At 62.8% G+C, this 56,522-nt stretch carries 48 protein-coding genes, 2 tRNA genes and 5 pseudogenes (2 of these 55 only partly in view); 30 read left to right on the top strand and 25 right to left on the bottom strand.

Annotation, left to right across the window (positions count from 1 at the left end):
- Positions 1-961 carry the 3' portion of an NAD(P)/FAD-dependent oxidoreductase gene (locus ACOEQ1_RS08740; protein ID WP_419758867.1) on the top strand. The gene continues 653 nt to the left of window position 1, outside the view, so the window shows 961 of its 1,614 coding nt (coding positions 654-1,614); its start codon lies off the left edge, out of view; it ends in the stop codon at positions 959-961.
- A 143-nt stretch (positions 962-1,104) separates the two neighbouring features.
- Here the strand turns inward: ACOEQ1_RS08740 and ACOEQ1_RS08735 are convergent, their stop codons facing one another.
- Positions 1,105-1,587 (bottom strand): hypothetical protein, encoded by a 483-nt coding sequence (locus ACOEQ1_RS08735; RefSeq protein ID WP_419758866.1) that lies wholly within the window; start codon positions 1,585-1,587, stop codon positions 1,105-1,107.
- Positions 1,588-1,807: 220 nt separating this feature from the next.
- On the bottom strand, positions 1,808-2,587 hold the full coding sequence (locus tag ACOEQ1_RS08730) for a class II aldolase/adducin family protein (RefSeq protein WP_419758865.1): 780 nt from the start codon (positions 2,585-2,587) through the stop codon (positions 1,808-1,810).
- 306 nt (positions 2,588-2,893) lie between these two features.
- Here ACOEQ1_RS08730 and ACOEQ1_RS08725 point away from each other — a divergent pair, with 306 nt between their 5' ends.
- On the top strand, positions 2,894-4,054 hold the full coding sequence (locus ACOEQ1_RS08725; RefSeq protein ID WP_419758864.1) for a YihY/virulence factor BrkB family protein: 1,161 nt from the start codon (positions 2,894-2,896) through the stop codon (positions 4,052-4,054).
- 6 nt (positions 4,055-4,060) lie between these two features.
- Here ACOEQ1_RS08725 and ACOEQ1_RS08720 read toward each other — a convergent pair whose 3' ends face one another.
- The 4 genes from ACOEQ1_RS08720 to ACOEQ1_RS08705 all read right to left on the bottom strand — a co-directional run bounded on the left by ACOEQ1_RS08720 (position 4,061) and on the right by ACOEQ1_RS08705 (position 8,700).
- On the bottom strand, positions 4,061-5,752 hold the full coding sequence (locus ACOEQ1_RS08720; protein WP_419758863.1) for a calcineurin-like phosphoesterase C-terminal domain-containing protein: 1,692 nt from the start codon (positions 5,750-5,752) through the stop codon (positions 4,061-4,063).
- Positions 5,753-5,833: 81 nt separating this feature from the next.
- On the bottom strand, positions 5,834-6,814 hold the full coding sequence (gene pip / locus ACOEQ1_RS08715; protein WP_419758862.1) for a prolyl aminopeptidase: 981 nt from the start codon (positions 6,812-6,814) through the stop codon (positions 5,834-5,836).
- Between the two features lie 19 nt (positions 6,815-6,833).
- A complete protein-coding gene (locus tag ACOEQ1_RS08710; RefSeq protein ID WP_419758861.1) occupies positions 6,834-8,024 on the bottom strand; it encodes a DegT/DnrJ/EryC1/StrS family aminotransferase in 1,191 nt (396 codons plus the stop codon).
- Positions 8,025-8,214: 190 nt separating this feature from the next.
- Positions 8,215-8,700, bottom strand: a complete 486-nt coding sequence (locus tag ACOEQ1_RS08705; RefSeq protein WP_419758860.1) for a DUF2938 domain-containing protein — start codon at positions 8,698-8,700, stop codon at positions 8,215-8,217.
- 545 nt (positions 8,701-9,245) lie between these two features.
- On the opposite strand from ACOEQ1_RS08705, the gene ACOEQ1_RS08700 reads away from it, so the two are divergent.
- Positions 9,246-10,334, top strand: coding sequence for an acyltransferase family protein (locus tag ACOEQ1_RS08700; protein WP_419758859.1), 1,089 nt, complete (start codon positions 9,246-9,248; stop codon positions 10,332-10,334).
- Between the two features lie 157 nt (positions 10,335-10,491).
- Here ACOEQ1_RS08700 and ACOEQ1_RS08695 read toward each other — a convergent pair whose 3' ends face one another.
- A complete protein-coding gene (locus tag ACOEQ1_RS08695; protein WP_419758858.1) occupies positions 10,492-10,689 on the bottom strand; it encodes a hypothetical protein in 198 nt (65 codons plus the stop codon).
- A 1,061-nt stretch (positions 10,690-11,750) separates the two neighbouring features.
- Between ACOEQ1_RS08695 and ACOEQ1_RS08690 the strand changes: the two are divergent.
- The 6 genes and pseudogenes from ACOEQ1_RS08690 to ACOEQ1_RS08665 all read left to right on the top strand — a co-directional run.
- Positions 11,751-14,687: pseudogene (locus ACOEQ1_RS08690) on the top strand (SdrD B-like domain-containing protein); the annotation flags it as partial.
- A 160-nt stretch (positions 14,688-14,847) separates the two neighbouring features.
- The gene (locus ACOEQ1_RS08685) at positions 14,848-15,258 is read left to right on the top strand and encodes an SdrD B-like domain-containing protein (RefSeq protein WP_419760665.1); all 411 of its coding nucleotides are present in this window, start codon (positions 14,848-14,850) and stop codon (positions 15,256-15,258) included.
- Positions 15,228-15,719: pseudogene (locus ACOEQ1_RS08680) on the top strand (SdrD B-like domain-containing protein); the annotation flags it as partial. The gene ACOEQ1_RS08685 and the pseudogene ACOEQ1_RS08680, both read left to right, overlap by 31 nt.
- A gap of 250 nt (positions 15,720-15,969) precedes the next feature.
- A complete protein-coding gene (locus ACOEQ1_RS08675) occupies positions 15,970-18,669 on the top strand; it encodes a beta strand repeat-containing protein (RefSeq protein ID WP_419758857.1) in 2,700 nt (899 codons plus the stop codon).
- A gap of 66 nt (positions 18,670-18,735) precedes the next feature.
- A complete protein-coding gene (locus tag ACOEQ1_RS08670; protein WP_419758856.1) occupies positions 18,736-19,131 on the top strand; it encodes a hypothetical protein in 396 nt (131 codons plus the stop codon).
- A 40-nt stretch (positions 19,132-19,171) separates the two neighbouring features.
- Positions 19,172-21,175 carry a tetratricopeptide repeat protein gene (locus tag ACOEQ1_RS08665; RefSeq protein WP_419758855.1) on the top strand — a complete coding sequence of 668 codons (2,004 nt, stop codon included), beginning with the start codon at positions 19,172-19,174 and terminating at the stop codon, positions 21,173-21,175.
- On the opposite strand, the gene ACOEQ1_RS08660 is transcribed toward ACOEQ1_RS08665, so the two are convergent.
- From ACOEQ1_RS08660 to ACOEQ1_RS08645, 4 genes are read right to left on the bottom strand one after another with little or no spacing between them, the layout of a single operon-like run.
- A complete protein-coding gene (locus tag ACOEQ1_RS08660) occupies positions 21,172-22,113 on the bottom strand; it encodes a cyclase family protein (protein ID WP_419758854.1) in 942 nt (313 codons plus the stop codon). The genes ACOEQ1_RS08665 and ACOEQ1_RS08660 overlap by 4 nt on opposite strands.
- Positions 22,106-23,158, bottom strand: a complete 1,053-nt coding sequence (locus ACOEQ1_RS08655) for an ABC transporter permease (RefSeq protein WP_419758853.1) — start codon at positions 23,156-23,158, stop codon at positions 22,106-22,108. Before ACOEQ1_RS08655 ends, ACOEQ1_RS08660 begins: the two co-directional genes overlap by 8 nt.
- Positions 23,155-24,699 carry a sugar ABC transporter ATP-binding protein gene (locus ACOEQ1_RS08650; protein WP_419758852.1) on the bottom strand — a complete coding sequence of 515 codons (1,545 nt, stop codon included), beginning with the start codon at positions 24,697-24,699 and terminating at the stop codon, positions 23,155-23,157. The genes ACOEQ1_RS08655 and ACOEQ1_RS08650 overlap by 4 nt, the downstream gene beginning before the upstream one ends.
- Positions 24,696-25,805, bottom strand: coding sequence for a substrate-binding domain-containing protein (locus ACOEQ1_RS08645; RefSeq protein ID WP_419758851.1), 1,110 nt, complete (start codon positions 25,803-25,805; stop codon positions 24,696-24,698). Before ACOEQ1_RS08645 ends, ACOEQ1_RS08650 begins: the two co-directional genes overlap by 4 nt.
- Positions 25,806-25,946: 141 nt before the next feature.
- Here ACOEQ1_RS08645 and ACOEQ1_RS08640 point away from each other — a divergent pair, with 141 nt between their 5' ends.
- The 4 genes and pseudogenes from ACOEQ1_RS08640 to ACOEQ1_RS08625 all read left to right on the top strand — a co-directional run.
- Positions 25,947-27,005: a LacI family DNA-binding transcriptional regulator gene (locus tag ACOEQ1_RS08640; protein WP_419758850.1), complete on the top strand. Its 1,059-nt coding sequence runs from the start codon at positions 25,947-25,949 to the stop codon at positions 27,003-27,005.
- Positions 27,002-27,988, top strand: a complete 987-nt coding sequence (locus ACOEQ1_RS08635) for a CobW family GTP-binding protein (protein WP_419758849.1) — start codon at positions 27,002-27,004, stop codon at positions 27,986-27,988. The genes ACOEQ1_RS08640 and ACOEQ1_RS08635 overlap by 4 nt, the downstream gene beginning before the upstream one ends.
- A 104-nt stretch (positions 27,989-28,092) precedes the next feature.
- Positions 28,093-28,362 (top strand): annotated as a pseudogene (locus tag ACOEQ1_RS08630) (integrase); the annotation flags it as partial.
- A gap of 29 nt (positions 28,363-28,391) precedes the next feature.
- Positions 28,392-29,030: pseudogene (locus ACOEQ1_RS08625) on the top strand (VapE domain-containing protein); the annotation flags it as partial.
- A 534-nt stretch (positions 29,031-29,564) separates the two neighbouring features.
- Here the strand turns inward: ACOEQ1_RS08625 and ACOEQ1_RS08620 are convergent.
- From ACOEQ1_RS08620 to ACOEQ1_RS08605, 4 genes are all read right to left on the bottom strand, one after another.
- Positions 29,565-31,172 carry a TolC family protein gene (locus tag ACOEQ1_RS08620; RefSeq protein ID WP_419758848.1) on the bottom strand — a complete coding sequence of 536 codons (1,608 nt, stop codon included), beginning with the start codon at positions 31,170-31,172 and terminating at the stop codon, positions 29,565-29,567.
- On the bottom strand, positions 31,169-32,830 hold the full coding sequence (locus ACOEQ1_RS08615; RefSeq protein ID WP_419758847.1) for an FUSC family protein: 1,662 nt from the start codon (positions 32,828-32,830) through the stop codon (positions 31,169-31,171). The genes ACOEQ1_RS08620 and ACOEQ1_RS08615 overlap by 4 nt, the downstream gene beginning before the upstream one ends.
- A gap of 92 nt (positions 32,831-32,922) precedes the next feature.
- Entirely contained in the window at positions 32,923-33,972 is a 1,050-nt protein-coding gene (gene mdtN, locus ACOEQ1_RS08610; protein WP_419758846.1) for a multidrug transporter subunit MdtN, read from the bottom strand.
- Between the two features lie 4 nt (positions 33,973-33,976).
- Positions 33,977-34,207, bottom strand: coding sequence for a YtcA family lipoprotein (locus tag ACOEQ1_RS08605; protein WP_419758845.1), 231 nt, complete (start codon positions 34,205-34,207; stop codon positions 33,977-33,979).
- Between the two features lie 362 nt (positions 34,208-34,569).
- Between ACOEQ1_RS08605 and ACOEQ1_RS08600 the strand changes: the two genes are divergently transcribed.
- Positions 34,570-35,184, top strand: coding sequence for a hypothetical protein (locus tag ACOEQ1_RS08600; RefSeq protein WP_419758844.1), 615 nt, complete (start codon positions 34,570-34,572; stop codon positions 35,182-35,184).
- Between the two features lie 91 nt (positions 35,185-35,275).
- Positions 35,276-35,458, top strand: coding sequence for a hypothetical protein (locus ACOEQ1_RS08595; RefSeq protein ID WP_419758843.1), 183 nt, complete (start codon positions 35,276-35,278; stop codon positions 35,456-35,458).
- Positions 35,459-36,000: 542 nt separating this feature from the next.
- Here ACOEQ1_RS08595 and ACOEQ1_RS08590 read toward each other — a convergent pair.
- Both ACOEQ1_RS08590 and ACOEQ1_RS08585 read right to left on the bottom strand, forming a co-directional pair.
- Positions 36,001-36,195: a helix-turn-helix domain-containing protein gene (locus ACOEQ1_RS08590; protein ID WP_419758842.1), complete on the bottom strand. Its 195-nt coding sequence runs from the start codon at positions 36,193-36,195 to the stop codon at positions 36,001-36,003.
- A complete protein-coding gene (locus tag ACOEQ1_RS08585; protein ID WP_419758841.1) occupies positions 36,113-36,907 on the bottom strand; it encodes a hypothetical protein in 795 nt (264 codons plus the stop codon). Before ACOEQ1_RS08585 ends, ACOEQ1_RS08590 begins: the two co-directional genes overlap by 83 nt.
- Before the next feature lie 286 nt (positions 36,908-37,193).
- On the opposite strand from ACOEQ1_RS08585, the gene ACOEQ1_RS08580 reads away from it, so the two are divergent.
- The 3 genes from ACOEQ1_RS08580 to ACOEQ1_RS08570 all read left to right on the top strand — a co-directional run bounded on the left by ACOEQ1_RS08580 (position 37,194) and on the right by ACOEQ1_RS08570 (position 39,971).
- Positions 37,194-37,835 carry an HD domain-containing protein gene (locus ACOEQ1_RS08580; protein WP_419758840.1) on the top strand — a complete coding sequence of 214 codons (642 nt, stop codon included), beginning with the start codon at positions 37,194-37,196 and terminating at the stop codon, positions 37,833-37,835.
- 123 nt (positions 37,836-37,958) lie between these two features.
- Complete coding sequence (locus ACOEQ1_RS08575) at positions 37,959-38,720, top strand: alpha/beta fold hydrolase (RefSeq protein WP_419758839.1); 762 nt, start codon at positions 37,959-37,961, stop codon at positions 38,718-38,720.
- A gap of 384 nt (positions 38,721-39,104) precedes the next feature.
- The gene (locus ACOEQ1_RS08570) at positions 39,105-39,971 is read left to right on the top strand and encodes a universal stress protein (protein WP_419758838.1); all 867 of its coding nucleotides are present in this window, start codon (positions 39,105-39,107) and stop codon (positions 39,969-39,971) included.
- 48 nt (positions 39,972-40,019) lie between these two features.
- Here ACOEQ1_RS08570 and ACOEQ1_RS08565 read toward each other — a convergent pair whose 3' ends face one another.
- The gene (locus ACOEQ1_RS08565; protein ID WP_419758837.1) at positions 40,020-40,847 is read right to left on the bottom strand and encodes an alpha/beta fold hydrolase; all 828 of its coding nucleotides are present in this window, start codon (positions 40,845-40,847) and stop codon (positions 40,020-40,022) included.
- Between the two features lie 57 nt (positions 40,848-40,904).
- Positions 40,905-41,729 carry an SDR family NAD(P)-dependent oxidoreductase gene (locus ACOEQ1_RS08560; protein WP_419758836.1) on the bottom strand — a complete coding sequence of 275 codons (825 nt, stop codon included), beginning with the start codon at positions 41,727-41,729 and terminating at the stop codon, positions 40,905-40,907.
- A gap of 105 nt (positions 41,730-41,834) precedes the next feature.
- Between ACOEQ1_RS08560 and ACOEQ1_RS08555 the strand changes: the two genes are divergently transcribed.
- On the top strand, positions 41,835-42,779 hold the full coding sequence (locus ACOEQ1_RS08555; RefSeq protein ID WP_419758835.1) for a GlxA family transcriptional regulator: 945 nt from the start codon (positions 41,835-41,837) through the stop codon (positions 42,777-42,779).
- A gap of 54 nt (positions 42,780-42,833) precedes the next feature.
- On the opposite strand, the gene ACOEQ1_RS08550 is transcribed toward ACOEQ1_RS08555, so the two are convergent.
- Positions 42,834-43,517, bottom strand: a complete 684-nt coding sequence (locus ACOEQ1_RS08550) for an alpha/beta fold hydrolase (RefSeq protein WP_419758834.1) — start codon at positions 43,515-43,517, stop codon at positions 42,834-42,836.
- Between the two features lie 133 nt (positions 43,518-43,650).
- Between ACOEQ1_RS08550 and ACOEQ1_RS08545 the strand changes: the two genes are divergently transcribed.
- From ACOEQ1_RS08545 to ACOEQ1_RS08535, 3 genes are all read left to right on the top strand, one after another.
- Positions 43,651-44,538 (top strand): MBL fold metallo-hydrolase, encoded by an 888-nt coding sequence (locus ACOEQ1_RS08545; RefSeq protein WP_419758833.1) that lies wholly within the window; start codon positions 43,651-43,653, stop codon positions 44,536-44,538.
- A 425-nt stretch (positions 44,539-44,963) separates the two neighbouring features.
- Positions 44,964-45,197 carry a hypothetical protein gene (locus ACOEQ1_RS08540; RefSeq protein WP_419758832.1) on the top strand — a complete coding sequence of 78 codons (234 nt, stop codon included), beginning with the start codon at positions 44,964-44,966 and terminating at the stop codon, positions 45,195-45,197.
- 72 nt (positions 45,198-45,269) lie between these two features.
- On the top strand, positions 45,270-45,593 hold the full coding sequence (locus tag ACOEQ1_RS08535; protein ID WP_419758831.1) for a hypothetical protein: 324 nt from the start codon (positions 45,270-45,272) through the stop codon (positions 45,591-45,593).
- Between the two features lie 1,053 nt (positions 45,594-46,646).
- Here ACOEQ1_RS08535 and ACOEQ1_RS08530 read toward each other — a convergent pair.
- From ACOEQ1_RS08530 to ACOEQ1_RS08515, 4 genes and pseudogenes are all read right to left on the bottom strand, one after another.
- Positions 46,647-47,809: pseudogene (locus ACOEQ1_RS08530) on the bottom strand (IS3 family transposase).
- Positions 47,810-47,916: 107 nt separating this feature from the next.
- Entirely contained in the window at positions 47,917-48,813 is an 897-nt protein-coding gene (locus tag ACOEQ1_RS08525; protein ID WP_419760664.1) for an acyltransferase family protein, read from the bottom strand.
- Positions 48,780-49,037 carry an acyltransferase family protein gene (locus ACOEQ1_RS08520; protein WP_419760663.1) on the bottom strand — a complete coding sequence of 86 codons (258 nt, stop codon included), beginning with the start codon at positions 49,035-49,037 and terminating at the stop codon, positions 48,780-48,782. The genes ACOEQ1_RS08525 and ACOEQ1_RS08520 overlap by 34 nt, the downstream gene beginning before the upstream one ends.
- A 752-nt stretch (positions 49,038-49,789) precedes the next feature.
- Positions 49,790-49,865, bottom strand: a tRNA-Ala gene (locus ACOEQ1_RS08515).
- 352 nt (positions 49,866-50,217) lie between these two features.
- Here ACOEQ1_RS08515 and ACOEQ1_RS08510 point away from each other — a divergent pair.
- Positions 50,218-50,448, top strand: coding sequence for a hypothetical protein (locus ACOEQ1_RS08510; protein WP_419758830.1), 231 nt, complete (start codon positions 50,218-50,220; stop codon positions 50,446-50,448).
- Here ACOEQ1_RS08510 and ruvX read toward each other — a convergent pair.
- A complete protein-coding gene (ruvX, locus tag ACOEQ1_RS08505) occupies positions 50,421-50,879 on the bottom strand; it encodes a Holliday junction resolvase RuvX (RefSeq protein ID WP_419758829.1) in 459 nt (152 codons plus the stop codon). The genes ACOEQ1_RS08510 and ruvX overlap by 28 nt on opposite strands.
- 51 nt (positions 50,880-50,930) lie before the next feature.
- On the opposite strand from ruvX, the gene gatC reads away from it, so the two are divergent.
- The 7 genes from gatC to glpD form a co-directional block, all read left to right on the top strand.
- Positions 50,931-51,233 (top strand): Asp-tRNA(Asn)/Glu-tRNA(Gln) amidotransferase subunit GatC, encoded by a 303-nt coding sequence (gatC, locus tag ACOEQ1_RS08500; protein WP_419758828.1) that lies wholly within the window; start codon positions 50,931-50,933, stop codon positions 51,231-51,233.
- Position 51,234: 1 nt separating this feature from the next.
- On the top strand, positions 51,235-52,716 hold the full coding sequence (gene gatA, locus ACOEQ1_RS08495) for an Asp-tRNA(Asn)/Glu-tRNA(Gln) amidotransferase subunit GatA (protein ID WP_419758827.1): 1,482 nt from the start codon (positions 51,235-51,237) through the stop codon (positions 52,714-52,716).
- On the top strand, positions 52,713-54,164 hold the full coding sequence (gene gatB, locus ACOEQ1_RS08490) for an Asp-tRNA(Asn)/Glu-tRNA(Gln) amidotransferase subunit GatB (RefSeq protein ID WP_419758826.1): 1,452 nt from the start codon (positions 52,713-52,715) through the stop codon (positions 54,162-54,164). The genes gatA and gatB overlap by 4 nt, the downstream gene beginning before the upstream one ends.
- Before the next feature lie 103 nt (positions 54,165-54,267).
- Positions 54,268-54,360, top strand: a tRNA-Ser gene (locus ACOEQ1_RS08485).
- 186 nt (positions 54,361-54,546) lie between these two features.
- Positions 54,547-55,194 carry a 2OG-Fe(II) oxygenase family protein gene (locus tag ACOEQ1_RS08480; protein WP_419758825.1) on the top strand — a complete coding sequence of 216 codons (648 nt, stop codon included), beginning with the start codon at positions 54,547-54,549 and terminating at the stop codon, positions 55,192-55,194.
- Between the two features lie 4 nt (positions 55,195-55,198).
- Positions 55,199-55,987, top strand: a complete 789-nt coding sequence (locus ACOEQ1_RS08475; RefSeq protein ID WP_419758824.1) for a DeoR/GlpR family DNA-binding transcription regulator — start codon at positions 55,199-55,201, stop codon at positions 55,985-55,987.
- A gap of 119 nt (positions 55,988-56,106) precedes the next feature.
- A protein-coding gene (gene glpD / locus ACOEQ1_RS08470; protein ID WP_419758823.1) for a glycerol-3-phosphate dehydrogenase crosses the window boundary here: on the top strand, positions 56,107-56,522 show its start. 1,129 nt of this gene lie beyond the right edge of the window; only the first 416 of its 1,545 coding nucleotides appear in the window; the start codon lies at positions 56,107-56,109; its stop codon lies off the right edge, out of view.

The raw sequence follows: 56,522 nt of genomic DNA, 5'->3' as shown, positions 1-56,522 counted from the left end.
GATTGAGGCGCTGGGCGGAGAGTATCGCTTCGGCAGCCGCGTCGCCGACCTCGACATCGAGGAGACCGGAACCGGCGCGCGGCGCGTCACGGGGGTGATGTTGGCCGACGGCGAACGCATTGCCGCCGACCGGGTTGTGCTGGCCGTCGGGCACAGCGCGCGCGACAGCTTCGCGATGCTGGCGGAGCGGAATGTCGCGATGGCGCCAAAGCCGTTCTCGATCGGTTTCCGTATCGAGCATCCGCAGTCGCTGATCGACCGCTGCCGTTTCGGCGATGCGGCGGGCCACCCGCTGCTGGGCGCGGCCGACTACAAGCTGGTGCATCATGCCGGAAACGGCCGCTCGGTCTATAGCTTCTGCATGTGCCCGGGCGGGACGGTGGTGGCGGCGGCCTCCGAGCCCGGCCATGTCGTGACCAATGGCATGAGCCAGTATTCACGGGCCGAGCGCAATGCGAATGCCGGCATCGTCGTGGGCATCACCCCGGACGATTACCCCGGCGGTCCGCTGGCAGGAATCGATTTTCAGCGCCATTGGGAGCGGCAGGCGTTTCTGGCCGGCGGGAGCACCTATGCCGCGCCCGCCCAGCGCCTGGGGGACTTCATGGCGGGGCGTCCTTCGACTGCGCTCGGCACGGTTGTGCCTTCCTACAAGCCCGGCGTGACGCCGACCGACCTCTCCACCTGCCTGCCGGATTACGCGGTAGCGGCCATTCGCGAGGCGATCCCCGCCTTCGACCGCCAGATCCGCGGCTTCGCCCTGGAGGATGCCGTGCTGACCGGGGTGGAAACCCGCACCTCCTCGCCGTTGCGAATCGGCCGCGGGGCCGGCTTGCAAAGCCTGAACACGATGGGGTTGTTTCCGGCCGGTGAGGGCGCGGGGTATGCCGGCGGCATCCTCTCCGCCGGCGTTGACGGCATCCGCGTCGCCGAGGCGCTCGCGCTGAGCATTACCGGCTGATTACCCCGGCTGCGTGATCAATCGCCAAAGCCAGACCAGCAACCGCCACCAGACCCAGAGCGGGGACCGCTTGTCTTGATCATTCCTTGCTGCCGCGGCGGCTACTCCCAATCAAGTTTGTGTCGTCATCCTCGGCGGCCGCGTCACCGGCGCGAACGTTTTGGTGCCGTAGCGGATTTTACAGCGGTCTCCGAGCGGGCTGCCGCGATCATCAGCAGCGTTGCGAAAGCGGAAGCGGCCTCAGCAGTCGGTGCGCGCGCTTCGAAATATCCGTTGGTGTTGAAGTGCGAACGCGCATCGGAGACGCTGCCCGACCGGATGGCGCCGGCGACATCCTGATAAGCATCCTCGTACCAGCGAACGTCGATATCGAATGAGCGAGGCCGCCTGTTCTCGAAATAGCCGAACCGCACGAAGTGGGTGACAGCGTCGGGTACGACCCCGTCGGCAATGGCGGTCGCCACATCCGGGTAGGTGGCGAGGTACCAGTCCGGATCGAAGGCAGGCCCTTCGAACGCCGCCCGCAAGATGGCGTAGAAGGATTCCAGCGGCAATGTTATCCGGCTGTCGGAACGCTCAACGCTTCCGGCATCCGCCAAGATGCGAAGCGGTGGTACATATTGCATACAGCCTCTTCCAACTCGAGAAACGTGAAGTGTCGTCAGACTTCTAGAACCGCTCGAACAAATGTTCCACAGAAGTTGGGGCGGCGCACGTCTTTTCTGGAAGTCTCAGTTGACCTCAAACGCGGGCCGCCGCGACTTGCCAATGCTTTGCGAAGCATTGGCCACTGGTCGTTTTACTAGCCGGGTCGCTTGGGAAGAGGGTTTCCCGGCCTGCGCGCGTCTAGAGGCGATAGTCCGGCTGCTCCCGATCCATCTTGCGGCGAAGGGCTTGCCAGACGAGCCACCCATGGTCCGGGCCGTGAGTGAACTGCGCCATGGTCCGCCGCTGCACGGCCTCCGAAGGGATGGAGAGCGGAGCCCCGGTCGACTGCGCAGACACCTGAATGCGGCAGGCCTGCTCCAGGTAATACATCCAGTAGAAGGCCTCGGCGACAGTAGCGCCGACCGTCAGCAACCCATGCGTCCGCAAGATCATGCAATGGCGGGATGGGCCAAGATCGCGCACCAGCCGGTCCCGCTCGCTGAGGTTGTCGTCATCGGCGACGCCCTCATAGTCGTGGAGCGCCACCTGATCGAGGAACTCCATGCTGATCTGATTGAGCGGCAGCAGGCCACCCTGCTGAGCCGCGACGGTCATCCCGGCGAGAGTGTGGGTATGCATGACGCAGTGTGCATCCGGCCTGCCCATATGAAGTGCGGAATGAATGACGAAGCCGGCGGGGTTGACTGGCCAACGCGTCTCCTGCGCGGGTTCGCCGTTGGCATCGACCTCGACCAGCGAACTCGCCGTAATTTCCTCGAACAGCAGGCCGTAGGGATTGACGAGAAAGCGGTTGCCAGGACCCGGGAGCCGTGCAGAGAGATGGGTATAGACAGTGTCGGTCATGCCGAAATGAGCGATGAGCCGGTAGGCGGCGGCGAGATCCTCACGGACCGACTGCGCCGTCTCCTCATGATGAGGTCCGGGCGGCGTCGGGAGTTCGAAAATCGGACTATCCATGAAGCGGGTCTCCTTCGCGTGGCGGTGCAGCTTGGGGGCGTTGCGCCGCAAAAACGTGACGCTACCCCTAGCATTCCGCAGATACAGGCCGAAATCGCCAATAACGCGCAATCTAGAGCACAATTTAGGATCCGGAAACATGGCGACCAAAGCAAAGCTCTTTATCGCCGGTGCCGCCACGGCTGGAGGGCATGATCGCGCGGCCGTGGGCAGTGCCTCAGACGCCGGAAGCCAAGCCGACCCGCGGGTTGGCTCCGGCAACAGCCGTACATCAGCGCCTTAACGCAGACGGCGAGAGCATCCTTCATGACCGGTATCGCGCAGCGGGCCACACGTGCATCGGCGGCAGCCGGGGCGACGATCCTGATTGGAATGGCGCTTTCAGGGTTGAACAGGTCCCAGGGGACGAGCCCGGACCAGCAACCGAACGTCGGCCCGGTCAAGCGCGGCCCACTGGCAGGCAACGGTCCCGGCGTGGGCACTGGAACCGGACCACAGGGCGCCCGGGACGACCACGACGTCGTAGCGCCCGATGCACCTGGCCGCGGCGCCGACAAGCCGAGCGACATTCCGCCGAAGGGCTGGTGGCAGATACTGAAGCGCACGGGCAATGCCGTCATGCAGGACGGTTTGCTGGCGCAGGCGGCTGCCATGACGTTCTACTCGCTGCTGGCCCTGTTTCCGGCGTTGGCCATGCTGGTCTCGTTGTATGGGCTCATCGCCGACCCACGCACGCTCTCCGACACCATCTCTGGCATCAAGGGCGTCGTGCCCGGTGGCGGCATGGACATCATCACCGGGCAGCTGAAATCCCTCGCCTCCAGCCCGCACAAGGCGCTCGGCCTCGGGCTGGCGATCGGGCTCGCAACCTCGCTCTGGAGTGCGACCTCCGGCATCAAGGCGTTGTTCAGCGCCCTCAACGTCGCCTATAACGAAAACGAGACGCGCAGCTTCATCAGGCTGACCGTCATCGCGATGATCTTCACGATCGGAAGCATCCTGTTCCTCATGGTCGCGATCGGCGGTGTCGTGGCGTTGCCGGCCATCCTCAGCTTCGTCGGCATTGGCTCCGGAGCGAAACTGGTGCTGGACCTGGTGCGCTGGCCGGTGCTGCTCGTGGGCCTCGGCGTCTTCCTCAGCCTCGTCTACCGCTATGGTCCCTGCCGGGCCAAGGCGCGCTGGCGTTGGGTGACATGGGGCAGCGCGGCAGCCACCATCGGCTGGCTGATCGTCTCCGTCGCCTTCTCCTACTACACGGCCCATTTCGGCAGCTACAACAAGACGTACGGAACCTTGGGGGCGGCGGTCGGCTTCATGACCTGGCTCTGGCTGTCGGCGACGGTCGTGCTCGTCGGCGCCGAACTCGATGCCGAGATGGAACACCAAACGGCCAAGGATACGACGGAAGGCCCCGAGAAGCCGATGGGTTCCCGTGGCGCCGACGCGGCGGACCGGGTCGCAGCGTAGGTCGCCTTAGGCTGTGACTTCCAGAACCAGCATGCTCTCATGTTGCCGGCCATATTCGTCGGTGCCCTGCACGCGGATACCGTAGGTGCCGGGAGCAAGGTCGGCCGGCAGCGCGGCCTGCCAGACGTGGCTCGATTTGCCCGGAAACACCCAGGGCTTCGTCACCGCGCGGTTGCGAGCGTAAACGTCCTGCACGAACGGGTCGAGCCGTTCGACGCGCTGCATCGGCACCCAGGTCGTCCCCGCGCCAATGAGGAAGCCGACCGAGGATTTGGGTCCGCCATCGTAGAAGTTCACAAGGAGGCGCGTGGATCCCGCCGCCGCGGCGCTGATGGGGCCGCCGAGAAGCTGTCCAGGCATATACTCCTTCAGCACCTCCGGATCGGTATCGTGGACGCCGGTATCGAGCACGATCCGCATCTGCGACTGCTTGGGATCATGCGCCGGGTAGAGCCGCGTCGTGTAGGCAGCGCCGTCGATCGACAGAACATGGAACCCGTTCGGCGCACCGTCCGAGGCGAGCGCCACCGGGATGCCGCGGACATCGAAGGGTCCGCTCCACCAACTGCCCGATACCGCCGATAGCACGTGGTGATGATGCGGCAACACCGATGCCGGAGCGTTTGCGGCCGTCAGATAATGGTGCTCGTTGGTGTGGGTGTGGCCGCTGAAGCTGACGGTGGCGGAGCGCCCGGCGATCACGCCGAGGAACTCCTGCCAGTCAACCGATGCGTTGTTCGGCGTGTTCCCGGCGAGGGTGCGCAGCGGGATATGCATGCACAACACGACAAGCTGGTCCGGCGGCACCTTCGCCAGCACGTTGCGGATGAAACCCAGCTGATCCGGGCCGAAATGCCCCTGGTACTTGTGGTTGCCGAGGTACTCGACGTTATCGAGCAGGAAGAAGGTGACGCGGCCGTACTGGAAGGCGGAGTAGCGGGCGCCATAGACGCCCTTGTAGGTCTCGCGCGAGAACCTGTTGTCGGGCGCCTCGTAGTTCATGTCGTGATTGCCACAGCAATTATACCAGGGCAGGCCCAGCGTGCCGACGATCCTGTTGCTGCGCTCGTAGGCGGATAGGTCATCGAACATGATGTCGCCGGTGGTGATGCCGAAGCTCGCACTGATGCCGACGGCCTGCGCCACAACATCGTCCCGCACGTAGCTCAGTTCGTTGAGGCTTTCGGGCTGCGGATCGGTGAACAGCACGACGTTGAAGCGCGCCGGCTCCGTCTGGCGGCGGAGCGGAAAGTCGATGCTGGCGGGCAAGGGGCCTGTCGGTGCGATACCGGGGTAACGCAACCCGAGGCTCGCCGGCGTGCCCTTCGGCTCATGGATGTAGCTGAACTTCGGCAGGTGGGTATCGGGAGCGAGCGGCGTCATCCAGCCGGTCGGCTTGATGACGAAAATGGAATCGCCCTCACGGACCGGAAGCGTCCAGTGGCCGGCGGCATCGGTGACCACGACGTCGCGCCCGTTGGAGACCATGACGTCCGGCACGCCCGCGCTACCAGACTGGCGGCGTCCGCTGCCGTCGCTGTCCTCGAACACGGTGCCATGCGCCGTCTCCGTTGCCGGCGCGGTGGGGGTCGTGCCGGCCAGGGTACTTTCGGCTTCAGCGCCGGGGCTCGCAATCGCCGCCGCCGCGATCCCTGCCAGCGCCATGCGCCGGCTAAGCTTTATTTCCAAGTCCACCATCCAGGTCTTCTCCTCGCCATCGGCAAAGCTAGCCAACTGCGAAGGGACGAAATGTGACGATCCGGTGTCGTCACGCGGCGGTCAGGGCGTCGCGAACCGGTCGAGCGCGGCCAGCAAGGCCGCCCGCGTGCCAGGCTCCAAAGCCGAATGGCCCGCATCCGGGATGACGGTCAGCCGCGCCTCCGTCCAGATGGCGGCGAGTTCGAAGGCGCTCTGCGGCGGGCACACCATATCGTAGCGGCCTTGCACGATCTCGGCCGGGATGTGTCGGATGCGGGGCATATGGGCGAGTAGCCCCTCGGGCGGCAGAAACAGGTGATGCGCGAAATAATGCGCCTCGATGCGCGCGAGCCCCAGAGCCGCCCGGTCGCGTGCGAAGGTGGAGACCGTCTCCGGGTGCGGCAGCAGCGTGCTGCAGGATCCCTCATACACCGACCAGGCGCGGGCGGCGGGGCCATGCACGCGCGGGTCCGGATCGTTCAGACGGCGGCGGTAGGCGCTGAGCACGTCGCCGCGCTCGGCCTCCGGCAGGTAGCCCAGGAACTGGTCATGGGCATCCGGGAAGACGGCCCGTACGCCTTGGAGGAACCAATCGACCTCGCTGTCGCGCCCGAGGAATATGCCGCGCAGCACGCAGGCCGTCACTCTTTCCGGGTGCGCCTGAGCGTAGCTGAGGGCGAGCGTCGAGCCCCAGGAACCACCGAACAGCAGCCAGCGCTCGATACCGAGTTGGCTGCGCAAAGCCTCGATATCGGCGACGAGATGGGCGGTGGTGTTGTCGTCCAGGCCGCCGAGCGGACGGGACCGTCCGGCGCCGCGCTGGTCGAACAGCACGACCCGCCAGAGGCGTGGGTCGAAGAACCGGCGATGGACGGAGCCCGCACCCGCGCCGGGACCGCCGTGAAGGAACAGCGCCGGCAGGCCGCGGGGGTTGCCCGCCTGTTCCCAATACATTGAATGACCCGCGCTCCTGGCGAGATAGCCGGAGCCATAAGGGGCTATTTCGGGGAAGAGTTCCCGCCGTGAGCCGCTGCTGTCTCGTGAAAAGGCGGGAGGGGCCATGTCCGTGTTCGTCCGCGCCCTAGACGAACGCAGGCTGCGCGATCGCGCCCGCCACCACGTCACAGGCATGATCAAGCTGCTCTTCGGTCAGATCCGGGTGGATGGGCAGCGCCATGATCCGCGTCGCGACATCTTCGGAGATGGGGAGGCTGCCGCCCCGATGGTGCTCCGCATAGGCCGGCTGATGATGAAGCGGCTTCGGATAGTAGATGCCGGTCGCGATACCGTGCGACTTGCAGGCGGCCTGCACGCGGTCCCGCGTCACGCCGTCCGGCAGCAGCACGGCGTAGACCGCCCAGGCGGCTGTGCTGTCACGCACGCGGACAGGCGTTTGCAGCAGATTTGCGAGCCGCCGGTCGTAATGACGCGCCACGCGTTCGCGAGCCTCGATCTCGGCGTCGAATACGGTGAGCTTGGCGAGCAAAATGGCGGCCTGCAGAGTGTCGAGCCGGCCATTGATGCCGATGCGCTGCACGTCATACCGGAGGCGGCCCTCGCCATGGGTGCGAAGGCTGCGGTAGAGCGCGGCGCGCTCGGCGGATTCCGTGAACAGCGCGCCGCCGTCGCCGTAACCGCCGAGCGGCTTCGAGGGAAAGAAGCTGATCGCGGTGCTGTCGGCCTGAGTGCCGAGCGGGCGGCCGTGCAGCGCGGCGCCGAAGGCCTGGGCGCAGTCGTCGATGGTGAACAGGCCGTGCCGCCGGGCGACCTCGGCAAGCGCAGGCCAATCCGCCGGCTGTCCGAAGAGATCGACGCCGATGATGGCGCGTGGGCGCAACTGCCCTTCGGCCCGGACTGCTGCGATGCGGGTTTCGAGATCGGCGACATCCATCTGGAAGGTGCGCGGGTCGATATCGACGAACACGGGCGTGGCGCGGAGGAGCAGCGGCACCTCAGCGGTCGCCGTATAGGTGAAGGCGGGGAGGAAGACAGCGTCACCGGGGCCGATCTCCTCGGCCATCATGGCGATGAGCAGAGCATCGGTGCCGGAGCTGACCGAGACGCAGTGGCCGGCGCCGGCGCGGCGGGCGAGCTCGGTTTCAAGTTCGGCGACCTCCGGCCCCAGCACGAACTGGCAGTGGGCGAGGACGGCGTCGATGCGCCGCCGCATCTCGGGGCCGATGCGGGCCTGCTGGGCGCTGAGGTCGAGGAATGGCACCGCCGGGCTGACGGACGGGGCAAGGGCTGGGCTTTGCTTACGGTTCAGGCTCATTGGAGCCTTGTATGGTTTTGCGACGGATTTAGGAAGTTTGGCGCGCTGTTATCCAGCCGGGACACATGAATCATAATGCTGAAGGGAGCCGGGTTTTCGAATCTTCGAGCAAAAAGAGCGCGTGTTTCACTTGATTCTATGTGCCCAGCAGCAAGAGGTGCCTTTTTTAAGAGAACGAAGAGCCCCTACGTCAGGTGCTGCGGAGGAGGACGGCAGTGGCGTAGAGCCCAATGCCGAAGAAGGTATGCGCAACCAGGCCGAGCGCCCGCACTTTTGTGGGGTTTGGGGTCTTGGATGCCGCCCACCCGATACCCAATCCGGGTTGTAGCAGGAACCACCCGGCGGCGATGGTGACGATGGCGAAAATCCAGGCCGGCAGAAACGTGGGCCGGGCAAGCCAGGCCGCTCCCATGATGAGCACCAGGATCATCCCGTAGAGAATGCCGACCAGGTAATGGCAGATCCAGCCGAGCGCCAGTTCCCTCTCGTAGGGCTCTGCGGCACCGATGCTCGGGTGAAATACCGTGCCCCGGCGCAGATGGAAGAACCAGCGGCCGACAGGCGCCCAGTTTGGCATGCTCTCCCCGGGCATGCGAGCGAGCGCGAAGGCCCAGATGTCCATCAGAATGGTGCCGCCAACACCGATGACGGCGCCGCGCCACAGCAGATCAAACATCTATATTCGTCCAAACCCAGGGTGTTAGGTAACGCACCTTCCGCTTCAGGCGCAAATGTGCGGGCGGCAAGGGTTCCCGCGTTTGCATGAACTGGCCGAGCCGGTGGTTGCTGATGACACCAGGGTGCAGGGCGCCAGACCAGCGGTGGCGCCATGATCCAGCCCCGTCTCTCCCGGCAAGGGCGCAAGCGGATTTGCTTCAGCTATCCAAGCGGATGAAATCATCCCTGCCCCTTGAACGGTTCGACCGCAAGAGTGACCGGCAGCAGGACCGAAAGGATTACATGACGTGAGCGCTGGTGGCTCAACATGTCGGGTTCTTAAGGACCAACTTGCCAATGTCGCTTGAAACTGGCCAGTGGGTCTAAGCGCTTTGTGACCAATTACGTGCGAAATGGATCGGGACGTCTAAAGATATCACGCAGTGGAACTGGCATGCCTTCTTTAGCTAGGTTTCACGCTGTTACAATTCCAATCTAGTAAGCCGCGACGGTAACAAAGCGTTGATCCAGCAAGCGTACGCTTCAGGTCATTGCTTACAAGCAATGGAGGTGGTCATTCAACGGCGAAACATTTCCCAATTCGAGGGCCTTGACGGGCTCCGGGGTATTGCCGCTCTGGGGGTTGTGTTTGCTCATGCAAACGGCCTTTTCAAATCCTATACCGATGACACATCATCGTATTTGGTCGTTGATTTCTTTTACATCCTGAGCGGTTTCGTTATCGCCTACGCATACAGCAGCCGATTAGACCAGGGCCTGTCGTGGTCCGGGTTTATGCGCCTGCGACTTAACCGTCTTTATCCGATGTTGTTCGTCGGTGTGCTCGTTGCCGGGCTGGTCTTTCTGGGGCGTCAGGTTCTGCTCCAGACCGGGATGATCACAGAGGCTGTTGTTCTGACGGTGCTGTCGCTTTCGCTGCTTCCTGTCGGGCTGTTGTATGGGCTTGCCTCCTACCCGATCGACAATCCGATCTGGTCGCTCTTCTTCGAATTCGTGGCCAACGGCGTCTATGCCTCTCCAATCCGCCGGATCGGACGCATGTCGGCATTCGTGCTTCTGGGGCTGGCGATAGTCGCTCTGACAGTCGTCGCCATGCAGTTTGGCACCCTAAGTTGCCTTGGCTATGTAGGCCCGGATTCGTTCCTGGCGGGCTTCGTCCGGGTATCCGTGCCGTTCTCGCTCGGTGTTGCCATCTGGCGGCTGAAGCTGTTCGAGAGATTCCCGTCCATACCGTTCCCCATGCTGGCGCTTGGCTTAGCAATCGTGTTCTTTTTCCATGGCTCGACACGCTGGGTCTACGATATGGCGGCCGTGCTGATCGTGTTCCCCGTCATTGTCTGTTTCGGTTCCAGGGCACATGTCGGCGCGTTTTCGCTCCGGCTCTGTCACATCTCGAGGCGAGGCTCCTACCCACTCTACATCTTGCACATGTCGGTTCTTCGAACGGTCGACATGGCTTATAAGATGTCCCACATTCGCATTGGGCCGTTCGTGCCAATGTGTTTGGCAATTTTGCTTTCGCTGGCGGTCTCCTGGGGTTTTCTCCGGCTGTATGACGAACCGTTCCGCGAGTGGATGGCAAGAAGGCGAAAAAACAGCCGGCTTCAAGCGGCGCGTGTCGGCGCCACCTGACGGGAGCCGACGGACGAAAGTGTGCCCTTCGTCCGTCCACGGCCGGCGGCAGCCTCGAGGGCCCTCTGTGTTCGTCATGTGCGAGCAGTGATCGCCCCACGGCACGATCAGACCGTTGCTTGAATATCGAACCCGCCGGGGCTGATGGGTGCGGTCGTCACCTCACACTTCTCAGGCTCCAGTGGTCAGCTTCATCTCCAAGGTAGCCGAGCGCCTCTTTCCACAGCCGATCGGCCTCATGCAGGGCGCTTAGACGGCGCCCCGGGTTGTTTAGACGATCGTCAGCGCGGTCCTCAGCCGCGACCGCAGCCGCGCCGATGGCTAAGCGCGCAGTGGTCAGCGCGAGGTCGATCATATGTTTTTGCTCCTACTACGCGACTACCGCGGCACGGCTTTATTTAGAGTTAACGATCAACAGCAACGATCGCCGCCGGCAGGCGCCGTATGTCAGGGCAACGGGGCAGTCTGACCGTCAGAGTGTTCATTGCCTCGACCAAAAGTTGTATCCGAGTTTCCGAAACCTGCTTGGGCAGGAACCAGATCAGAATATGATCTTGCCGATCAATCATAAGTAGGCATTTAGTACGAGTGCTTTCGGTCTAGGTAATTGCGGCCTAAGGCACCTCAAAAAGGGCTTCAACACTTGGAATCGGGCTCAACTTCAGGAGATACGCCGCGTTGTTCTCCTTCAAACGGCGTCCTGTAGTTCGGATTGCCGTGCCTCCCTCAGAAAGGTCGTGGCGCTTGCAACCTCCCATCTAGAGTGCGGAAGCTGGCCACCGAGCGCCGTCGCCTTCGCAACCTCGTGAGGGCAGGACCGTGTGAGCGCAAATCCCCGGGTGGGTCAGCAACTTGAGTAGAGCTCAAGCGAGGCAACTAGTTCAACGCCATTGTCCACAGGCTTATCCTCAGGGGTATCAACAAAATTGTGGATAACTGCGCGGGCGCCGTCTTAATGGGTAGTCTGGCGATGTGCACTGGAAAAGCTGAGGCTGAGTGCGGTCCGATGCCAGCACAACAGCGCTGAGTTCATAAACTTGGTCTTACGAAGACGTGTCAAAAGTGACGCGCGTATAAGTTGTAGCCAAAAGTATAGTACCTAAATGTCCACAGCATGTTGATAAGTCTGAGGATAAGTCAACATCAGCCGCTGACGCGTTTAATGACGGACCGGCACTCCATGCGCCCGCTCAGGCCGTCCTTCGCCCGTGTTTCCCGAGTTCCGCGATGCGAAGGTTCTGACGCCCAATCTCAATAACAGATGCGCACTCATCCTGACCGGAGACAACGTAGAGCCCCAAATAGGGCTTAATCTTGGTAATCCTTTTGAGTAGAAGACGCTCACCATCTGGTCTAGAGAAAGCCGGATGGCTGGCGTCGTCCGATCAATTGGATAGCAGCTCCTCGACCTCCCGGATGCTGGAGAGGGTTGCGGGGAGGGAGAGAGTGCAGATGACTGGGTCTTCGATCAGCGGCAACATTTTCCTGGACCAGAACGGCGACGGCAGTCTTGAAGCCGCAGATGCCGGCGTATCAGGTGTTGTAGTAGACCTGCTGAAGCTGAATACGGCTACGAATACTTATAGTTTGGTTGCAAACACCGTCTCGGACGCGAGCGGGAACTATGCGTTCTCGGCTCTCCCGGCCGGGACCTATCGCGTCAGCGTCGTGGCGCCTTCCGGCGATACCTTCTCACCGGTCGGCAGCTCCACAAGTTACACGAATACGACGGTCGGGACGTCCGGCCAAAGCGCAAGTCCCATCGTTCTTGGTGCCGCGACAACCGTCACCAATCAGGATGCAGGCCTTTATGTGCCAGCAACCTTCAGCGGCACGGTCTTCGCCGACAGCAACGATGACGGTCTGGAGGACAACGCCGATACCGGAATATCAGGCACCACGGTTCAGCTTCTGAACGCGAGCGGCGCCGTCGTGTCGACAACAACCACGGGGTCGAACGGTACTTATACCTTCAGCAACTTGGCTCCGGGAACCTATTCGGCACACGTCGTCGCGCCGACAGGCTCCACGTATTCGGTGACGGGCAGCAACGCGACACCGCAGCCGACCGGCGGCACGGTCAGCCCGAGCGCTCCCAATCTCATCACCAATGGCCAGTTCAACTCGATTGGCACATCAAGCTTTTTCTCGGGTTGGACCGAAAGCTCGAACACCTCTGCCACTCCCTACGGTTCAGGGCCCGGTGCAGGTCCCGAGCTCTACGTCTACTCGGCGAACGCGGCCGCCTACGGCACGCCCAAGAACTATCAGACAGACAACTACGCGGGTACACCTTCAGTAGACAACGTCAGCCCCTATTACTCCACGGCATCGACCACGGCCGCCGGAACGGCTGCGTATTTCGTTGATGACGGGGCGATAGAGACCCTGTCTCAGACGATATCGGTGACGGCCGGCACCACGTACGAGGTCGGATTCGACCTCGATGAAACGCTGCCTGGCGAAAACAACCCGGGCTTCTTCTCGCTAACCGCATCCATCAACGGCGTGCCGATCGTGACCGCGGGCTCCACGTCCGGGACGATCCTGACGCCTGGCACGTGGACCCACTTCGCCGACCTCTACACGGCTTCGACGACCGGCTCCGTCACGCTCACCTTCACGTATAAATCCGGTGATCCAGGGTCGACCCTCACCTCCAAGGATGTGCTGGTCGATGACGTGTACGTCGCGGCCGGGCAATACACGACCAACCTTACGCCAACATCGGAAGTGAACCCCACGACCGGCACGACGGCCCCGGTGACGCTCGCCTCAGGACAGTCAGTGGGCGACGAAAGCGCCGGCATCGTCTATCAGCCAGCGACCATCACGGGCACCGTTTTCGCCGACAGTAATGCCGACGGTGTTCGCGAATCGGCTGAAGCCGGCGTTTCCGGCGTCACGGTCAATCTGCAGAACGCAGTCGGCCTCGTCATTGCCACGACAACGACGAACGCCACTGGCACTTATACGTTCACCGACCAGGCTGCCGGCACCTATACGGTGCAGGTGGTCGATCCGACCGGCGATACGTTCTCGCCAACCGGGTCCAGCACCACACTCACCGACAGTACCGTTTCGAGTGCGGGCACAAAGACCGTGACAGTCGCCAACGGAGCGACGGCAACGGTCAACGCCGGTCTTCACGGCAGCGCCAGTGTGTCCGGTGTTGTGTTCAATGATCTCAATGCGGACGGCACTGACGACGGAAATGACGCCGGCATTGCTGGCCAAACCGTCAAACTGATGAACGGCACGACCGTCATTGCCACCACGACGACCAACTCTTTAGGCGCGTACAGCTTCACCGGCGTTTCGCCGGGAAGCTATACCGTCCAGGTAACAGCGCTGTCGGGCGAGACCTTCTCGCCGGCCGGCACGCTGCCCAACAGCATGGTCTCGGCGAGCGGCGCGGCCACGGTCACCGTCGCCTCGGGCGGCACGGCGACGGTCAACGCCGGCGAGTATCAGGCCGGCACCGTCACCGGCACCGTGTTCACGGACCTCACCGGCACGGGCACCTCGGCCGGCGAACCGGGCCTCGCCGGCCAGACCGTGCAGCTGCTGAACGGCACCACGGTCATCGCGACGACGACGACCGGCAACACCGGCGCCTACAGCTTCACGAACGTGACGCCGGGCAGCTACACGGTGGAGGTGGTCAAGGCTGCGGGCGAGACCTTCTCGCCGGCAGGCACGCTGCCCAACAGCATGGTCTCGGCGAGCGGCGCGGCCACGGTCACCGTCGCCTCGGGCGGCACGGCGACGGTCAACGCCGGCGAGTATCAGGCCGGCACCGTCACCGGCACCGTGTTCACGGACCTCACCGGCACGGGCACCTCGGCTGGCGAGCCGGGCCTCGCCGGCCAGACCGTGCAGCTGCTGAACGGCACCACGGTCATCGCGACGACGACGACCGGCAGCACCGGCGCCTACAGCTTCGCGAACGTGACGCCCGGCAGCTACACGGTGGAGGTGGTCAAGGCTGCGGGCGAGACCTTCTCGCCGGCGGGCACGCTGCCCAACAGCATGGTCTCGGCGAGCGGCGCGGCCACGGTCACCGTCGCCTCGGGCGGCACCGCGACGGTCAACGCCGGCGAGTATCAGGCCGGCACCGTCACCGGCACCGTGTTCACGGACCTCACCGGCACGGGCACCTCGGCTGGCGAGCCGGGCCTCGCTGGCCAGACCGTGCAGCTGCTGAACGGCACCACCGTCATCGCGACGACGACGACCGGCAGCACCGGCGCCTACAGCTTCGCGAACGTGACGCCCGGCAGCTATACGGTGGAGGTGGTCAAGGCCGCGGGCGAGACCTTCTCGCCGGCGGGCACGCTGCCCAACAGCATGGTCTCGGCGAGCGGCGCGGCCACGGTCACCGTCGCCTCGGGCGGCACGGCGACGGTCAACGCCGGCGAGTATCAGGCCGGCACCGTCACCGGCACCGTGTTCACGGACCTCACCGGCACGGGCACCTCGGCCGGCGAAACCGGGCCTCGCCGGCCAGACCGTGCAGCGAACGCGACGACGACCACCGGCAGCACCGGCGCCTACAGCTTCGCGAACGGGCCTCGCCGGCCAGACCGTGCAGCTGCTGAACGGCACCACCGCGACGGTCATCGCGACGACGACGACCGGCAGCACCGGCGCCTACAGCTTCGCGAACGTGACGCCCGGCAGCTACACGGTGGAGGTGGTCAAGGCTGCGGGCGAGACCTTCTCGCCGGCGGGCACGCTGCCCAACAGCATGGTCTCGGCGAGCGGCGCGGCCACGGTCACCGTCGCCTCGGGCGGCACCGCGACGGTCAACGCCGGCGAGTATCAGGCCGGCACCGTCACCGGCACCGTGTTCACCGACCTCACCGGCACGGCACCTCGGCTGGCGAGCCGGGCCTCGCTGGCCAGACCGTGCAGCTGCTGAACGGCACCACCGTCATCGCGACGACGACGACCGGCAGCACCGGCGCCTACAGCTTCGCGAACGTGACGCCCGGCAGCTACACGGTGGAGGTGGTCAAGGCCGCGGGCGAGACCTTCTCGCCGGCGGGCACGCTGCCCAACAGCATGGTCTCGGCGAGCGGCGCGGCCACGGTCACCGTCGCCTCGGGCGGCACGGCGACGGTCAACGCCGGCGAGTATCAGGCCGGCACCGTCACCGGCACCGTGTTCACGGACCTCACCGGCACCGGCACCTCGGCCGGCGAACCGGGCCTCGCCGGCCAGACCGTGCAGCTGCTGAACGGCACCACGGTCATCGCGACGACGACGACCGGCAACACCGGCGCCTACAGCTTCACGAACGTGACGCCCGGCAGCTACACGGTGGAGGTGGTCAAGGCTGCGGGCGAGACCTTCTCGCCGGCAGGCACGCTGCCCAACAGCATGGTCTCGGCGAGCGGCGCGGCCACGGTCACCGTCGCCTCGGGCGGCACGGCGACGGTCAACGCCGGCGAGTATCAGGCCGGCACCGTCACCGGCACCGTGTTCACGTCACGACTACACGGTGGAGGTGGTCAAGGCGGGCGAGACCTTCTCGCCGGCCGGCACGCTGCCCAACGGCATCCCGTCGCCTCGGGCGGCACGCGACGGTCCGGCGAGTATCACCGGCCTCGCGGGCCAGACCGTGCAGCTGATGAACGGCACGACGGTCATCGCGACGACGACGACGGGCAGCACCGGCGCCTACAGCTTCGCCAACGTGACGCCCGGCAGCTACACGGTGGAGGTGGTCAAGGCTGCGGGCGAGACCTTCTCGCCGGCGGGCACGCTGCCCAACAGCATGGTCTCGGCGAGCGGCGCGGCCACGGTGACCGTGGCCTCGGGCGGCACCGCGACGGTCAACGCCGGCGAGTATCAGGCCGGCACCGTCTCCGGAACCGTGTTTAATGACGCGAACGCCGATGGCGTCCAGGAAGCTGGCGATAGCGGCCTCGCCGGCCAAACCGTATCGCTCCTCAACGGCACCACGGTCATCGCCACGACGACCACCGGCGCCACCGGCAGCTATAGCTTCGCGAACGTGACGCCGGGCAGCTACACCGTGGAGGTGGTCAAGATCGCCGGCGACACCTTCTCGCCGACCGGACAGAGCACGACGCTGCCAAACAGCGGCGTGTCCGCCACCGGCATAGCGACGGTCACTGTCGCGTCAGATGGCACCAACGTCGTCAATGCAGGCGAGTATCAGCCCGGCTTGGGAACCATTTCCAGCATGGTTTTCTTCGACGGACAAGCCGATGGAACCTACCACGTCGGCGATCCGGGCGTGGAAGGCGTGACCGTCAAGCTGATGAGCGGCACCACCGTCGTCGCCACCACGATGACCGGCAGTACCGGCGCCTACAGCTTCACCGGTGTCACGCCGGGGACCTACACCGTGCAGGTCGTCGCCCCGGCCGGGATGTCCTTCTCGACCGCAGAACACGCTAGCGGAAACCCGCTGCTGGACAGCGACGTGAACGCAACTACCGGGCTCACCAACGCATTTACCGTAACGGCCAACGCCACAACCGCCGGGGCCAATGCCGGCCTCGTCCTCAACGGCAATTTTGCCGGCACAACGCCAACGGTGATCGGCTCTGGCCAAGCGTACTCAGGCAACCTCGGCTCCGGCGTCATCGTGGGCTCCGGCAACGACAACGTCCATACCGGGAGCGGCGGCAACAACGTCGTTATTCTGGGTAGCGGCGCCAACATCATCGAGGAAGGTTCGGGCGCAACGACAGACATCGGCACCAGTGTCGGCGCGCTCAACGCCCAGACACAGGGCGCCGCAAGCGGCTTCCTCTTCGCGGGCACCGGCAACAGTGTCCTGCAGGGGGAGCAAGGTAACACATACCTCGTTGGAGGCACCGGCCAAAATACAGTGGCTGGCGGTAGCGCCAACAACCTGCTTGTCGGGGGCATCGGCGGGGGCAGCGTCACTGCCTCCGGCACTTCGGTGTCGAGCTACACAACCGGTAGCGAGGTGCGCCTCACCGGCACGTCCGACACGGTTCTCTACCAGAAGGGCGACGGCGTGCAGGTGCTGGACAACACCTTCAATCCTGCAACCGACAAGCTGGAAATCTATGGCTACACGGGCGGTCGGATGGAGACGCTTCCCAACGGCCAGGAGGCTCTCTACCTCGGCGGCAATGACCTCATCGTCTTCAACGGCGGCAACCCTTTCACTAACGGCACCGGATCGAGCTTCTCCGGCATTTCCTTCAACGCAAACGTGGCTGCGGCACCACAATCCGTGATGACCTTCGGCGCCAACGGGCTGCCCGAGATCGTGGCTTCGGGAGGGGCTACAACCGCCGCTCCGGTGGCACCGCAGCCCAGCACCATCAGCGGCACCGTGTTCAGCGACATGAACGATAACGGCACTCAGAACGCTGGCGACAGCGGTCTCGCCGGACAAACCGTGCAGCTGCTGAACGGCGCCACCGTCATCGCAACCACGACCACCGGCAGCACCGGCGCCTACAGCTTCGCGGGCGTGACCCCGGGCAACTACACTGTGCATGTGGCCAAGCCCGCGGGCGAGACCTTCTCGGTCGGCGGGAGCATTGCGGTGACGACAACCTCCGGCAGCACCATTACCGGGGTCAACACGGGCGAGTATGCACCTGCGTCAGCCTCTGCCGGATCGCCAACCAGCATTTCGATGTCGGCCTACAACCAGTCGCTCACCCTCGACAATCAAAGCTACACGGTAAGCGGAAGCCAAGGCAACGCCACGATCACCGCCGGTAATGGCGCCGACCACATCAGCGCCGGAGGATACAACAACACGATCACCCTCGGCAGCGGCAATAACAGCGTCAGCGGCCCGCAAGGTAACACCACGGTCCTCGTCGGTTCGGGTAACAACACGATCGCGCTGCAGGGGTTCGGTAACACGATTACAACCGGCAGCGGCAACAATACGATCGTTGCCGGCTCCGGTGACGACACCGTCAACACTCAAAGCGGCAATGACGCAGTGACCTTGAGTGGATGGACCAACTTCGTCTCGGGCGGCATCGGCGCGGACACCTTCATCGGTGGCGACGGGAACACTTTCCAGATCAGTGGCGTCGGCAACGCTGGCGGCATGACGGTCAAGGACTTCTCGTTCAGCAATGGCGATGTCCTCGACCTTTCGAAGGTGCTGGCTCAGGCGGGCTGGAACAATGCCGCCACCACCCTTGGAAGCTTCCTGAAGGTCTCGGAGATTGGAAACAACACTGTTGTCGCAGTCGATCCCACAGGGAGCGCAAGTAACTTCCACACAGTCGCTACTCTGGACAATCTGGGCGCGTCGACTTTGGCGACCTTGCAGTCGCACAACGCGATCACGCTCTGATACTTGCTATTCTCGTGGTGGCCGTTCAACCTACGCCGGTTCATGCGCTTTGGTAGGATTTAATCGATGAGTCAAAACGTAGACAATGCGGCAGCGCCCCGGCTCGGTTCTGCCGAGGACAGGCGTGCCACCCCACAGCCCGTTGCTCATGATCCGGGCAGCCTGATCGAGAACATGTTTGCGCCCGAGCTTTACGCAACCTTCGCATCCAGCTTTTCCGTATCGGCCGGCAGTGTCACAATAAAGCTGGTGTCCTCGCGTTGGGACAACTCCGTCGAGCCCGCCGTGCAAAAGGCAGTCGTCGTCGGCCGTGTGACGTTGCCACTCCAGGGTGCGCAGACGCTTGCAGCGGGGCTGCAGAACTTCCTGTCACAGAACGGTCTTGGTCACGTCGCTTCTGACCGCCCGCGCACGCGCGCAAGTGATGCCGTCATCTCCGGCCCCAACGCCGTCAAACTTTAACCGTCGAGACCAAACACTGTCGTGCTGCTAGCAGCGACCGATGAACGCCGCCGAGCGTGACCAGGCGGTTGCCCAGGGGCTGGACCGATACCGTGCCGGTCTTCTGGATCAGGCAACCGATCTCCTCGATCGGGTTCTTGCTCTCCGTCCTGATGATGCGGAAGCACTCGACCTTTCCGGCCTTGTCGCGATCGCTCGCGGAGATTTTGTGCAGGCAATCGTGCGGACTGGGAAGGCTGCCCGGTTGCAAGCATCACCGCGCTATCACAGCAACTTCGGCGTCGCCCTGGGGCATGCCGGACGACATGAGGAAGCGCTCACCGCCTATCGGCAAGCGCTCGCCCTGCGACCAGCTTATCCGGAAGCGCACAACAACCTCGGCATCTCGCTCCGCTCGCTAGGGCAGCTGCAGGCCGCGCAAGCCGCCTTCAGCGAGGCGCTGGCGCTTCGCCCGGACTACGCGGACGCCTTGATGAACCTCGCCGATACCCTGCAATCGCTTGGCCGCCTTGGCGAGGCGGTAGCAGCCTATCAACAGGCGCTCGCGCTCAGCCCCGGAGCGTCGAGGAGCACCTTCGGTCAGGCGCTTCGGCGGCTTGGGCGAGCCGAAGCGGCAATCGAGGCGTATCGCACCGACGTGAAGCACCGCCCGGACGATCCGGATGCCCTCAACAACCTTGCGGCGGTGCTGGCGGATGCCCACAATGCCGGCGAAGCTTCCGGCAGCGAGCCTATTTCGTCCTCGGAGTTGACGCGTCGCCGTCGCGGGAGGCTGGAGGAAGCAGCGGGCTACTGCCGGCGCGCCATCGTGCTCCGGCCCGATTTTCAGGAGGCCCACAGCAACCTCGGCAATATCCTTCGCTGGCTTGATCGGCTGACGGAGGCCGAAACGGCTCTCCGACGAGCCATCGCGCTGCGCCCGTCGGATGCCGGCGCATACAACAACCTCGGTCTGGTGCTGCAGGAAATGGATCGGCATGACGAGGCGCGTGCCGTAATTGAACTCGCCATCGGGCTCGCGCCAGAGGACGCCGACATCCACTACAGCTTGGCGACCGGGCTCCTGCGCCAGGGGCGGCTGGAGGAAGGATGGGCTGAATACGACTGGCGCTTTCACATCAACCAAGCCGGGGGAAGCCTGAATGCGTTCCGCATCAACCCGCCTTGGCGCGGCGAACCTGCGGCCGGAAAGACACTGCTGCTGACCGCAGAGCAGGGTCTGGGTGATACGCTGCAATTCGCGCGCTACATACCGCTGATGACGGAGCGCGGTCTCCGCATCGTCGTCGCCGCTCAGGCTGCGCTTCTGCGCACGTTGCGTACTCTTCCGGGTGTTGCGGAGGGCCTTGTGGAGGTCATCGACCAGATCGGGAATTATCCATCGTACGACCTGCACTGCCCCATGCTGAGCCTGCCGCGGGCCTTCAACACGACGCTGGAAACGGTCCCTGGCGCCACCCCGTATCTGAGCGTGCCAAGCGATGTCCTGGCACATTGGGCAGACCATCCAGCGCTACGCCGGTCAACCGGCGACGAACGGGCCCGAGTGGGATTGGTTTGGGGCGGGAACACGCGGCACGTCAACGACACCAGGCGTTCCCTCCCCCTCGAAGCGCTCGCGCCTCTCCTGCGGCTGCCCGGGGTGCAATGGTTCAGCCTCCAGGTGGGCAATCGCAGCTTTGAGCTGCAGTCCGCCGCGCTCGACCTGCCGCCCGACGACGGCATCGTTGATCTTTCCTCTCAGCTGGTTGATTTCGCAGACACGGCTGCGGTCGTCTCTCGGTTAGACCTCGTCATCTCAGCCGATACAGGCGTGGCGCATCTCGCTGGAGCTCTCGGCAAGGCAGTATGGGTAATGCTGCCGCGTTCCCCGGACTGGCGCTGGCTGATATCGGGCAGCCGAACCCCATGGTATCCTTCGATGAGGTTGTTTCGTCAGGACCAAACCCGCAATTGGCCATCGGTCGTGGCTCAGCTGACCGATGCGCTACAGGGGGTTTTACTTGAACAAGGCCACGCCAAGGGTCTGCGACCGATCATCTAAAGCAGCGCGATCGGAGATCCCGGCGATCCTGTGGCGCCCACAATGGCAAGTGGCGCAAAGATATATGCAAAGCGCCAACGGCCGGTCTCGGCGAGGGTATCGAGCTTCATGCCCTCGTGGAGATGGATGCCGTGCTTCATGATGAGATGCTGGTGAACCGGGTGAAACACCTCGGGATCGATTGGCGGAACAACGTCGACGGCGAAGTTGTCGGCGCCGACCACGCACGGTTCCTTTTGCGCAAGCCATTCGGCAGCGGGCAGGCCCAGACCCGGCGCACCATCGTAAAAGGTTGCGGCCTCCGTCAGGAAGCGCGAGCCATGGCCTGTGCGGATCAGGATGGCGTCGCCCGGCGTGAGATCGGCTTCATCAAGCCCCTGTCGCTCGAGGCAAGCCTGGAGGTCCGCCGCTGTGATCTCCTCGCCTGGGTCCATGACACGATCTTTCAGGCCCTCGACATCGAGCAGGAGGCCGGGCGTGAAGAAAACCGGCGCGTTCTCGATCCCCAGGCGCTTGAGGCCATAGGGGGACCAGATTTCCGAGAGCGGGTTTCCGTTGTAGAAACGCATGTTGCCGTGATCGGCCTTCTCGCCGATCTGCCGGCCAAGGTGACCGAGCGCATCCATATGCGTGCCGATCTGGCCGATCTCGGTCGCGAGAAATTCGTCATTCCAAATCGTCCGGCTACGGGCGCCATGCGGACCGCCGGTCGGTCCACCGGGCATCCTGAGACCAAATATCCGGCCAGGAGCCAGAGGAATCTTCGCGTCGTAGTCATGCCCGAGGCGAATGATCTCATGCCGCTCCACGAGAGCCAGCGCCTGCCGCACCTTCTCCGGCCCCATCAAGTTTCCGTTGCCGCGTTGGTCGTCGCTCCCCCAGCGCGAGGGATACCAGGCGCTGCCCAGTGCGGGGCTGTCGTCAGGCTCTTCAGGCATGATCGGTCCCTATCGCGGTCGTGGGCGGAGCGGGCGTGGCCGTTTGAGGCACCGGTGGCGCTGCACTCAACCGCGTGCGCCGCTTGACGGCCGTCACCGCCAGTCCGACGGCGAGGATGAGCATCGCGCCATCGAAGATGGGTTCCACGAAGAATGGTGCGCCCAGTTGATTAAGCCCTGCGACGGTCACGGCAAGTACTGCGACCGCGAGGATGGTGCCCCAGACGTTGACGCGTCCCGGACGGATTGACGTGGCCCCGAGCAAGGCCGCGGTGAACGCCGGCAGCAGATACTCTTGCCCCACCGAACTCTGCCCGACCTGCAATTGTGATTGCAAAATGATGCCTGCGAAGGCCGATGTGACGCCCGCCGCGACAAAGGCCGCGGTGACATAGCGCCTCGCCGAAATACCGTTGAGCTCTGCCGCGCGCGGGTTTGCACCCAATACATAGAGGTGGCGGCCTGCCGGGAGATATTCGAAGACGACCCACAGAACCAGGCTGAGCACAAGCACGTAGAGCGCCGGCAGCGGGATGCCGAAGACAACGCCAGAGAGACCGAGGAAAGCCGGTGGCAGCGTCGCCACAACCTGCTGGCCGCCGGTGTACCACTCATTGAATCCGTAGAGCAGCGTTCCGGTTCCGAGAGTGGCGATGAAACTGTCGATCCCCACTACTGTCACGAGGATGCCGTTGAACAGTCCGACTGCCGCGCCGAGCAGCAGGACAATCGCGGCGGCTTCAACCCAGCCGAGACCCTGCCCCTGAAGCCCGATGACCAGCACCTGGGAAATTCCCAGCAGGAAGCCGACCGAGAGGTCGAAATGCGTCGCGGTCATCGGCAAAAACACGGCGAGCGCGAGCAGGGCCGAAATCGCCTTGTTGTCCATGATCGAACGAAAGTTGAAGTAGGTCGGAAAGGTCCCTGGCTTGAGCGCCGAGAATAGCGCGATGAGCACAACGAGCAGTACCAGCAGACCCCAGACCGACACCGCATGGGAAAATCCCGATGCCCGGCGAGGCCTGCTGCTGACGGAGGTGCTCATGCCGCCGCGCTCGCGGTTTGCCCTGCACCGGCGGCGAGTTCGGTCAGCCGGGCGACAGATATATGGGGCCGGGCGATTTCCGCGGTGATCTGACCACGATTGAAGACGAGAGCCCGATGGCAGACTTTTGCTACCTCCTCGAAATCCGATGAGATGAGGAGGACGGCGCGGCCGCGCTTATGCGCAAGCTCAAGATCACGATAGATTTCGGCTTTTGATCCGACATCGACGCCGATCGTGGGCTCTTCCAGAATAAGCAACTCGACCTGGGACTCCATCCACCGGGCGACGACGACCTTCTGTTGGTTGCCGCCGCTCAGCGTCGCGACCGGCGGCGACGGATTGGGCGGCCGGACGGAAAACCGGGCCAAGGCGCGGCGACAGGATTCCAACTCGCGTTTTGGGGCCACCGGCTGCAGCGGCGGAATGCCTCGAGCGCTTGAGTTCAGATAGAGGTTTTCCAGCACGCTCAGGGTGCCGGCCAGGCTCTCCTCGGCCCGCCGGGAGGAGACGAAGCCGATGCCGTGGCGGATCGCCTCGCCAGGGTTGTGAACCTCGACCGGCTCGTTCCTGAACCGCACAGTGCCGGACTGGGGCCGCGTCGCTCCGTAAAGGGCGCGGCCCAGAGCATGATGGCCGGCTCCTTTCAGCCCGACGAGCCCGAGAGTTTCCCCTCGGCGCAGCCTCAGCGTCACCGGACCGACAAGCCCCGAGCCATCTTCCTGATGCACTATCAACCCGTCCACGGCGAGAAGAACCTCGTCCGAGGCCATGATTGTCGCAAACTCAGTCTGCGCGAGCGCGCCGCCGACGATCCAGTCGATCAGGGTTGCGGGGGAGGCGTCGGCGATACCGCGGGTTGTGATGAGGCGTCCATCGCGCAGCACCGTCACGCGATCGGCGATCTGGAAGACTTCATCGAGCCGGTGCGTGACATAGAGCAGCCCGATGCCGCTCGCCTTAAGCCGCTGCAGCGTATCGAGCAGCAGCTTCACGTCCGCGGCGGGGAGAGCGGCGGTTGGCTCGTCCAGAACCAGGAGATCGCATTGTCGAACCAACGCGCGGGCAATCGCGACGATCGATTTTTCGGCCGCGGAAAGGTCGACGACGCGAGCCTCGGGATCTATCGGGCTGTCCATTCTTGCGAGCGCGCGACGTGCGGCGCCAGCGGCTCCGCGCCAGTCGATGATCCCCAGACGGCGGGGGTAGCCTGCCAGGATCGCCACGTTCTCAGCGACCGTCATGCTGTCCACCAGGCCAAGGTCCTGGTGAATGAAGGTGATCGGCAACTGCGCGGACGTGGGATCGACGGCCTCGCCGCGCCATAGAATCTGGCCCTCCGTTGCTGGAAAGATCCCGGCGAGAAGCTTGATCAGAGTCGATTTTCCGGCGCCGTTCTGGCCCAGCAGCGCGTGGATCTCGCCGCTCCGCACATCGAGGTCGACATGATCCAACGCAAGAGTGCCGGTGAATTGCTTGGTCAACCCGACGAGGGCCAGAAGCGGAGGGGTGCTGACCTGGCCGCGACGGGCGTCCATCATGGGGTGACGCCCCAGATTTTCAGGTAGTGGTCCTTGTAGTCATTGGCGGGAACGAAGACGTCCTGCTTGCCGCCCTCCGTATTCACATTCTCGGCGGTCACGAGATAGGGCGGCTGCACGAAACCGCTTGGCGGGGCCTTGTTGAAGGCTCGATTGAACTCGTCGATGGCCTGATAGGCCTGAAGCTCGATAGGCTCCGACACGGTAACCGTCTGGTAGTCGTTGCCGCGGCGGATGCGCTCATAGGCCGAGCGATTGCCGTCGGCGCCGATCAGTTTGGCCTGATTGGGCGAAACCCCGGCGCTCCGGAGAGCGGGGATTGCGAAGTCGAGGTCATTGTCCCCGACCGAGGTGATGTAGATCGGGACGCCGAACCGCTGCAGCCAACTCGTTGTCAACTGCGGCATGCGTTGTGCGGCTTCGGAGGCAGGAAAATTCGCGTAGTCGAGCACCTTGCAGCCCGAGCACGCTTCCACCCGGTCCCGGGTTGCATCGGACTTTGTTTGCGCGATCTGGTATTCGTTATGCGTGATGATGACCACATGCGCCTTGCCGTTGCTGTCGGCTATTGCCCAATCGGCTTCGGCGCGGCCGATCTCCCGCGGGTCCTCCTGGATGTTGACGAACAGATGCAGCGCAGCATTGGGTCCTGGCAGAGAGGCTGCATGAAGCCCGATGACGACGATGTTCCGGGCGCTCGCCGTCTGGATCGGGCCTTGCAAGCTCTTTGCGTCTGCAAAGATGGCGATGCCGTTTGGTTTCAGGGCTATGGCCTGATTGAAGCCCGACACCCAATTCGAGGGGCTGCCCTTGCCGTCGATGACGGTCACCCTCCAGCCCAACTTGGCCGCGGCCGCTTTCATGAACAGACCGTATTCGCGAGAGATGTCGTTCTGCTCGTCACCTGAGAGGTAGACGATGGACATGCCGCTCACTGGCTTGGGAGCGGATGTCGGCCCCTCCCACACTGTCTGCGGGCCGGCATAACGAGCGACCGCCGACTTTGCGCTCGCGACCGTGTCATCCGCCGCGCCAGCCGCATGCCCGGCGGCAATCAACCCGAAGCCCACCGCGATGGCCGTGGCCGCGCCCGCGAAGAAACGCATCTTGTGCCTCCCTTTGTCAGCTCTCTTGTGGAGCCGTTGATCCAACACCAACCCATTCTCAGCCGAGTGGAGCTTGCTGGTCAACAACTTTTAGATCGATCTAAATATCCTCGACAGCGTGGGTTCGGCAGCGCTATGCGGATGACCGTTGTGAAAGCTAAGCCGAATTTGGGTGCTGGCGAGAAGCTGGGCCCCCGTGCAGCGGAACCCCGCCGAGGCGCGACCATCCTCGACGTGGCGGAGGTGGCGCGCGTGTCCCGTGCGACGGTGTCCCTTGTGCTGCGCCAGAGCCCCCTGGTCGCGGATGAAACCCGTGAGCGGGTGCAACATGCGATTTCCACGGTTGGCTATGTCTACAACCGCGGCGCCGCGCAGCTACGCTCCGGGGTGTCGGGGACGATCGGCGTGATCGTCCCCGAGGTCACGAACCCCTTCTATGCAGAGCTTCTGTCGGGCATCGACGAAAGTCTGGATGCCGACGGCCGCCTCTGTTTCGTGGCAAACTCGACAGATAGTCCGGAGCGCCAGGAGCGCTTCATTCGCCGCATCAGGGAGCGTGGGGTGGAGGGCATCATCATCTGCGCCGCCGAAGGCACTCCGCCGCTCCTGCTCAAACAGATGCGGGAGTGGAACCTCCCCGTCGTTCAAATCCTACGTTCTATCGATGGCGACGCGGGAGACTTCGTTGCTCCGGATTTCGCGATGGGCACCCGCATCGCGGTCGAGCATCTGGTCTTGAGAGGTCACAGCCGCATCGCGCTCATGCCCAGCGCCAAAAACACATCAGCAGCCAGAGACCGCGTCAGTGCGTTCACAACCGCCGTCCGGGAATGTGGGCTGAGCACAGGGATGATCCTTGCTGGGCGCGTCTCGCGGTTCGACGCCGGCGAGGTGGTGGCCTCACTGCTGTCGCGTGCCGATGCTCCGACTGCGATCATCTGTCATAACGACCTCCTAGCGCTCGGTGTCGTCAGCACGTTGCGGGAACTCGGTCTTGTTCCGGGCGCCGACATGAGTGTGATAGGCTTCGACAACATCCCGGAATCACAACACTCCGTTCCGGCGCTCACAACGGTTGCAACCCTACCGGTTGACATCGGCGCGCGCGCGGCAACGCTATTGCTGAAGCGTATCATGACGCCGGCGGGACCGGCTGAGCGCATCCTGATTTCCCCCCATCTGATCGTCCGTCATACATGACGCCGATCCAGGAAGCCTGGCCAATCGCAATCGTCACGGGCTTTCTGGGCAGCGGCAAGACGACGCTCATCAGCCGGTTGCTGCATCACCCGAACATGGCCGATACCATGGTGATCGTAAACGAATTCGGGGAGGTAGGGCTCGACCATCATCTGTTCAAGGCCGTGACGGACAATGTCATTCTGTTGCCGAACGGCTGCCTTTGCTGCTCGATCCGCGAGGATGTCGTGCAGACGCTGCGAGGCCTGTATAAATCTTGGCTCGCGGGGAGCGTTCCGGACTTCCGGCGTGTGGTCATCGAAACTACGGGGCTTGCTGATCCAGCGCCTCTCGTAGCGTCGATTGCGTCTCATCCCCTCCTGGAGGAGGCTTTCACGCTGCAGAGTATAACGACCGTGGTCGACGCCGAGCACGGCTTCGCACGCCAGGACAGGAGCCTCACCAATCGCAATCAGATCTGTCTTGCGGATAAACTCGTCATTTCAAAGTGCGACCGGGTTGAGGCTGCCGTGGTCGAGGTGCTGGAAAGGCAATTAAGGGAACTCAACCCCCTCGCGCCGGTTCGGCGAACTGACGATGGAGTATCTCCAGCCTTCTTGTTTAGCCGGACCACGACGCCAATGACGAGGTCTCGTCTAATGTGCGACCCGGTTGCGAACCACCTCGATGGCGTTGCGATTGTCGTCCTGAGGCCTGAACACCAGTTGGCCTGGCCGGCGTTCCAGAACTGGCTGAACACTCTGCTGACCAAGTTCGGCAGCCGTCTGATGAGGATGAAAGGACAAATCTCATTTCAGGGCTACCCATCGGCTCTCGTCATACAAGCTGTCCACCACACGTTCTATCCAATCGCAGAAGTGCGCGCAGACGAGGCTACGCCCGAGGAGAATTTTCTGGTCTTCATCTTCGAAGGAAGTGCCCCGTCAGGGCTGGAGGCAACGTTCAGCGCGCTACAGGTATCAGGCGCTCAGTTACCCGTGTGATCAGTCCCAATCGGCGGAAGTGGTGGAGCCAATCTCCACCAAACTGCTGCTTCACGTTGTCTCGCGCTGTTCCGAATCCAATAATGATCAGAGTTATATGCGGCCGGCCAAAAAAGGCGTTGTCCGACATCGCTCTTTCCAAAGCGCTGCACCTGGCGGCGGGCACGAAAGGGGTGACTGTGCATGGGCTCCGATCGAGTTTGCGAGACTGGGCGTCCGAGGCAACCGACTATCCTCACCAGGTCGCCGAGATGGCTTTGGCCCATGCGATCGGCTCCAAGGTCGAGGCGGCATATCGCCGTGGTGGTCTGTTTGAGAAGCGACAGGAGATGATGGAGGCGTGGGGAAGATGGTGCTGCTCACGCGCGGAGTGACCTAGTCGAGCGCCGCCCGATGGTTCAGCGACAGCTTGCCTGACCTCCATCAAGGCGACGCCGTCAGATTGTCCATGTCTCTCCGCGGGAAGTGGATCGTCGAGTTCGCTGAGATGTCTTCGATATCCAAAGCTGAAGCCGGTGCACTGAAAGCGTTCCCCACGCAGACTGAAGAAAGGTATGTGCCTAAATATGGGCGCGTTGAGGTCATCGAGGTCCGCCAGTGCGTCTTCATCGGCACCACCAACAAGACGGCTCATCTCAGGGACGAGACTGGCGGACGGCGGTTTTGGCCAATCAAGATAGGGATCATCGACATTGACGTCCTCATCCGCGACCGTGATCAGCTGTTCGCTGAGGCAATGCACGCCTTTGCCGCAGAAACTCCGTGGTGGCCTGGAGAAGCATTCGAACACAAAAATACCATACCTCAGCAAGAGCCCCGGTACGACACGGACGTTTGGGAAGAGGAAATCCGGATATTTACGGCGGATAAGGACAAGGTAACGATTCTGCAAATAGCCCGCGATGGGCTATTAATTCATCTTCCGAAGGTCGGAACGAGCGACCAGCGGCGCATCACTGCTGTTCTAGAGCAGGCGGGGTGGGAAGGAGACGCCCGCGGCAACAACGGCGAGCGCTTTTGGAAGCGGATCACACATCGCTGACGCTCCTGACGCACTGACGCATCTGACACACTTTCTCCCTTTAGAAGCATACACGCGCGCGCATACACATGGTAAGCGCCTACATAGGGAAAATGCGTCAGCGTGCGTCTGTGCGTCAGACGCTGCCGACTACGAAACCGAGGAACGGACCAAGCCCCAGGCGACGATCATCGCTGAACTGATCCGGACTGCGAGGTGGCCACTGCAATGGGCAAAGGTTATTCTCAGAGTTGGAAATCAAGGTCGCAATTCAGTTACTAACCTCACGAAGCCGCGGGTGACGTTCCCGGTTCCGATTAGCGATGCGGCGACGTGTCTGACGCTATGCCGCGAGGGATTCGTTGTTGGCGGACCTGGTCATATGACAACTCCGCTGCAGCGATGATCGCAGCCAAGTCGGCTTCGAGATCGCTCACGACACCCGGGTCTGCTGAGGCCAAGCGCTGTTGAATACCGAAGGGCGCGCGCATTGGTTCTGGACGTGCGCGGGCTTTCCGAGGGCATCGAAGGGGGCGCCGCCTTGCAGGATGGCTGTCACGGAAGGCTGGCTGCGTCACCGAGTTCGCCATCGGCGAAAGCGAGGCCAACTGCGGCAATCAGCGTTGCGTAGTAGGCATCGGATTTGACGATCTCAGCATCGAGCAACGCACTTTGTGCGATGGTCGCTTGGGTGACCGATCCTTCTCCGGACCGATAGACGGTCAAGGCGGCGTCGAAACTGGTATGGCTGGCTTGGACCAGTGCCGAAGCTGCCGAATAGGCCTCGATGGCAGTACGCAGTGCGTTTCCGGCCGTGACGATCTGTTCGACGGCGTCGTCGGTCGACTCGTGCAGGCCGGCATCGGTGGCGTCGACGCGGTTCTCGGCCAGCTTGAGCGCAGCCGCGCGCAAGCCGCCATCAAAAATTGGTATGGTGATGCCACCAAGGATCAGGCCGCTGAAGGTCTTGCTGGAGAGGTTGAGGGTCGGCGACGTGCTGCTGTCGACGCTAGGCACCGAGTTCAGGGAGAGCTGACCCGTGCTGTAGGTGACGTTGCCGGTAACGAAGATCTTCGGCAGGAACGCGCTGCGGGCGGCGGTGACGTTGTCGCGGGCCGCCTTCGCCCAGGCATAAGCGGCCAGGACGTCGGGCCGGCGCGCCACCGCGTGCTCGATCATCGCGTCCGTCGGTTGCGCATCCTCGATCCGTAACCGGCGACCGCCGACGTTGACGGTGGTCAGCCGGGTCGTGGGCGAAATGCCTATGGCGGTGAGCAGGTCGACATATCTGTCGTCGACGGCTCCCTCCGCCTGAACGAGCCGCAGGCGGTCCTGGGCCACGACCTGGTTGACCTGGGCAACGTCCTGTATGGTGCCCTGGCTACGCCGCAGTCTTGCCGAGGCTGCCTTCTGCACCAGCGTTGCGTTGGCATAGGCCTGCTGCACGAACTCCACCCGGGCGCAGGCGGCGGCGTGCGCGTAGAAGGCGACGGCGACCGAGTAGATCACCGCTTGGTGCGCGGCAGTGAAGCCGACGTTGCTGGCGATCTGGTCTTGCTGGGCAGCGGCCACCCTGGCATCCCGCTCGCCGAAGTCGAACAGCAGCCACTCCATGGACAGCGTCTGCACCTCGCCGGAGCCAGCGTTGCGAACGGTATTTTCGCCGCCGGCATTGGAGAACGAGTTGATGGTCTGGTTGATCGGCTGCAACGATGCGTTGCCGCCACTGAGCACCGGGTTGTCGGCCTCGTTGCTGGAATAGTTGTAGCCGCCGACCACGCTGGCGGTGAGGCGCGGGAGGTAAGCTGCCCGGGTGATGCCCACGGCGAGCGCCGCATCGCGCGAGAGATCCCACGCTTGGCGTGTCTTCGGGTTCGAGGACTCGGCGATGTCGATCAGTTCCGCGAGGCCGTAGGCGTGACCGGCGTCGATCTGCGAGGCGGGCGGGCGCGGCGCGATGTCAGCATTGACCGGCAGGATGTAGGTCGATGCGGCCGTGTCCTTGTCGCCGCTAGCGCGGCCCGGGAGCAGCTCGCCCGTTGATGACACGTTCGGCTGCCATGGCAGGTCGGGCCGCTGCGGCGCGCTGCGCAACGCATCGGTCGCGCAGCCGGCGAGCCATGCGATGGCCGGCACCATCGCGATGCGCCAAAAGCAGGTCATGACGTGGCAGCGTCCCGGGGGAGCCGGGCTCGTGGGTCGGAGAGCATGGCCTCGCTCTGCCGGGCCGCACGATCGAGCGCGCGCCGGCAATCGTCGAGCTGGGTCATCTGCTGCTGTAAATGACGCGGCTCGACGCACGCCTGTTCAAGCGTGCGTTCCATGGCCGATATCGCAGATTGCACGGCGCCGGCGCAACCGGCGCGCGCTATCAGGCCACGCGCGTGCCGTTGCGCCATCAACGCGCGGGCAAGTGCGCGCCGCCGTTCACGTAGGGCGCTATAGGCGCTCTCCGGCCAAGCTGTGGTGTAGATGGCGTAGGTGATGACGATGCCCAGGAGGATGCCGACGATCCGGTCGCGCGCCGGCGTCATGTCAGTGGTCGGGCCATAGCCTTGCAGAACGGTGAGATAGAACGCGAGCCCAACCTGAAAGCCCATGTAGGAGATGCGCTCGTCGCCGACCCGCAGCCATGCGGCCAGCAGCGAGACCGTCGCTATCAGCAGCAGGAAGGGCGTGATGCCGTCGAGATGCGGCATGACCCAGATGATCGAACCGATGCCGAGCGCGCCGCCGATCAGTGCACCGGTCACGCGCAGGCCGATCTTGTGGATCATTTCACCCAACGTAGGCAGCGCGACGATGAAGCAGGTAATGATCATGGTATGGATGCCCGGCCAATCGAGGATCTTGAACAGGAAGTAACTCGCCAGGACGGCGGCCGTCCCCTTGAGTGCGTAGCGCGTGTGCGCCGGGTTGGAGAATGCGTCGGGGGAGAAGAAGCCGGACTTCTTGTTGGACGCGGGCGAGCCAGCATCAACCGGCGTGGTGAACTGCGGCAACAAGACGGCGATGGCCTGCAGCGACAGTCCGGAGGGCGGCATTGGCGCCTCGATTGCCACCGGGTAGTCGCCGTCGGCGAAGATCGTGGCCATGTCGTCGATGACCTGCACCAGCGCGGCCGGGGCCGTGCCGCCTTGGTCGGCAGCGGCGTCCGCTAGGGCGAGGAGGGCGACCGCCGAGCGCGCGGCCTGCTCCAGCGCGGCCAGGTTCTGCTGCTTCCACAAATGCTCGGCGGCGGCCGATTTGCCGAGTTTGAGCATCCCGGCATCGCCCTCACGGAGCAGGTCGAGCGCCTGCTCGCGCTGATCCGGGCGGCAGCCCCGGAGCAGCGCGGCGCTTGCGCGCAGCCGTTCGGCGATGGCGTCGGTGAGCAGGGTCTTCGGCGACGGAGAAATGAGCAGGCCCAGGACGACCATGATCGCGCCCGGGATCGCGACGAACAACTCGGTGTAGAGCAGCGCCCGGGTAATCAGGTCGCCGATCGGGACATCGTCCACGGTGATCAAGCCATAGACAACGATCAGCCCGACCAGATATGCGACTGGCTTCAGCTTACTGGCGGAGCCGAGGAAGAAGAACACGAACGACAGCACGGCGACCGCCACGGCAATGCTGAAAGGCTGATCGACGGTCAGTTTCATGACAACGAACAGGATGCCCAACGTCAGCGTCGTCAGGCCGGTGAGGGCGAGACCGAGCTTGATATTTGCGACGCGGTCCTGCTGCCAGACCATCAGCGTGACCAGCGTCGGGATATCGAGTTCGGGCTGTTGCCAGATCTCGCAGAGGAGAACCACTGTGGTGCAGGCTGCCGCCACGCGCAACGCGTAGCCGAGACGGCCGGGCCGGTTTGCCACCGCCAAGCGCCAAAGCCGGGCCGGGCTGATCCGGCCGGTGCCGGCGTCGGACGTTATGGGCAAGCGGCACCGTAGCCGATCTCGATCGTAGCGGTAGCACCCAGGCGCAGCAGGCGAGGGTCGCCGGACTGGATGCGGACCCGCACCGGGAAGCGCTGCGCGACATGCACCCAGTCCATGTCGCGAGGCACGAGCGGCGGCAGGCGGCCCAACCCTTCGGACTCCATCGTAAGGACGCCCCAGCCGATGCTCTCGACCCGGCCCGGGAGCGGGGCGTGGCGGTCGATCATGGAGAACACGGTTGCGCAGGCGTCGATGGCGATCGACGCCAGATCGTCCTCGCGGAAATTGCCCACCGCGACCCAGTCGTCATCGGCGATCAACGTGAACAGCGCTTGCGCGGGCGCGAGGATCTCCCCCGGCCGCACAAGCAGGCTCGTGACGAAGCCGTTGAGGGGCGCGCGGATCTCGGTCTGCTCCAATTCGTAGCGCGCCCGATCCAACGCCGCTTGGCGCGCATCGCGCACGGCGGCGGCGCTCTTGAGGTCGCCGATCGCAATGTCGGCCGCTGCTTGCTGTTGCTTGGCCTGGGCGAGCGATGCCTCGGCATTGCGGAGCGCCGTCTGCGCCGTGTCGAACTGTTGATACGGGATGTAGGATTGTGCGGCGAGCGGTTGCAGGCGGGCGACCGTACGCGCGGCCAGATCGCGATCGGTCACGGCACGGCGGACCTGCTCCGTGGCGGCTGCGGCGTTGATCGCCTTGACCGCGACCGCGCGTTGCTGATTTTCGACCTCCGCCTGCGCCAGGGCTAGATCGGCCGCGGCTTGCGCGACGACCATCTGGAAGGGGCGCGGGTCGATACGATACAGCAAAGCGCCCTTGGCGACGTGCTGGTTCTCCCGCACGGACAGCTCGACGAGGCGACCGCCGATGGTGGAGGCCACATGTATCAGGTCGGTGCTCAGGCTGGCGTCGTCTGTCGATGGATGACGGTGATCGGTTTGCGCCACATGCGCCCCGTAGAGCCCGGCGGCAGCGACGCACAACACCGCGATCACGATCCCGATCACCTTGGGTTTGCGGGTGCTGATCCTTTCCATCCCGCTAAGGCCCGTAGCAGGTCGACCAGACGGTCAGCCCGGCCAGCACGCCAAGTGCTCCGTAGGTGAACAGCCGGAAGCTGAGCAGCGTATCGATCCCCGTAGCGAGGAAGATCAAGCGCAGAAGGATCGCCGCGACAATGCCGACGAGGCAGCAGACCATCCAAGCGGGGAAGTATGCCCCAACGACAACGTAGGTGGGTGCCGCGCGCCTGGCACAACCGCCGACCGCCATGACCGTTGCGCCGAGGCTGGCCGCGGCCGGTGCCGCAGCCAGCCTGCGACGCTCACCTCGGCGGCACACTGGCCGTCTGAACCCCAACGTCGTCAAGCCGCCTGCTCCACTCGCGGGCGGCACCATGCCGACCATCCGCTGTCCTGCCGTTTGAAACAGACGCGATTCCCGCAGGGTGATCGACCATGGCTGGACAGCGGCCGAATATACGGCCTATCCAGTCGTGACAATAGTAGTGAAGCTAGGCCGCCGCCGTCGAAGTCCCGATGTGTTGCGGATGAAGGCGATCGAGGCAGCCAGGGACCTGCTCGTCTCTGAGGGGCCCGCTTCCGTCACCTTGCTGCGTCGCCACCCGGTTGGGCGTGGCGCACGGCAACATCACCCATCATTTCGGTTCCGCGGCGAACTTGCAGGCCGCGGTGGCCAACCAGGTGATCGATCGCCTGATAATCACCGTCCGGACCGGCGTGCTCAATCTGCGGGCCGGCCGTATCGATGAGCAGGATCTCATCGATACCGTGTTTGACTGGTGTGAGGAGACCGGCGTCGGGCGCTTGATCGGCTGGCTGGTGGCGCAGCGCAGCAAGCATCTGACGACCCTCTATGCGCGCTTTGCCGATCTACCGGCGGCGATCGAAGCCGACGAGACCGAGCAGATGAGGCTGACCCGGGACGATCTGGCGACGATTGTTTGCAGCCTGGTAATCGCTACGCTCGGCCACTCGCTAATTGGAGTCAACCTTTCCGCCACGCTAGGATCGTCCGGACACAGGTTGCCGCCGAGCTCGCGGCGGGGCGCGGCGCGGCGCGGGATCTGGCGACCGCAGCACTACGAAGACAGAGATGGGTCAGGGCAGCTTAATACTGTGAGGCCCGGGAGGAAGAACCCGATGCTGCCGGCTGCCCGAACGACCGTAACCAATGCGAGGGGATCACCTGGACTCTGGCTGCAGCGAAGCCCAGATCTACGGATCTGAGGATGGGCCGGTCGATGGGGCTAGTGCCAACCGGGGATGAGTGCTGCAAACGCCGTGGCGGAGGAGAAGGCCGTGAGGCCTGCAGCCTCAGGTGAACGTTTCCGAGTTGGCCCGGCGATGGGGCGTCAACCGGGGATTGCTGCAAACCTGGCGGCGTGAGGCCATCGGGATGCCGGTGGGGGTGCCGCGCCCTTTGTGCCGCTCCGTCTGGCGGAGGAACCGCCGCCGTCGCGCAAAAATGGCGCGGCGTTCAGTTCCTCCGTCACGTCTATGACGGCGGAATCTGCGAGCCCTCAAGGGACGATCGAGATCGAAGGAGCGGGTCTGCGGATCCGCTTCTCTGGCCCACTCGATGTAAGCGCGCTCCATGCCGTCCTGGCGCATGTCGGACGTCATCGATGATCCTGGGTGTACCTTCGCGTCCTACCTTCGAGTAATGTGACCATACCCTGGGCAGGGATCTCTCGGCGCTGGATTCGGCCATTGCCGCCAAATCAAACCTGTCCGGCGACACCGCTAAGGGCGCCGAGGCCGCAGCCCATCTGGCGAAACTTACCGCCGATGCGCGAGCTGCGGCCGGGCGGCTGCCCATGGTGTTATCCCCGCAGCCTCGGTCATCTTCCGGCGCTTCCTTCTAAATCCATTGATGGCTCTTCGGCGCCAGTGCAGTGCGCTGCTGCAAGCTGAGTGGTCGGCAACGCGGGTGACTCGGGCTATCCCGCAAGTCTTGATTCTGAACACCAAGTGCCTTGATCATTCCGCACCATCTCGATCGCTCCGCATCTACCAGCTCGGTATTTGCTCAGATGCATAGGACTACTCGCACGAGGAATGTTCGCGGCGCCACTGGGCGGGAGTTGCGCCCACCACTCGGGTGAAGTGGCGGCCGAGATGGCTCTGATCGACGAAGCCGCAACTGAGGGAAATCTCAACAAGAGACATATTTGTCTCCCGCATCAGGGACTTCGCACGGGAGATGCGCCTTTGGATGATCCATTGATGAGGGGTCATCCCTCGTTGAAGCGCGGAAAGCTCTCGTAAAATAGCTCGTCGAGATCCCGCACTCAGCAGCCATGGCCGTGATCGACGGATCACCCGCCAAGTTCTCTTCAATGAATTCATGGGCCCGTCGGATTTGCCACGGGCTTAATCCACCTGAGGGACGCAGCCCCCTTGGAATGCCGCCATATGTGTAGATGACATGGTCGTGGAATGCGAGGCCGATATATTCGACGAAGGCCGTGGTCACTTCGCATGAGTTCTCGATCGCAGGTAACAGCGTCAGTGCCAAGCGATGAAGTATCTGATCCTCTTGTCCGAGCTCCTTGGAGTACAGTCCGCCAACCCGACGAATGCCTTTTTCATAGGCCATTTGATCGATGGCGAGCTGAGGCATATGGAAACGGACAGCGTTGTAGGTCGCATCCAGACTGATTTCATTTCGGGACGTGAGATCGAACAGGTAAGCTTTTCCTGGAGCTTGGACGACCGATTGACCTAGCCCATTGATGGATACGCGCGAAAATCGGGCTGCCGCAAGAGGCACATTGAATACGAAGGCCTCCTCCCGCTCCGGTGGTGCTGAGTATCCAGGCTTAGATTCCAAATTCTGGAAGCGAGAGAACGCTATCTGAGTATTGCCGATCAGTTTTGCGGCGATGGTCGGCGGGGGTGGAATTTTAAACCGTTTGCTCAATGCATTCGAAATTCGGTCGGCTAGCACTCAAACGTCTCCTTTAGAGCGGTATTGTCCAAGCCAGTCCCCGTTTATCCCAGACTGGTTATGTTCCTAGCAATAGCATTGGCGTCATCCAAGCGTTATCTGCATAGCATTGTCGTTTGTCGTCCATCGGAAAAGGAGCCTCGCCTAGCTGAGCTACGCGCGCCTCTTGCGAGGCTGGCCCCGTTTCGGCCGCCGTATGGGCGGCGCTGTAATAGAATTTTCACGACCGAGCCACACGTCCAGGAAGCCCAATCCACCAGAAATGTCAGCACAAAAGGAGGAAATTATGTCACTGATGCTCCCCGGACTGTCTGTCCCGGATAGCAAGCTTGCGACGGAGATCACTGAGCTCGTTCGTGAAACGGCGGGTCCGCTGCTGTTTCATCATTCGAGCCGTGTCTTTCATTTCGGCGCGCTGGCTGGACTACATCAAGGGCTTAAGTTTGATGTGGAACTCCTTTACGCCGGTGCAATGTTCCATGACATGGGACTGACACCAAAACACAGCAGCGCCGACGACCGGTTTGAAGTCGACGGAGCGAATGCGGCGCGCGATTTTCTTTTGGCTCGCCGCATATCGCCATCCGACATCGATCTCGTCTGGACCGCGATCGCGCTGCACACAACGCCGGGGATCCCCAAGCATATGCATCCAATCATCGCTCTCGTCACGGCTGGCGTCGAGATGGATGTTCTGGGGTTGACCTATGATGAGTATAGCGACGTCGAACGTGACGCGGTCGTCAAAGCTCACCCGCGCACAGCCCATTTCAAGGAGGACATCATTCAGGCCTTCTATAACGGCATCAAACAGAAGCCGGACACGACCTTCGGCAACGTGAAGGCTGATGTCCTCGCGGATAAAGACCCGCATTTTCATCGAGGCAATTTCTGCTCTGTGATCCGTCAATCAGCTTGGCCGAGCTAGCGTTCTCCGGTCGCCAATTAATCCTACGATACGGCATGTAGGGGCGTAGAGCCTCCAGATGTGACCATCGAATGCCCCATTTATTTGTCCTGCCGAATGGATCGGCGGGTATAGGAACTCTTCATGAAAGTCAGTCTCACCCTGGTCGCCGCTGCATCGCTTGCGGCTTTGTCAGGGATCCCGATTGCCGCTTCTGCAGCAGGATCTGTTCGGAATGTGGTCCTCGTTCACGGCGCCTTCGCCGATGGGTCCGGCTGGAAGCCGGTGGCCGACATCCTGCGCAAGGACGGCTATACGATCAGCATCGTCCAGGAGCCGGAAACCTCTCTGGCGGACGACGTTACTGCCACCAAGCGGATTCTCGATCGTCTGTCCGGCCAGGCAGTCCTGGTCGGTCACAGCTACGGCGGTGCGGTCATTACGGAGGCGGGCGACGACCCGCATGTCGCCAGCTTGGTCTACGTTGCCGCCTTTGCACCTGACGTTGGCGAGAAGCTCGGGCCCCTGACCGGATCGATGCCGCCTGCCGCCGCCAACAGTATCGTCCCGACGGCAGACGGCTATCTCCTCGTCGACCCGGCGAAATTCCCATCTGATTTCGCGGCGGACGTGCCCCTTGCCGAAGCAAGGTTCATGGCTATTTCGCAAGTGCCCGTTAACAGTACGTCCTTCGGGACGCCAATTACGTCTGCGGCCTGGAAGGCCAAGCCCACCTTCGGAATCGTCGCCACACAGGATCGGATGATCAATCCGAACCTGGAGCGTTCGATGTACAAGCGAGCCGATGCAAAAGTGACGGAGATAAAGGGGAGCCACGCCATCTTCCTCTCGCAACCGCACGCCGTCGCGAAGGTCATCGAGGAAGCTGCTCACAGCGCTGGCTAGCCAACTAAATCGAAGGTTGCGCGGGAGGCGGCTTGCCTAAGTCTCCCGCGCGAGTCGGTCCGCGCGTTCGCATACGCACCGCGGCTAACCTCACCGCCTCGCATCCATCAAGCTCAGCAAGGTGCCACGCCCGGACAATGTGGTGCGCACCAGCAAGTGTTCGGAAACCTTGCAGTATGACGCTTTTAGAACGGATGTTAGATCGCTTTCTGCTAAACGTTGTCTTATGGCTGATCCGTTCGATACCGCAGACGGATCATCGCCCGCGAAGCGCTCCGACCCGAGCAAATACCTTTTGGGCGAGCACCGGATTCTTCGCCCTGATGCGCGGTACGAGCCATTCGCCACGAGGGTGCACAATGCGAGACGTAGGGGAGTAGCCTGATGCCTTTCGGACGGATCCTCGTTCCCGTTTATGATGCTAGATTGTTGGAGCTTAAGCTTGCCCACGCTCTACAGGTCGCTGTCCGATTTCACTCGAAGATCGAGGTTATCTTCGTGCATGGGGCCATAGATCCAACGGTAGTCGAGAGTGACCCTATCTTCAATGATAAAGCTCTCGAGATGGCGGAGGAGAACTGGGATAGAGAAAGACCCTCCGCTGATGCAGTGGCCGCCCTCGTGAGAAAATGGGCGGCGGAGATGGGCGTTCGCTCTCAAGGCACAGAAGCCGACGATGCTCGGTCTTGCTGCGTTGGGATTTTGACCAACCAAGGCGCTTCCAATCTGGAAGGACAAGCGCGCGCATCTGACTTGATTGTCATTGGTCAGCCCGACAGAGGAACGACTCATCAGGAACAACAACTCAATAAGACCCTTCTCATGATGAGCGGTCGGCCCATCTTAATCGTTCCTGCAAAGGCCGAGACTTGGCAGAGTATGTTCGACCACGCCATTTTGGCCTGGGACGGCGGCCTGCAGATCTCACGGACGGTAGGGCTTACGATGCCGTTGCTTGAGTCTTGCACGCAGGTGACGGTGTTTAGGTCGATGGAGCCCGGACAGAGCGCCTCCGTTGAGGAGGAAGTCCTAGAGTGTCTGCGCTGCAACGGGATTTCCGCTCGCTACAAAATCGAGACGCATGGGTCGTCCCGAATAGCATCATCACTGCTCACGCATGCCCACGAGACAAAGGCAACGCTCATCTGCATGGGGGCTTACAGCAACCCAAGGACAATGGAGATCCTTATCGGCGGGAACACCCAACATATTTACCATCACTCTGCCTTTCCGGTCCTGATTTCGACCTGAAGGCCGACGGCGATTATGGGCCACGCTCTTCAGACGTGGTGATGCGCTTCAGGCGCCGGCGCGATCATTGCTTCGATGAGCATTCTCGGACCTCAAGCGAATTCGGGAAAGCACATCCATGCAAGCGCGGGCGATATCGCCGGGAGCTTCCAGAGGCGACAGATGACCCACCCCGTTGACGACGCGGAGCTCCGCGTGAGGGAGAGCCGGGGTGTAGATGCGTCGCAGCGCGTCCACGCGCTCAACCCGATCCTCGTCACCGACAACAATGATGGTCGGCACCGTTATTGGTAGCAAGTCGGTGCCGAGTTCCGTCGTCATGCCGTGTTCCGTCCAATATCGCTTGGCTGCAGACGTGCCGCCCAGCGTGTCGGCGATGAGCGCCTCTCTTTCTTGCTCGTCGATCGGCTGATTGGTCAGAACCTTAAGCGCCTCCAGGGCGCCCTGACGCGTCTGGTAGGATTCCAGCATCGCTGCGCGCATCTCCGCGGGCACCTGCATCGGCGTTGGCGGGGCGGGCGCCACCAGGACAAGTCCCGCTAGACCCCGAGGCCGGCGGAGCGCGAAAAGCTGAGCAACCTTGCCGCCCATTGAATGGCCAACCAGGACATAACGCTGAAGGCCAAGAGACGCTACGAGATCCTCCACGTCGTCGGCCATGGCGCCCAGGTCGTGGCGGCCGTCAAGAGCGACCGAGCTTCCCCAGCCCCGCTGGTCAAGGGCGATGGCGTGGACCTTGTCGCCGAGTTCGTGGATGACCCGGTGCCAGGTTCGCGCCGAACCTCCCCAGTAATGGAGGAAAAGGAAGGCAGGCTCCCCGACGCCCAATTCCAGAATGTGGAGGCGAGCGGTCTTCGTTTCGATGAACCTGGACATGGCGGTTCTCGCTTTACAAATGTGAGGTTGCTGCGGCTGGTCTGTTCGGTGGCAGGGTTAGGGTGACCGGAGGCTCCGGTGACGGTCACTCCGATAGCGGACGGCGGGATCGGCTCGCGACAGCTTCCCTCGCATCGCGTGGCGCGCCGCTTCGTAGACATCCCATTGGGCGATATCGGGCAGTGACGGAATGCTTACGATCTCACCGAGATCGAGCCCTGCAAGTGCGGCGTCGACCAGGGTGGCTACCGACATCACCATCCGGCTCGGCAGGCGCATGACCTGGATCCCGCCATTGCCCCAGTACTCGGTCGGCGTTGCTCCTGCCAAAACAACCTGGACCCGGATCCCCTTTGGCGACAATTCCGAGTGGAGCGACTGGCTGAAAGCGAGGACGAAAGCTTTCACGCCAACATAGACGCCGTTGAGCTGTTCGGGTGTGAGCGCGACAATCGAAGCAACGTTGATAAGCGTCCCTCGTCCTCGCTCGGCGAATGCTGGGCAGGCTGCACAGGCAAGGCGCATCGGAGCCGTCACGTCGAGATTGATCATTCGTTGCATCTCGTCGGGGTCGGAGGTGAGCAGCGGCGGCGAGGACGCCTGCCCAGAGTTGTTGACCAACATCGTCAGGCTAGCATCTGTCGCCAGCACCCGCTCGACCGAACGAAGCCCTTTCGCCGTCCCGAGGTCGGCGGCGAGGACCTCCACCGATCGACCGGTATCGTCGGTGACGCCAGACGCAAGTGCGCACAACCGGTCGCGGTCGCGGTCGACCAGGACGAGGTCATGGCCGCGCCGGGCGAGCCGATCCGCATAGACGGCACCGATGCCGGAACAAGCGCCCGTGATCAGCGCAGTACCGCTGTGAAGTTTGGTGTTCATCGTCCTCGCCCCCATCCCGGACGGCCGCTGGAGGGCACCCTAGACTGGCTTGCGGATGGCCGACATGTCGTTTAACCCACCTTTCGAGACATGGACTGATACGCAATGCAGAGGATCGGCCTCGTCGTTCTGCCAGACTTCCAGCCTATTTATCTGGCAGCCTTGTCCGCCTTCGTCTTCGCCAACATCAGCGCGAAGAAGACGCTCTACGACGTCGAGATCCTGTCCGAGCATGGAGGGATGGTGCCAAGCTCTCTTGGCACCATGACCGAGACGCGAAAGTTCGGGGAGCTAGATTACGACACGCTGTTGGTAGGCGGTGGTACGGAAAGCGTCACCGCATCTCCCGCCGTCATCGAATTCATGCAACGTGGACATCTCGCCTGCAGGCGGATCGCATCGATCTGCACTGGCGCCTTCGTGCTAGCGCAGGCTGGCATCCTCGATGGCAAGCGCGTGACGACGCACTGGATTGCGGCCCGCGAACTGAAGGCGCGCTATCCCAAGGTGAAGATGGAGGAGGACCGCATCTTCATCATTGACGGAACGGTTTGGACATCGGCTGGCATGAGCGCCGGTATCGACCTGGTGCTCGCGATGGTCGAAAAGGATCATGGGGCGGAACTTGCGCGCTCCATTGCGCAAATTCTCGTCGTCTATCATCGCCGCGCCGGCGGCCAGTCGCAGCACTCCGAATTGCTGAAGTTGGACGCCAAATCGGACCGCATCCAGAATGCGCTCGACTATGCCCGCCGGAACCTCAAATCTCAGCTCTCAGTCGAGCAACTCGCGGATGCGGCGCATTTGAGCCCTCGCCAGTTCAGCCGGGCCTTCCGGACGGAAACCGGGCAGTCACCCGCCAAGGCTGTCGAGAACCTTCGGCTCGAGGCCGCCCGACTGATGATGGAACAGAGCCGCCATCCAGTCGAGGTTGTTGCAACCGAGACTGGGTTTGCCGACCCGGAGCGCATGCGGCGCGCCTTCATCCGCGTCTTCGGCCAAGCGCCCCAGGTCATCCGTCGGAACGCTCGGCAGGAGATGACCGCCTGAGGATAGTCTGCCGCGTGGTGAAGGCATTCAGCCTCACCACGCGGCAGAAAGCGATCACTCGGCAGCGGCGATAATCAAGTCAGCTACCGCACGCGTATGAGAGAGCATCGGCAAGTGGCTTGAGGGCACGTCGACGACCCTCTTGGCGTTGATGCGGGTTGCCATGGACTTCTGAAGTTCCGGATGGATTGTGTTGTCCTCGGTCGCGCGCAGATAGAAGCTTGGCTTCTCCTTCCAGGACGGAACGGTGATGTTGCCACCGAATGCCGCGCCCGCTAGCGGGTTCTGGGTGGCGAAAATGAGAGCCCGCTCGCCTTCGGGGAGATCCTGGGCGAACACTTCGTCGACACCGGCTCGTGTCAGTTTGAAGAAGCCGTGAGCGTCGGGGCGGATCTGCTCCAGGATTTGCGTCGGCGGTCCACCGGCGCCCAGCGATGCGGCCGATTCCCCAACATCCGGTGCGAAGGCTGCAATGTAGACGAGGCCCGCGACCTTCGGATCCGATCCGGCCTCGGTGATGACCGAGCCGCCGTAGGAATGCCCGACCAGCAGGACCGGACCGTCAATCAGTTCAATCGCGCGTTTCACGGTTGCCACATCCTCGGCGAGGGTGGTGAGGGACAGGGAGACGGCTGTGCCCGTGAGACGAGCTGCTTCGATCAGCGGCAGAACTTTGTCCCAGGATGAGGAATTGGCCCATGCGCCATGAACGAACAGGATGTTGGAGGCTTTGGCCATGATCTGGTTCCTTCTGATGCGACCGCACGTTGGGTCGTCCTGACGGAGCCAGTTTGGCATCGGGCGAGGCAAGATCGCTAGGTCGAAGATCCCGCCTTTTCGGTCAGGCGACGGAAAGCATAGGGCGAGCTCTATGCGGGGCCGCCATTCGGTGTTCGCTCTCCCACTCATTGCTGATTTAGGCCTTGATGGTGCGGGGCTACGCAGCGGCGCGGCACGCTTTACCGTCTATCAGCGAAAGATCGCACAGGAAGTTCCCATGCCTCCAATCGAAATCATTCGTATCCCTATTTTGCCGTTCAAGATGGTGAACGTCCATCTGATAAAGAGCGACGCAGGTTGCGTGCTCGTCGACGCGGGCATACCTGGTTCCGAGCGAAAGATCGCGCGAGTCCTCTTTCGGCACGGCCTGTCTTTCCGGGACATCAAGCTGATCATCGTGACCCACGCACACACCGATCATGCGGGCAGCGCCGCACGCCTGCGCCAGTTGTCGGGTGCCCCCATTCTAGCGCATCAAGACGATGCCGATTTTTACAGTCGTAGGGAGCCGATGACGTTCTGCCCGACAGGTTTAGTCGGCAGGTTGTTCCTCAGAACGCCGCTCCCGCACCAGCCGTATGAAGGTTTCCTGCCAGACTTGATGATGAAAAATGGAGGCTCGGTGAGCCTTCGGGACTTTGGTTTCGAGGGGCTTGTTCGTCATACGGCAGGACATACTCCCGGCTCGATAGCAGTTGAATTGTCTTCACAAGACGCCCTGGTTGGTGATTTGCTAGCGTCCGGCATTCTGATTGGCGGCATCGCGTTCACCGGTCGTGCAATTCGTCCTCCGTTCGAAGATGACCCAAATGCAGTCGCACGTGAGTTGAAGCGGATGCTACAAGGGGGTTCCAAACGCTTCTACATGGGCCATGGCGGACCTCTGGAGGCGGCCGAAGTCATGCGGCACGCGAACTCCCTGGCGTCGTTGGCGCGGAGGCTGTGCTCAACTGGTCACTGCGCTCATGCCTCGTACTGAGCGCTAGAAGACCGCCATGACGCCGGGCTCGACACCTTAACTAGAAACGTTTGCGTTACAGCCCATGCCCAGCGAAGGCAGGCGTTAGCGGGGAAGCGTGTTTGGGCATGGCCATTTTCGTGTGTTTCAGCACCGAATCGGAACCCCCTTCTATTTTCAACATAAGAATTTGAAATCACGATAGAGCTATCCCTGGGGATGGGGTCCAGATCGGCGCCGATGGGGACCCCATACATGGAGCAAATATGGACACCTTATCACGCCTGTAGCTTAGATTTTCATCGGGGTCCCATCTCGGTGCTGATTTACAGGCGAGGGGAGGGGCCCGGGCCTCCACTATCGGGCGCAGGGTCGCCGCGATCCGGTATGCCCTTAAGCTCGCGGGCATCGAGCCTCCGACCAACGCAGAGGGTGTCAAAGCGACGATGCGCGGGATCCGGCGTTCGATCGGCGCGGCCAAGGTCCAGAAGGCGCCAGCTACGGCCGATCTCATCCGCGTCATGCTCGACACTTCCCCTGACGATCTTCGCGGGAAACGGGACAGGGCTCTCCTGGCGATTGGCTTCGCCGGCGCATTTCGCCGCAGTGAGCTAGTTGCTCTGGAAGTCGGCGACCTGGTCGAGGCGCCCGACGGGCTGCGTGTGACGATCCGGCGGTGAAAGACGGACCAAGAAGGGGCAGGGCAGGAGATTGCCATTCCCCGCGGCGCAAAGCTCCGGCCGGTTGAGGCTATGAAGGAATGGCTGGCTGCCTCCGGCATCACAAGCGGTCCGATCTTCCGGCCCATCAACCGCGGCGGCAGGGCCAGCGTAGCGGTTCTGAGCGCCGACAGCGTGCCCGACATTGTGAAGGCACACTGCCTGCGGACCGGCCGCGACCCGACGCTGTTCGCCGCCCATTCTCTTTGGTCGGGTTTCCTGACCTCCGGCGCTGAAGCCGAGCCCTCGGTCTTCAAGCTGATGGAAGTATCCAGGCACAAGTCGGTCGACACCCTGCGCGGCTACGTTCGGCGGGCGGATCTATTCAAGGATCACGCGGGTGCGGCGTTCCTATGAGCCCTCGACGCGATAGAGATGGCCCATCCAGCACTACTGCCAATCTCGATCCTATGTTGAGGTAGTCTGGTCGGGGAGATGACCAATGAGAGCGCCGCTAGCGGTCGTTTTACTTCTTGTCGTTTCGTGCTCCACCTTAGCCAGAGCGCAGGACACGACAGCCGGTCAGCCTCCAAGTGGCGCTTATTTCCCATCGAGCAATAGCCTGTCGACGCCACCCGAAGCGGCAACGCCCGTCGCGCTGACACCTGTAACACCGGTGCCGGCGGCTGCGTCGCCACTGCCGCAATCAGTTCCGCCAAAATTGGCCCAGAACAATAACACTTCGGCCACCGGGTCGCAGACCTGCGGCATGAACGCGGACCTTGGAGGCGGCTGGAGCATAGGGCTGCTCGCCAACTTCGCTCAGCCTCAGATTTTCACGTTGAGCATCACAGGGCCCTTCACCTTTCCAAGTGACGGCGTCGAACGAATCACGCTCGGCTATGACCACGGCAGTCAAATCCTGGCCGGGGTTGCATCTTCGAATACGATTTCCATTCCACTAGACGCCACGACTTTCCCGCAATTCCTACATGGGTCACGGCAGGCGCTTCGATGGCGATCGAAGAGGGGCCATCAGCGGCAACTAGGATGGACCTGACTGGCACGTCAGCCGCTATCGCAAAGTTTGGTCAATGCACAGAAGCCGATGACTTCACCCAGCTTCCGCCTCCTTGGCATGCCCCAACGCAGGCGCAAATATCGGCCGCAGCATCGAGTGAAGCTGCACCTCAGCCTCGTACCCAAGCTGTAGCCTCGGCTACTCCTCCCGCGACTATCGTTCCGCCAGCCAATTCGAGCGCACCGGTTCCGGCCGCGGAGGCAGACCCCGATGCCATGCCGGTGTACCAAACCGACACCTTTTGGCCTGGAGTCAGATCATTCCAGTACATGTGGGCCGTCTGCCAAAGGGGTCCTCCTCTCGTTACTCCACCCAAAAGTAACGCTGATCCATGACCCGAGACTCAAATATCCCGTGTATCTAAATGCCAATTTGACCCTACCCCTGAGTTAGGGCCGTACAAAGCTGGAAATCTCCTGTTGCATCGTCGCGGTGAGCGCCGGTGCGGAGCCCGTAAGAGGCTCAAGCACCGGCGTGGTGGTCGTGGTCAGGAACTCTATGGGCGACAGCCGTCCGAGCGCTGAATGCGGGCGCTTGGCGTTATAGTGGTGGCGCCATTCGGCGATCTCGTCGCGGGCGTGGCGGAGGGATCGGAACCAGTGCAGGTTCGGGCACTCGTCGCGCATGCGGCCGTTAAAACTCTCAATGAACGCGTTCTGCACCGGTTGCCCGGCTCGATGAACCGCAGGCGAACCCCGGTGCGCTCCGACCAGTCTAACATCGCACGGCTCGTGCCCTCCAGCCCGTTGTCGAGAACGATCTCTTCCGGTAGCCCGAGGTGCCCGGCCAACTCGTCGAGATAGCGGGCGACACGCGCCCCGGAGATCGACAGATCGACGAGCTGCCCAGGACAGAAGCGGCTGTCGTCGTCCACAATATTGAGGACCCAGAACCGGCGATGGTCGGCAAGCTGGTCGCTCATGAAGTCGAGTGACCAGCGCTGCATCGGCCGCTGAGGAACCTCAGCTGCGACACGGTCGCGCCGGGGGAGCTTACGGCGCTTCTTCGTGCGCACCTGAAGCCCTTCGACACGATACAGGCGCTCCGTGCGTTTGTGGTTCACGACCAGCCCTTCCCGCCGTAGCATCGCGTGTAGGCGGGGGCAGCCGTAGCGGCGGTGTGCCGATGCCAGCACACGCATCCGCCCAATGACCGCACCGTCGTCGCGCGCGACAGGTCGATACTGCGCCACCGAGCGCGATAAACTGACGATGCGGCAACTCCGCCGCTCACCTAAACCCAGTGCGCTCATCAGAAAGCCCACGGCTCTGCGCTTCGCCACGGGCTCACCGCTGTTTTTGCAGCAGCTCCTTCATCGCCGACATGTCCAGCACCTGATCGGCGACGATCCGCTTGAGTTTGGCGTTCTCAGTCTCCAACTCCCGGAGCCGCTTCGCATCTGACGGCTCCATGCCGCCGAACTTCCTCCGCCAGGCGTAAAACGTCGCCCCACTCACGCCGTGCGACGGCAGATGTCATCAACCTTCGCCCCAGCTTCGGGCTCCTTCAGCATCGCGATGATCTGCTCGTCACTGAACCTGCTGTGCTTCATCAAACCCTCCTCCTTTATCCATTCAAAGGTGGAAAATCCTAGTTCGCAATGGCCTGGAAAGCAGGGTGAGGGTCAAGGGGAGTAAGCCAGCGTCTTTGTTTGGCAGACTAGGCTTGGCGGAGGCTCCGGATGTTCATAATCCTGCTTGTGAAACATCGCCCCGCTTGCACGCCGGGAATTTCAATCAGCACATGTGTAGCGGTGGCCAACGCGACCAGAAGCAGCGCTGCGATCATGACTATGATCCAGTGAAGCCACGGGGAGGACAAGGCGTCAGCACGGACCACAGCCGGCCAGAACACCACAAACAGGACAGGTCCCTGAAGCAGGTAGATACCATAGCTGATGTCGCCTAAGCGCCTTGCGCCTTTGGTTAGAAGCAGTCCAAAAATCGTGCCGTCAGTGACCACCAATATGAACGCCAACCCAAGGCCAGTGATCGATGCAATCCCAAAGACGTGGGTTGAGAAGAACAGCACAAATGCCACCAAGATGATAATCATGGACGACATTGCCCATTGTGGAGCCTGAAAGCGGTCAAGCACCTCTGTCGATTTAGCGGATGCCGCAATCATCCCAATGAAGAACATCAACGCGGCAGAGGCATCCATGCTGGTCAGATGTAATGCCGTTTTTAAAACGCCTACAAAAACATAACCTAAGATCGGAAGCAGAATACCAAGCAACCTGTTGCGTGCAAAAAAAGCTATTACTAGAAGGCTAGCGTAGAAGAACCACTCAAATTGGAGTGACCAAGTTACCCCAGCTGAGATTAGAAACGTGTTGTTGTGGCCGTTAACATCGCTGGCCGGCAAAATGCCGCCAGACAGCCACCTAACCATTTCTTTTAAAAGTTCGATTGGTGAGACCTGCAAGTTCCAGTGCGTCAACACGCCAACCACTGCAAAAACAATGCCCGCTAAGAACACGTACAACGGGATTATACGGAAGATTCTGCCGATATAGAGCTTTAGGAAGTCTGGTCTGCCTTCGGCTCGGAGGATCTGTGTCCAAACAGATAGCCAGTTATCATAAAAAACACAGTGACCCCAGCCTTCCCAATATTTGTGTAGAACACCGAGGGGGGCACGTCCCATCTTCCTGTAAGGAGATATTGATGGTAAATAACTGAATGGTGGATGAAAACGCCAATGGCTAAGAAGCCCCGTAGCCCGTCGATGGTCTGTACGCGTGCTCGAGTTGTCGTTGGTGGCGTATCCGCGAGCATCATTGCGGGGGAGGAAGCGACCGCCGTTATCACTAACAGGCAAACAAGCGACGGCCAAATCGCGTAGAAGTTCATTTCGCCCCGTTGGCACTTTCGAACTTGATGTAGTTGCGGCGAAGCTTCTATGGCTAGTTCACCAGATGGGTGGAGTGGCAGCGCGGTCCGAAGGATAAGATGTCATTCGGCAGAGAAAATGCTGCTCCATGTGGGTCGGGCTTCGCGAACGATACCTCAGAAAGGTAAGTTCAATCCTGACCCTTATGCTAGGAGCGCCGCGCCATGAGTGGCTAATAAAGATCACCGGGCCGACACCGGAAATCAAATCGTCGGAGACTTGCTTCGTTAAGATGATGCCTTGCTAGCCGTGAACTTCGGGGTGCCCCGCAGCGCACGGGCACCGCGCCCCTCCCTTGAGGGTGGAACAGCGATAAGGGGTGGCGTAGGCGCAGGGGTGTTCCCCCGATCGGTGCAAGCCCGATCCACTCGACCACCGGCCCCGCAACTACCAGGCGCACAATGGCCGAAGAAGTAGATCGCGCTCCCAACACGTTTGTTATGAACCGGGCAGATACCGCCACTCGCTCTTTCCCTGATGCTAACCCGCCTCGCGTTACCTTTGCTCCATTCGTCGAACCACGGAGGCGGCGCCGGCTGTCGCGGGCCAGCGCAAATCAAAGGGACGGTTCTAAGGTGGGTGTGCGGCGCAAGGAACCAGCCAGAAGCAACGATCCAAATATGTTAAGCCCGGCGCTTGGTGGAGCCAATCGGAATCGAACCGACGACCTCCTGAATGCCATTCAGGCGCTCTCCCAACTGAGCTATGGCCCCGCCTTGGGTGGGCGGCATATAGACGCGCCGCGACCGCGCAATCAAGCCCCGTCGATCCGGAACCTACCCGAACCTCACGCATGGCTGAACCCTGAGCCTCTATCTCACCCCTGAGAACTACGCTGCCGAGCGGCTCGCGACCACCAATCGCGCTGCCTTCCGGCATTGGCTGGGCGCCGTCCATGGCGTTCAGCTTGCTCCAGGCGACCCGACGCTCCGCGCCTGGGCCGAGGGCGATCCCCGGGCCGCCGCGGCGCTCATCCTGCACTTCGCAGGTCCGGAGTTCTCATCGGCCCGGCTGGCTGCGGGGCTGCTGCTAGAGGCCGATCTGCGCCCCGATGACCGCATTCTCGTGCTGGGTCCGTCACCGGACTGGCTGCCGCTGGCGCTGCAGGCGACACAGGGGCTCGCCGAAAGCGCCCAAGATGCGACCGTCCTCGTCACCGATCACCTGCCGGAGACCCTGCCGCACAAACTCTGCCGGTTGATCCTCATTGGCGGCGCGGACGCAATGGTCTCGGCGGAGATTACCCTCAGCCGCCCCGAAGACTGGACCTATCCGAGCGAATCGAGCGCCGACTGAAGAATACGTGCCGCGGCCATCCGGTCGACCACAGCCGCCCGGCGCTTCCGGCTGATGTCGGCGCTGATCAGCAACTCATGCACCTCGGCGGTCGTCAGCGTCTCATCCCAAAGCGCTGCCGGAAGTCCCACCGCGTCCGAAATCGCCCAGGCCCAGTCGCGCGCCGCTTGCGCCGCCGGACCCATCCGCCCGTCTGAGGCCAGAGGCAGACCCACCACCAGCCCGCCCGCGCCCTCGCGCGCCGCCAGCCGTTGTAGCTCCGCCGCGATGCCGGCGAGCTTCTTGCGCGGCAAGGTGCCGTAGGGGCTCGCCACCTTCAGCCGCACGTCCGACAGGGCCACTCCTATCGTCTTCGAGCCTGGGTCGAGCCCGATCAGGCGTTCGTCGCGTTCCAGCCCCGCGCAAAGCTCACTCAAGTTGATGACAGGCATGGGCACCTTTATGGTCCGCCCCTCCCTAATTCCCAAGGACGTTCTTGTTCCATGGCCTCTGCATCCGCTGCCCTCGACCCCGCCGCCGTCCGCCGCATCGCGCGGCTGGCGCGCATCCGACTGGCCGACGAGGATGTGGCGCAACTCCAATCCGAACTCGGCGCGATTCTGGGCTGGATCGAGCAACTGAACGAGGTCGATGTCTCGGGCGTGGATCCGCTCGCCTCGGTGGGATCGGCGACGCTCGCACTCCGCGAGGATGTGGTGACCGATGGCGACCAGACCGAGGCTGTGCTGGCCAATGCGCCGGCGCGCTCCGGACCTTTCTATACCGTGCCGAAAGTGGTGGAATGAGATGACGCTTGAATTCACCCTAAGCAGCGCGCGCGACGCTCTGCGTGCTCGCCGGATCTCCGCGCGTGAGCTGACGGAGGCGCATCTCGCCGCCATCACCGCGTTGGAGCCGGAACTCCACGCCTACATCACGGTCACGCCCGAGTTGGCGCTGGCCCAGGCGGACGCCGCCGATGCGGCGATCGCGCGGGGCGAGGGCGGACCGCTCGCCGGGCTGCCGATGGCGATCAAGGATCTGTTCTGCACCAAGGGTGTGCGGACGACGGCGGCGAGCCGCATCCTCGAGCCGTTCGTGCCGCCGTACGAGAGCACCGTCACCGCCAACATGCTGCGGGACGGCGCGGTGTTCCTCGGCAAGACGAACCTCGACGAATTCGCGATGGGGTCCTCGACCACCACCTCGGCCTTCGGGGCGACCATCAACCCGTGGCAGCGGCGCGGCGCCAACACGCAACTGGTACCGGGCGGCTCCTCGGGCGGCTCGGCGGCGGCGGTCGCGGCTGGCATGGCGCTCGCCTCGACGGGCACCGATACCGGCGGGTCGATCCGCCAGCCGGCGTCCTTCTGCGGCATCGTCGGCATGAAGCCGACCTACGGGCGTTGCTCGCGCTGGGGCGTGGTCGCCTTCGCCTCTTCGCTAGACCAGCCTGGACCCTTCGCCCGCACGGTGGAGGACACCGCGATCCTGCTCGGCTCGATGGCGGGGCATGACCCGAAGGACAGCACGAGCGTCAACCGCCCGGTGCCGGATTATGCCGCCGCCTGCCGTCGCGGCGTGAAGGGGCTCCGTATCGGCATTCCGCGCGAATATCATGCGGAGGGCGTGTCGTCCGAGATCGAGGCGTTGTGGACCCAGGGCATCGCCTGGCTCCGCGACGCCGGTGCGGAGATTGTCGACGTCTCCCTGCCGCACACGAAATACGGCCTCGCCACCTACTACATCGTGGCGCCGGCCGAGGCCTCGTCCAACCTCGCGCGCTATGACGGGGTACGCTTCGGGCTGCGGGTGCCGGCGAACGACCTCACCGACCTCTACGAGGAAACCCGCGCGGCCGGGTTCGGACCAGAGGTGCGGCGGCGCATTCTCATCGGCACCTATGTGCTCTCGGCGGGCTATTACGACGCTTATTACCTCAAGGCGCAGAAGGTGCGGGCGCTTATCCTGCGCGACTTCACGCAGGCGTTCGAGCGCGTCGATGCGCTGCTGACGCCGACGGCGCCCTCGGCGGCCTTTGGGCTCGGTGAGAAGAGCGACGACCCGGTGCAGATGTACCTGAACGACGTGTTCACCGTGCCGGCTTCCATGGCTGGCGTGCCGGGCATTTCCGTGCCGGCGGGGCTGGACGCCGACGGACTGCCGCTCGGGTTGCAGGTGCTGGGGCGGCATTTCGACGAGGAAACAGTGTTTGCCGTGGGCGCGGCGCTGGAGGCGGCGGCGGGCTTCTCGGCCAAACCCGCCATCTGCATGGAGGCAGGACGATGAGCGCATATGTCATCGAGGGTGCGACCGGTCCCTGGGAGTTGGTCATCGGGCTGGAAGTCCACGCTCAGGTCGTCTCGAAGGCGAAGCTGTTCAGCGGGGCCTCAGCCGAATATGGCGCAGAACCCAATAGCCAGGTGAGCTTTGTCGACGCGGCCTTCCCCGGCATGTTGCCGGTGCTCAACGGTGAATGCGTGGCGCAGGCGGTGCGGACCGGCTTGGGCCTGAACGCAGAGATCAACCTCGTCAGTCGTTTTGACCGCAAAAACTATTTCTATGCCGATCTGCCCGCGGGCTATCAGATCAGCCAGTTCGCTCATCCGATCGTGGGCAAGGGCGTCATCGATATCGAGCTGGAGGGCGGCGCTATCCGCTCGATCGGCGTGACGCGGCTGCATCTGGAGCAGGATGCCGGCAAGTCGATGCACGACCAGCACCCGGCGCTGTCCTTCATCGATCTCAACCGCTCTGGCGTGGCGCTGATGGAGATCGTGAGCGAGCCGGATATGCGCGCGCCGGAGGAGGCGGGGGCATATCTTCGGAAGCTGCGGACCATCATGCGCTATCTTGGCACTTGCGATGGCAACATGGAGGAGGGCTCCATGCGCGCGGACGTGAACGTCTCGGTGCGAAAGACGGGGGAGTCCTTCCGCACGCGTTGCGAAATCAAGAACGTCAACTCGGTTCGCTTCGTGATGCAGGCGATCGAGGCCGAGGCACGGCGCCAGGTGGAGATTTGGGAGGCGGGCGAGGAGGTTCAGCAGGAGACGCGCCTTTATGATCCGGGCCGCGGCGAGACGCGCTCGATGCGCTCGAAGGAGGACGCGCACGACTATCGTTATTTCCCCGATCCGGATCTGTTGCCGCTGGTGATCGAGCGGGCATGGGTGGATGAGCTGGCGGAGGGTCTGCCGGAATTGCCGGATGCCAAGAAGGCAAGGTTCATGAGCCAGTACGGGCTGCCCGCCTATGATGCGGGCGTGCTCGTGATGGAGCAGGGGACAGCCGATTTCTATGAGGTTGTGGCGCGTGGGCGGGACGGAAAGATCGCGTCCAACTGGATGTTGGGGGATTTCTTTGCAGGGCTGAACCGGATGGGGCGGGGGATCGAGAACAGCCCGGTCTCGGCCGAGGCGCTTGGTGGGCTTCTGGATCTGCTGGCGGACGCGACGATCAATGGCCGCATCGCCAAGGAGGTGATGGAGGCGATGATGGAGACGGGGGAGACCGCCGCCGCCATTGTCGAGGCCCGGGGGCTGCGTCAGGTGACGGACACGGGCGCGATCGACGGTGCGGTGGATCAGGTTCTGGCGGCCAACCCGGACAAGCTGGCGGAGTATAAGGGCGGCAAAGATAAGCTGTTCGGGTTCTTCGTGGGGCAGGTGATGAAGGCGATGGGCGGCCGGGGCAATCCGGCCCTGGTGAACGAGGCTCTGAAGCGGAAGCTGTGAGACGGTCACCATTGGATTGGACGGCGGCCACTGATTGACCGAGGGGGTAGGGGTCGCTAGAACGGCTTTGCAAACGTCGTGTGACTGGTTTGCTTCTCCCGGCGGAGGGGTGGCCGAGTGGCTGAAGGCGGCGGTTTGCTAAACCGTTGTACGGCGTCAAGCCGTACCGTGAGTTCGAATCTCATCCCCTCCGCCAATTCAAACCTCCTGTGGTTTTGATCGCTCTTCGCGTGACCGGTTGGCGTTCGTTGCCCCGATTTAAATCCCCTAAGGGTTGAAGGGCTCGCGCACCTGGAGAAACAGCCGATTGGTCTAACGAAATAGATCTTCTCTTTGTTGACAGCAAGGCGCGCCTCTTGCACACGCAAGACGGGGAACGAACATGGCGCGCATCGAAATCAACATTCGCGGTCTTTTCGCGACGCCCGTTGCGGCAGTCGAACTGCCCGATGCTGCGGCGCGAAACGCCGAACTTTCCCGGCTCATCCTGGAAAGGCGCTCCAGCACGCCCTCGATCCAGGCGTCGAACGCCGGTGGTTGGCATTCCGATCGGGAGATTGCCGAATGGGGCGGCCCGCGCGTCGGTGAGGTGCTGACCGCCGCGCGCCATGTCGCCACTCAGATGACGGCCGACCGTCACGGCCAGAAGGTCACGCCGAATTGGACGACGCAGGCCTGGGCGAACGTGAATGGCCCCGGCGACGGCAATATCAGCCACTACCATCCGGGGAGCTTCTGGTCCGGCACTTACTATGTCGACGACGGCGGCTGTGCGAGCGACCCGGCGCTCGGGGGCGAGTTTGAGATGATCGATCCGCGAGGGCCGGGCCCCGGCATGTACGCGCCCGCGCTCAAGTTCGCCGGGGACGACGGCGCTTCTGTCGGCAGCGGGGAGACTATCCGCCCGAGGCCTGGCTTGCTGTTCCTGTTTCCCTCGTGGCTGTTCCACCAGGTCCGGCCTTACCGTGGCACGGGCTTGCGTATCTCCATAGCTTTCAATTTCGGTGTGTCCTTCGCGGCGAACAGCTAGCCCTGTGGACACCCTCCGGCCGGCCTCGCGGCGTCAACAGGAAATCGCCACCCTGGTCCGCGAGACCGGGCGCGTGGCCGTCGAGGATCTGGTCGTCCGGTTCGGCGTTACGCCGCAGACGATCCGGCGTGACCTCAATGACCTGAGCGAGGCGCGGCTGATCACGCGGACCCATGGCGGGGCTGTCGTCGCCTCGGGTGTCGAGAACCTTGCCTACGAGGCCCGCAAGCTGGTGGCGCAGTCGAATAAACGCCGGATCGGAGCGGCCGCGGCTCAACTCATTCCCGACCATTCATCGCTCTTCATCAATCTGGGGACGACAACCGAGGAGGTAGCGCAGGCGATCGTCGGCCGCACCGGACTTCTCGTGATCACCAACAACATCAACGTCGCCAACGTCCTGTATCGCAACAGCGCCATAAACTTGATCATCGCCGGTGGCGCCATCCGTGCGAGCGACGGCGGCATAGTCGGGCAGATGGCAGCCGACATCATCCGCCAATTCAAGGTTGACCTCGCTATCATCGGCACCTCGGCGATCGACGAGGACGGCACGCTGCTGGACTACGATGTTCGCGAGGTCCAGGTATCGCGGGCCATCATCGAGAATGCACGGCGCATCGTTCTTGTCACGGACCAGACGAAATTCAACCGGCGAGCTCCGGTTCGAATTGCGCAGTTGGATGAAATCGATGTCCTGGTGACGGATCGTCTGCCTTCCAAAATGACGGAACTCTTCCAGAGGCTCGGTATAGAGGTCATAGAGACCGGCGGAGACCCGGAGGACGATTAGCCACGGTCGGTTCTCGGCCCTGTCCGTGCCGGGCTGATCGCTTGCATGTTCGAATTTTTCGTGGTTCATTTGCGTTTATGGGCGCTCGCCAGAGGCGCTGCTATGGGAATGAAGCGCAGTTGGACATCAACGCTCCAGAAAGCGTCTTCGACTTGGCCATCATCGGAGGTGGGATAAACGGTTGCGGCATCGCCCGTGATGCCGCCGGGCGCGGCTGGCGCGTCTTTCTGTGCGAGAAGAGCGACCTCGGCTCCGGCACTTCGAGCGCCTCGACCAAGCTTATCCACGGCGGCCTGCGCTACCTTGAACATTACGAGTTCCGGCTGGTGCGCGAGGCGCTTATGGAGCGGGAGGTTTTGTGGAGCATCGCGCCCCATATCGTCTGGCCCCTGCGATTCCTGCTGCCCTATCACAAGAAACTCAGGCCGCGCTGGCTTCTGCGCCTCGGTCTGTTCCTCTACGATAATATCGGTGGCCGGAAGAAACTGCCGAAGACGCGAGTTGTCGATCTGACGCGTGATCCAGTCGGCGAACC

Source organism: Acidisoma sp., from assembly GCF_965199065.1.
Classification (GTDB): Bacteria; Pseudomonadota; Alphaproteobacteria; order Acetobacterales; family Acetobacteraceae; genus Acidisoma.
The sequence above is the reverse complement of the archived record's forward strand: the minus strand, read 5'-3'. Positions and strand labels throughout refer to the sequence as shown.

Excerpts from the sequence above, each read along its gene's own strand:
- ACOEQ1_RS08735 (WP_419758866.1), bottom strand. The coding sequence starts at position 1,587 with ATGCAATATGTACCACCGCTTCGCATCTTGGCGGATGCCGGAAGCGTT.
- ACOEQ1_RS08730 (WP_419758865.1), bottom strand. The coding sequence starts at position 2,587 with ATGGATAGTCCGATTTTCGAACTCCCGACGCCGCCCGGACCTCATCAT.
- ACOEQ1_RS08725 (WP_419758864.1), top strand. The coding sequence starts at position 2,894 with ATGACCGGTATCGCGCAGCGGGCCACACGTGCATCGGCGGCAGCCGGG.
- ACOEQ1_RS08720 (WP_419758863.1), bottom strand. The coding sequence starts at position 5,752 with ATGGTGGACTTGGAAATAAAGCTTAGCCGGCGCATGGCGCTGGCAGGG.
- pip (WP_419758862.1), bottom strand. The coding sequence starts at position 6,814 with ATGGCCCCTCCCGCCTTTTCACGAGACAGCAGCGGCTCACGGCGGGAA.
- ACOEQ1_RS08710 (WP_419758861.1), bottom strand. The coding sequence starts at position 8,024 with ATGAGCCTGAACCGTAAGCAAAGCCCAGCCCTTGCCCCGTCCGTCAGC.
- ACOEQ1_RS08705 (WP_419758860.1), bottom strand. The coding sequence starts at position 8,700 with ATGTTTGATCTGCTGTGGCGCGGCGCCGTCATCGGTGTTGGCGGCACC.
- ACOEQ1_RS08700 (WP_419758859.1), top strand. The coding sequence starts at position 9,246 with ATGGAGGTGGTCATTCAACGGCGAAACATTTCCCAATTCGAGGGCCTT.
- ACOEQ1_RS08695 (WP_419758858.1), bottom strand. The coding sequence starts at position 10,689 with ATGATCGACCTCGCGCTGACCACTGCGCGCTTAGCCATCGGCGCGGCT.
- ACOEQ1_RS08675 (WP_419758857.1), top strand. The coding sequence starts at position 15,970 with ATGAACGGCACGACGGTCATCGCGACGACGACGACGGGCAGCACCGGC.
- ACOEQ1_RS08670 (WP_419758856.1), top strand. The coding sequence starts at position 18,736 with ATGAGTCAAAACGTAGACAATGCGGCAGCGCCCCGGCTCGGTTCTGCC.
- ACOEQ1_RS08665 (WP_419758855.1), top strand. The coding sequence starts at position 19,172 with ATGAACGCCGCCGAGCGTGACCAGGCGGTTGCCCAGGGGCTGGACCGA.
- ACOEQ1_RS08660 (WP_419758854.1), bottom strand. The coding sequence starts at position 22,113 with ATGCCTGAAGAGCCTGACGACAGCCCCGCACTGGGCAGCGCCTGGTAT.
- ACOEQ1_RS08655 (WP_419758853.1), bottom strand. The coding sequence starts at position 23,158 with ATGAGCACCTCCGTCAGCAGCAGGCCTCGCCGGGCATCGGGATTTTCC.
- ACOEQ1_RS08650 (WP_419758852.1), bottom strand. The coding sequence starts at position 24,699 with ATGATGGACGCCCGTCGCGGCCAGGTCAGCACCCCTCCGCTTCTGGCC.
- ACOEQ1_RS08645 (WP_419758851.1), bottom strand. The coding sequence starts at position 25,805 with ATGCGTTTCTTCGCGGGCGCGGCCACGGCCATCGCGGTGGGCTTCGGG.
- ACOEQ1_RS08640 (WP_419758850.1), top strand. The coding sequence starts at position 25,947 with ATGACCGTTGTGAAAGCTAAGCCGAATTTGGGTGCTGGCGAGAAGCTG.
- ACOEQ1_RS08635 (WP_419758849.1), top strand. The coding sequence starts at position 27,002 with ATGACGCCGATCCAGGAAGCCTGGCCAATCGCAATCGTCACGGGCTTT.
- ACOEQ1_RS08620 (WP_419758848.1), bottom strand. The coding sequence starts at position 31,172 with ATGACCTGCTTTTGGCGCATCGCGATGGTGCCGGCCATCGCATGGCTC.
- mdtN (WP_419758846.1), bottom strand. The coding sequence starts at position 33,972 with ATGGAAAGGATCAGCACCCGCAAACCCAAGGTGATCGGGATCGTGATC.
- ACOEQ1_RS08605 (WP_419758845.1), bottom strand. The coding sequence starts at position 34,207 with ATGGCGGTCGGCGGTTGTGCCAGGCGCGCGGCACCCACCTACGTTGTC.
- ACOEQ1_RS08590 (WP_419758842.1), bottom strand. The coding sequence starts at position 36,195 with ATGACCCCTCATCAATGGATCATCCAAAGGCGCATCTCCCGTGCGAAG.
- ACOEQ1_RS08580 (WP_419758840.1), top strand. The coding sequence starts at position 37,194 with ATGTCACTGATGCTCCCCGGACTGTCTGTCCCGGATAGCAAGCTTGCG.
- ACOEQ1_RS08575 (WP_419758839.1), top strand. The coding sequence starts at position 37,959 with ATGAAAGTCAGTCTCACCCTGGTCGCCGCTGCATCGCTTGCGGCTTTG.
- ACOEQ1_RS08570 (WP_419758838.1), top strand. The coding sequence starts at position 39,105 with ATGCCTTTCGGACGGATCCTCGTTCCCGTTTATGATGCTAGATTGTTG.
- ACOEQ1_RS08565 (WP_419758837.1), bottom strand. The coding sequence starts at position 40,847 with ATGTCCAGGTTCATCGAAACGAAGACCGCTCGCCTCCACATTCTGGAA.
- ACOEQ1_RS08560 (WP_419758836.1), bottom strand. The coding sequence starts at position 41,729 with ATGAACACCAAACTTCACAGCGGTACTGCGCTGATCACGGGCGCTTGT.
- ACOEQ1_RS08555 (WP_419758835.1), top strand. The coding sequence starts at position 41,835 with ATGCAGAGGATCGGCCTCGTCGTTCTGCCAGACTTCCAGCCTATTTAT.
- ACOEQ1_RS08550 (WP_419758834.1), bottom strand. The coding sequence starts at position 43,517 with ATGGCCAAAGCCTCCAACATCCTGTTCGTTCATGGCGCATGGGCCAAT.
- ACOEQ1_RS08545 (WP_419758833.1), top strand. The coding sequence starts at position 43,651 with ATGCGGGGCCGCCATTCGGTGTTCGCTCTCCCACTCATTGCTGATTTA.
- ACOEQ1_RS08540 (WP_419758832.1), top strand. The coding sequence starts at position 44,964 with ATGCGCGGGATCCGGCGTTCGATCGGCGCGGCCAAGGTCCAGAAGGCG.
- ACOEQ1_RS08535 (WP_419758831.1), top strand. The coding sequence starts at position 45,270 with ATGAAGGAATGGCTGGCTGCCTCCGGCATCACAAGCGGTCCGATCTTC.
- ACOEQ1_RS08520 (WP_419760663.1), bottom strand. The coding sequence starts at position 49,037 with ATGCTCGCGGATACGCCACCAACGACAACTCGAGCACGCGTACAGACC.
- ruvX (WP_419758829.1), bottom strand. The coding sequence starts at position 50,879 with ATGCCTGTCATCAACTTGAGTGAGCTTTGCGCGGGGCTGGAACGCGAC.
- gatC (WP_419758828.1), top strand. The coding sequence starts at position 50,931 with ATGGCCTCTGCATCCGCTGCCCTCGACCCCGCCGCCGTCCGCCGCATC.
- gatA (WP_419758827.1), top strand. The coding sequence starts at position 51,235 with ATGACGCTTGAATTCACCCTAAGCAGCGCGCGCGACGCTCTGCGTGCT.
- gatB (WP_419758826.1), top strand. The coding sequence starts at position 52,713 with ATGAGCGCATATGTCATCGAGGGTGCGACCGGTCCCTGGGAGTTGGTC.
- ACOEQ1_RS08480 (WP_419758825.1), top strand. The coding sequence starts at position 54,547 with ATGGCGCGCATCGAAATCAACATTCGCGGTCTTTTCGCGACGCCCGTT.